Here is a 57,671-nt window from a genome sequence, read left to right as displayed (position 1 = left end):
CACTCAAGGGCCGCACGCATCAGCTGGACATTGCCGATGCACTCGAAGGAAAAGTCGACGCCGCCGTCGGTCAAATCGACGATCACGTCCTGGATCGGGCGGTCGTAGTCTTTCGGGTTGATGCAGTCGGTGGCACCCAGCTGCCTGGCGATTTCAAACTTGGCCGGGTTGATGTCGATGGCAATGATGCGGCCGGCCTTGGCTTTCACCGCACCGATCACCGCCGACAGGCCGATGCCGCCCAGGCCGAAGATGGCCACGGTGTCGCCTGGCTTGACCTTGGCGGTGTTGATCACTGCACCGATACCGGTGGTGACACCACAGCCCAGCAGGCAGACTTTTTCCAGCGGCGCTTCTTTGGGAATCTTCGCTACGGAGATTTCCGGCAGCACGGTGTATTCGGAGAAGGTCGAAGTGCCCATGTAGTGGAAAATCGGCTGGCCCTTGTAGGAAAAGCGCGAGGTGCCATCTGGCATCAGGCCTTTGCCCTGGGTGGCGCGAATCGCCTGGCAGAGGTTGGTCTTGCCCGACAGGCAGAATTTGCACTTGCCGCATTCCGGGGTGTACAGCGGGATCACGTGGTCGCCCACCGCCACCGAGGTCACGCCTTCGCCGATGGCTTCAACCACGGCGCCGCCTTCGTGGCCGAGGATCGACGGGAAAATGCCTTCCGGGTCCGCGCCCGACAGGGTGTAGGCATCGGTATGGCACACACCGGACGCCACCACCCGCAACAGCACCTCGCCCGCCTTGGGCATGGCCACATCCACTTCAACGATCTCGAGGGGTTTCTTGGCTTCGAAGGCTACGGCCGCGCGGGACTTGATCATCCGGTTTCTCCATCGGGTTAAAAACGTAAGGCCGGCAGTGTAAAACATGCTCATCTGATTAATAATCCAGACAAAAGCAAAACATTATTGCCGTACAGGGACAATCAGCATGCTGGAAAACCGCTGGGAGGGCATCGACGAGTTCGTCGCCGTGGCCGAATGCAGCCAATTCACCGCGGCCGCCGAGCGCCTGGGCGTGTCGTCGTCCCATATCAGCCGCCAGGTCGCGCGACTGGAAGAGCGCCTGCAAACACGCTTGCTGTATCGCAGCACGCGCAAGGTGACACTGACCGAAGCCGGCCAGACCTTCCTGCAACATTGCCAGCGATTGCAGGACGGTCGCGAAGAAGCCTTGCGCGCCGTGGGCGACCTGGCCAGCGAGCCCAAGGGAATGTTGCGCATGACCTGCGCAGTGGCTTACGGCGAGCGTTTTATCGTGCCGCTGGTGACGCGGTTCATGGCGCTTTATCCGCAATTGCGCGTGGACGTGGAATTGACCAACCGCCAGCTGGACCTGGTGCACGAAGGCCTGGACCTGGCGATTCGCCTCGGGCGCCTGGCGGATTCGCGCATGGTTGCAAGCCGCCTCGCGCCGCGGCGTATGTACCTGTGCGCGTCACCGTCCTACCTGGCCAGGTACGGGCGGCCACATAGCTTGTCGGAGTTAAGCCGGCATAACTGCCTTATCGGCAGCTCGGATATTTGGCAACTGGCCCAGGACGGGCGCGAATTTTCCCAGCGGGTACAGGGAAACTGGCGCTGCAACAGCGGGCAAGCGGTGCTGGATGCGGCCCTGCAAGGTGTCGGTCTTTGCCAGTTGCCGGACTATTACGTGCTGGAGCATTTGCACAGCGGCGCACTGGTGTCGTTACTCGAAGCCCATCAACCGCCCAACACCGCGGTTTGGGCGCTGTACCCGCAACAACGCCACCTTTCGCCCAAGGTGCGAAAACTGGTGGACTTTCTCAAGGAGGGCCTGGGCAACCATCCCGTCTACCTGCGATAGACAGCTACCGCCCATGCAGCGCCTGAGTGCCGGTAAATAGCTTTTTTACTGCGTAACCAGGCACCCCCATGATAACCAACGGCCCGCAACTCCAGCGCATCAGTCATTTCGTTCGCAAGGTCCTGGCAGATTTTCCCGTACCTTCGCAAATCGCCGCCCAGTTGATCCGCGAGCGGGTACAGCCCCTCAGCCAGGTCGAGTTCGACCCGGATACCACCCTCCTCGCCACCCTCGAATACAACACCGACAACCCCAATGCGGCCTTCACCGCCGTGGTGATCCAGTCGATGTCGCTGACCGAGGCCATGGTCTGCAATGCGCCCCAGCCCCCGGGCGGCATGCTCAATACCACCGGGTTTTCCACCACTGCACCTTATTTCAATATTGTCAGCGAGCTGCCGCGCTTGATGGATAACCGGATTCCGGCAATGTTCAACGAAGAGTTCATCGTCTCGGGCTGGATCCCGCCAAGGCGTTATGAGGCGCTGTATCTGCAAAGCCAGCCCCAGGTTTACGACCCGAGCACGCAGCTGCAGATTTCACCAAAAACCTTCAGGCACATCGTTAACTCAAGCCATTTCGAACAAACCTACGACGAGGCGATCGGCAAGTTCTGGAACAACCACCGGGAAAACTACAACACCCTGATGCGCATCGCGTTCACCAAAGCCTATCTGGAACAGTTCCATGAGTTCACCCTGACCGTGGCAGAGAGACAGCTGGCGGCACGGGCGGCGGGAATCGGCATCGACAAGAACCACGACAACCTCACCCTGGAGGATTTCCAGGAGCCCTATCGCCTCGACCCAAACCTGTCCCTGCGGCTATTGCGCGTTCACAACAGCGAATCCACCGACATCCTGACCATCACCGATAACCAAAGCCAGGTGACCCTGCTCTATATCCCGGGCAACTCCTCGCCCTTCCATGGGTTCAATAACCCGGCAGACATGCGCAGTTGGCTGGTGGAAACGGCAAGGGACGCCACTCAACGCAAGGCGCTGACCCAACACTTCGACGAGGACGCCATCGACTCCGGCCTGATCTACAGCGGCGTGGAGGAGGCACTGGTGGGGATGGCGGTGTTTCCGAAGCCGGCAACCTCCCCGGGTTTGTTCAACAGCCTGCGGGCCGATAACTACTGGGATCCCGAGCAGTACATCAATAACCCGATGTATCCGGCACTGGGCAGTAACCCGTTTGAGTTCATCGCCCGGCAGATCAGGGTACGCCTTGCAAAAGTAGCGGCGCGAAGCTTTATTTCGCCCCTGGATACGCTCAAGGCCGACACCCTGGATGCCCTGGAAAAAGCCTGCATTCTGGCGGTTCCCGTGGCACTGGCCATGGGCAACGCGCTACTGGCGGAATTTTGCTTCCTGACCTCCGGCGCGACTGAAATGGTGGTGGGTGCCGACGACCTGCTGCGCGGCAAACCCCACGCGAAGGAGCGCATTGTATTCGGCGCCCTTAACGCGCTGCCGGTGGTCGCCCATGGCGTGGCCAAGGGGCTCAAGGGACTCGAAAGCCTGCGCTCCACCCTGGGGCCGGCAGTACGCCAGGATGCGGGCCGGATCAGCGTCAGCGCCATCAACGAAACCTCCATGGCGGCCAACACCGAGACGCGCACCCTGAGCCCACGGATGACTCCCGGCGGCCTGCAGACCATCCGGATTCACGGCGACCTGTACCTGACCTACAAGACCCCCAATGAATCAGGCTTCTTCGAACTGTTCGTAATGGCTCCCAACGCGCCAAACACCCTGCAATCCACCGGCCTGTATGCCATCCAGAGCGCCGACCTGAAGTGGCGCACGGCCGGGCTGGCCGGCGGAGGCGCATTTCGCAATGCCTGGCAAAGGGTCTACACGCTGTTCGGCGGCCCGCAACACTCGACGTTCTACAGTGCCTACGAGATGCCACCCCCCGCACGCGAGACCGTTTCGGAGATGCTCACCGACATCAGTTCGTTTTCGGAAAACCTTGAACCCGTGGGCAGCGGTGCCCAGCCGGTGAAAGACACCCGCAAGTTGTTTTTCGAGAAAAGAACCAAGCTGTCTGAAGATGCCACGATATTCTTTGCCAACTTGTCGTTTTCACCGATGCGGCCGGTGCTTCCAAGGCTCAGCCTGAATGAATCGCAGCCGACCATCATTCAAAAACTGCTGCACGCCAGCGACGGCCTGGTGATCGGCGAAAGCCATGGAGCCCTGTCGAGCAAGGCGTTCCTGATCAACAACATGCCGCTGTTGGCCAGCGAGGGGGTCAAACGCCTCTATTTCGAGCATCTGCTGACGGATGTACACATGCCCTTGCTCAAGGCGTTCTACCGTACCCGAAGCGCGGTGATGCCCGAGGAACTCAAGGGCTTCCTCAACAACATCTACCCGCCGTTGCGCGACCGGCACTACTCGTTCGTCAACATCGTCACCGCAGCCCGTGACGCCGGGATCAAAATCCAGCCGATCGACTGCACTGTCAGCTACATGCTGCGCGACCTGCCCGATACCGCCGACAACTTGCGCCAGCGCATGATGAACTACTACGCCACCGAGGTGATTCAATGGATCCAGACCACCAAGTCGCGCCCGGGAAAATGGGTCGCACTGGTGGGTGACAGCCATACCAATACCTATAAAGGGATTCCGGGGATCGCCGAACTCACCGGCAGCATCGGCCTGCGGATCGAGGATGCAGCGGCTGGCGGGCACCTCGGCGTCGAAGTGGACACGGGACGCACCGCCAGCCTGGGCATCGGCAAGGGTGAGGGAACGGTCAAGGCCAACCTGGTCCTGCGGGTGGACCGCGCCAGCTTGCAACGCCCGGCGCAACCGACGCCCGCCCCCTCCCAGCCCCAGGCCAGGACGCCACAGACGCTGCTGACCAAGCCAGGCCAGTTCATGCTGACACCGGCAACCGTCACGACACCGGCACATCTTCACTACCGTTCACGGCGAGGCGACGTACGCCATTTCAGGATCGATCAACAGGGCAGCCGATACGCAATCAGCGCGCCCGGTTGGGCCGTGGACGGCAAACCGTTCGACAGCATTCAGGCGCTGGTGGATGAGTTCAAGACCCCGGCCGGGGTTGAACAGATGACGGTGTGAGCGTCAGGAAGCCTGGAAAGCCCGACGCTGGCGCAGCCATTCAAGGTCTTCCGGGCGGGTGACCTTGAGGTTGTCGGAACGGCCTTCGATCAGGCGAGGCGCATGCCCGGCCCATTCCATGGCCGAGGCTTCGTCGGTGATGACCACGTCCGAGACCAGGCTGTCGGCCAAGGCCCGGTGCAGCGCGCCAAGGTGGAACATCTGCGGGGTGTAGGCCTGCCAGATCGGCGTGCGATCAACCGTTTCCAACACGCGCCCGTGCTTGTCGGCGCGCTTGAGGGTGTCCCGCGCCGGCACGGCCAGCAGCCCACCCACGCTGTCGTCGGCCAGTTCAAAGAGCAACTTGTCCAGGTCATCGCGGCTGAGGTTCGGCCGGGCGGCGTCATGCACCAGCACCCAATCGTCATCGCTCGCGCCCTGGCCGTGCAGGTAAAGCAAGGCATTGAGCACCGAACCCGAGCGCTCTTCGCCGCCGTCAACGCGCACAATGCGTGGGTCGGCGGCGCAAGCCAGGGTCGGCCAGTAAGGGTCATCCATCGCAACGCTGACCACCAGCCCCTTGAGGCCCGGATGATCGAGGAAACAGCCAAGGCTGTGTTCGAGAATAGTGCGCCCACCCAGTTGCAAGTACTGCTTGGGACGGTCCGCGGCCATACGGGCACCCACGCCCGCGGCAGGAATCACGGCCCAGAAGGCCGGTGACGAAATGCTCATTGGGCCAACTGGTAGAGGGTTTCGCCCTCCTTGACCATGCCCAACTCATGGCGAGCCCGCTCTTCAACGGTCTCCATGCCTTTTTTCAATTCAAGTACTTCGGCATCGAGCACGCGATTGCGCTCCAGCAACACCTCGTTTTCGGCGTGCTGTGCGGCAATTTGCTGGGTCAGTTCGGTGACCTGCGCCAAGCTGCCATTCCCCACCCAAAGGCGGTACTGCAGGCCAGCCAGCAGCAAGAGCAAGACGAGGAACAACCAATTGGGACTGCGCATCGAATATCGGGTATCCAGTGAAAAAAGACAGCCATGCAAAACTTTTGCAGCAACTGATAGCACGAAGCCTGGAAAAACCAGGCTTGTGCTTGTTAGTCATGAGATTAGCGCCGAAATTCACGCTGCCGTGATTTTTCCGACGTAATCCGCTGACCTTTTACCATTTAACAATCAGCCGCGAAACTCGCTGCGACCGTTGTACTTGGCTTTGCCGCCCAGTTGCTCTTCGATACGCAGCAATTGGTTGTACTTGGAAACGCGATCGGAACGGCACAGGGAACCGGTCTTGATCTGCCCAGCCGAAGTGCCCACGGCCAGGTCGGCAATGGTCGAATCTTCGGTTTCGCCGGAGCGGTGGGAGATCACAGCGGTGTAGCCCGCAGCCTTGGCCATCTGGATGGCTTCCAGGGTTTCGGTCAGGGTGCCGATCTGGTTGAACTTGATCAGGATCGAGTTGGCGATCTTCTTGTCGATGCCTTCTTTCAGGATCTTGGTGTTGGTCACGAACAGGTCGTCGCCCACCAGTTGGATCTTCTCGCCGATCTTGTCGGTCAACACTTTCCAGCCAGCCCAGTCGGACTCGTCCAGGCCGTCTTCGATCGAGATGATCGGGTAGCGCTCGGTCAGGCCCTTGAGGTAGTCAGCAAAACCTTCCGAGGTGAACACGTGGCCTTCGCCGGACAGGTTGTACTTGCCGTCTTCGTAGAATTCGCTGGCCGCGCAGTCCAGGGCCAGGGTCACGTCGGTGCCCAGCTTGTAGCCAGCGTTGGCCACGGCTTCGGAGATCACTTTCAGTGCGTCTTCGTTGGACGCCAGGTTCGGCGCGAAACCACCTTCGTCACCCACTGCAGTGCTCAGGCCACGGGCCTTCAGCACAGCCTTGAGGTGATGGAAAATCTCGGTGCCCATGCGCAGGCCTTCGGAGAAGGTCTTGGCGCCAACCGGCTGCACCATGAATTCCTGGATGTCGACGTTGTTATCAGCGTGCTCGCCACCGTTGATGATGTTCATCATCGGAACCGGCATCGAGTAGACACCCGGAGTGCCGTTCAGGTTGGCGATGTGGGCGTACAGCGGCAGGTCCTGGTCCTGTGCAGCGGCCTTGGCAGCGGCCAGGGACACGGCGAGGATGGCGTTGGCGCCCAGGCTGCCTTTGTTTTCGGTACCGTCGAGCTTGATCATCGCGTGATCGAGGGCTTTCTGGTCAAGTGGATCCTTGCCCAGCAGCAGGTCGCGGATCGGGCCATTGATGTTGGCCACCGCCTTGAGCACACCCTTGCCCAGGTAACGGCTCTTGTCGCCATCACGCAGTTCCAGTGCTTCGCGGGAACCTGTGGAAGCACCGGACGGCGCGCAGGCGCTGCCGATGATGCCGTTATCGAGAAGCACGTCGGCTTCGACGGTAGGGTTGCCACGGGAGTCGAGAACTTCACGACCTTTGATGTCGACGATTTTTGCCATTGTTGTAAACACTCCAAAGTTGACGAAAACGACGCAGCTGAAGGAAATCTTTTGACCGACCGCAAGGGTGGAACAACGGGCAGGCTTGCAGGCGACAAGGCTCAGGCCTGCGGGCCTGAGCGTAAAGCGAGGGAAAGTCTACCGGAGAAATGGCGCTTACGCGGTCTCTACCGTCGGAAAACTCTTGACCAGGTCGTCCAACTGCTTCAACTGGGCCAGGAATGGCTCCAGCTTGTCCAGGCGCAGGGCGCATGGGCCGTCGCACTTGGCGTTGTCCGGGTCCGGGTGGGCTTCCAGGAACAAACCTGCCAGGGACTGGCTGATGCCGGCCTTGGCCAGGTCCAGTACCTGGGCACGGCGCCCGCCAGCGGAATCGGCGCGACCACCGGGCATTTGCAGCGCGTGGGTCACGTCGAAGAACACTGGGTATTCGAACTGTTTCATGATGCCGAAACCGAGCATGTCCACCACGAGGTTGTTGTAGCCGAAGCTCGAACCACGCTCGCAGAGGATCAACTGGTCGTTACCCGCTTCCACGCACTTGTTCAGGATATGTTTCATTTCCTGAGGCGCGAGGAACTGGGCTTTCTTGATATTGATCACAGCGCCGGTCTTGGCCATCGCGACCACGAGGTCGGTCTGGCGCGACAGGAAGGCCGGCAACTGGATGATGTCGCACACCTCGGCAACCACGGCAGCCTGCTCAGGCTCGTGGACGTCGGTGATGATCGGCACGCCGAAGGCTTGCTTGATGTCCTGGAAGATCCGCATGCCTTCTTCAAGGCCCGGGCCGCGGTAGGAGGTCACGGACGAACGGTTGGCCTTGTCGAAGCTGGCCTTGAATACGTAGGGGATACCGAGTTTCTCGGTCACCTTCACGTACTCTTCACAGACCTGCATCGCCATGTCGCGGCTTTCCAGCACGTTCATGCCGCCGAACAGCACCATGGGCTTGTCGTTGGCAATCTCGATGTCGCCTACGCGAATGATCTTCTGGGCCATCAGGTTTACGCCTTCTTCTGATGTTGCGTCAGTGCTGCTTTAACGAAGCCGCTGAACAACGGGTGGCCGTCGCGCGGGGTCGAGGTGAACTCCGGGTGGAACTGGCAAGCCACGAACCATGGATGATCCGGTGCTTCAACCACTTCAACCAGCGCGCCATCACCGGAACGACCGGAGATTTTCAGGCCGGCTTCCATGATTTTAGGCAGCAGGTTGTTGTTCACTTCGTAGCGGTGACGGTGACGCTCGACAATCACGTCCTTGCCGTAGCAATCGTGAACCAGGGACCCCGGCTCCAGCAGGCAATCCTGCGCGCCGAGGCGCATGGTGCCGCCCAGGTCGGAGGCTTCGGTACGGGTTTCGACGGCGCCAGTGGCATCTTCCCACTCGGTGATCAGGCCCACTACCGGGTGGCCGCTGGTGCGATCGAACTCGGTGGAGTTGGCGTCTTTCCAGCCCATCACGTTACGGGCGAACTCGATGACCGCCACTTGCATGCCCAGGCAGATACCCAGGTACGGCACCTTGTTCTCACGAGCGTACTGGACGGCAGTGATCTTGCCTTCCACGCCACGCAGACCGAAGCCGCCCGGAACCAGGATGGCGTCAACGCCTTCCAGCAACGCGGTGCCCTGGTTCTCGATGTCTTCGGAGTCGATGTAGCGCAGGTTGACCTTGGTACGGTTGCTGATGCCCGCGTGGCTCATCGCTTCGATCAGCGACTTGTAGGCGTCCAGCAGCTCCATGTACTTGCCGACCATGGCGATGGTGACTTCATGCTCAGGGTTGAGCTTGGCGTCGACCACGGCTTCCCATTCGGACAGATCGGCGCCACCACACTGCAGGCCGAAGCGCTCGACGACAAAATCATCCAGGCCCTGGGAATGCAGGATGCCCGGGATCTTGTAGATGGTGTCGGCGTCTTCCAGGGCGATTACCGCACGTTCTTCAACGTTGGTGAACTGGGCGATCTTGCGACGGGATGCGATGTCGATCGCGTGGTCGGAGCGGCACACCAGCACGTCCGGCTGCAGGCCGATGGAACGCAGTTCCTTGACCGAGTGCTGGGTAGGCTTGGTTTTGGTTTCGCCGGCGGTGGCGATGTATGGCACCAGCGTCAGGTGCATCAGCATCGCGCGCTTGGCGCCGACTTCGAAACGCAACTGGCGGATGGCTTCGAGGAACGGCTGGGATTCGATGTCACCCACGGTGCCACCGATCTCGACCATTGCCACATCGGCATCGCCTGCACCCTTGATGATGCGGCGCTTGATTTCGTCGGTGATGTGCGGGATCACCTGGATGGTTGCACCCAGGTAGTCACCACGGCGCTCCTTGCGCAGCACGTGCTCGTAGACACGGCCGGTGGTGAAGTTGTTGTTCTGGGTCATGGTCGTGCGGATGAACCGCTCGTAGTGGCCCAGGTCCAGGTCGGTCTCGGCGCCGTCGTGGGTGACGAACACTTCACCGTGCTGGAACGGGCTCATGGTGCCCGGGTCAACGTTGATGTACGGGTCCAGCTTGAGCATGGTGACCTTAAGTCCCCGCGCCTCCAGGATGGCCGCCAATGAAGCGGAGGCAATGCCTTTCCCCAATGAAGAAACAACACCGCCCGTGACGAATATGTAGCGCGTCATGAAAAACCCTAGAAGTCTGCGTTAAAGCGGTCCGAGCCGCCGGGGAAAGCGAAGGAAGGCCGAAGCCCCCGATCACCTGCATTAATCACAGTGCACCTTTCAAAAAAACCGCCGCGTTGTGACAGACCAGCAATGAAACACCGGTACGTTGATCGCTACACATTTTTTGGAATCGCCCAGCAAAGACTGCTTGGTAATCGGCAACTGCTGCGATTCAGGCGAATCCACAGAAGTTGTATCAAGAAGGGAGCGTAGTCTACCGGAAAGGCTCTATCAGCTCAAACCTTGATCGCAGGTTGGTGGCATCCAATGTAATTGCCAGCCGGTACCGCCACCCGCCGCAAGCCCCGGCAGGTTGGCCGCAGCCAGCAATTGCTGGCCCTGATACAGCAGCGGCAATCTGCCACGGATGAAGCCTGGCACCGCACTTTCGTTAAGCAAGCGCTTCAGGTCGCGCCGGCCCCGGCCTGGCAATTCCATGATTTCACCGCCCTGGCGATAACGGATGCTCAGGGGGCCTTCGGGTGCACTGCCGCTGAAGCGCACTTGGCCGTTACCGGGTAACTGTAGTGGGTTTTGCGGGTGCAGCCAGCTCACCGACGCGTCAAAAAATTCCGACCAACTGGCAGGTAACCACCAGATAAGTCCACCACAACGGTGCAATTGACCGTCGGCCAGGCGCCACAGTGGCTGTGCATCGTGTTTGGCGTCGCGCAAGGTCGCCCAGCCGGTCCAGTGGTCGCTGTCGGGCAAGCGTGTCAGCGGTGTCAGCCAGTGCCTAAGTGCGTTGCGCTGGCGGGCATCGGAGAGCGCGGCAAGCGGTTCAAGGGTCAGCGAAGGCAATGCCAGCCAGGGAAACACCGGGTGCTGGCTGGCGGCCAGCAGGTCCATCTGCGCCAGTTCGTCGAGCAAGCCGTGGGCTTCGCTCAGATGTTCGGCGCTGCGGGCCATGGTGCTGACGGCTTGGGGCCAACGTTCAGTCAGGCGTGGGAAAACATGGTGGCGCAGGTAATTGCGGGAGAAACGCGGATCAGCGTTCGACGGGTCTTCGATCCAGGTCAATTGATGTTCACGGGCGTAGGCTTCAAGCTCGGCGCGAGACACATCCAGCAAGGGTCGCACCAGATAGCCACCTGCCAAAGGGCGCTGCGCGGGCATTGCCGCCAGGCCACGCACGCCAGCCCCACGCAACAGCCGAAACAGTAAGGTTTCTGCCTGATCGTCACGGTGCTGGCCCGTGACCAGCAACTCCCCTGCCCCGGTGACCTCGGCAAACGCCTGATACCGCGCGTCACGGGCCGCGCGCTCCAGGCTTGCACCTTGTTGCACTTGCACGCGGATCACCCGCAGAGGCACGCCCAAGGCGTCGCACACGGACTGACAATGGGCCGGCCACGCATCCGCCGCAGCTTGCAGCCCATGATGAACATGGATAGCGCTGAGTGGCGGGAGCTTGTCGATTTTGGCCAGCGTGGCCAGGAGGTGCAGCAGGACGGTGGAGTCGAGGCCGCCGGAGAAGGCGATATGCCAGGCCGGGGCGTTGCGCCAGGGGGCGAGGATTTGCAGGAGCTTGGCGGGCAGAGTTGGTTTCATCGCAAAGTACCGCCGCAAAACTGGAACACGATAGCCAAGCATACACAAAACAAATGTGGGAGCCGGGCTTGCCCGCGATGCAGGCAACTCGGTTTATCTAGTGCACCGAGTTGATGCTATCGCAGGCAAGCCAGCTCCCACACAAGCCCGCTCCCACATTTAGTAACGCGTCGGCTTAGAGACCGTAGCTCATCAGGCGCTCGTAACGACGGGCCAGCAGCGCCTCGTTGTCGAACTTCTTGAGCATCGCCAACTGCGAGCTGAGTTCGGCACGAATGGTCGCGGCAGCGGCAGCCGGGTCACGGTGGGCGCCGCCCAATGGCTCGGCGATCACCTTGTCCACGATACCCAGGCCTTTCAGGCGATCGGCAGTGATACCCATGGCTTCCGCGGCATCCGGTGCCTTCTCGGCGGTTTTCCACAGGATCGAGGCGCAACCTTCCGGCGAGATCACCGCGTAGGTGGAATATTGCAGCATGTTCAGCTGGTCGCAGACGCCAATCGCCAATGCGCCGCCGGAACCGCCTTCGCCGATCACGGTAGCGATGATTGGCGTCTTCAGTCGCGCCATTACCCGCAGGTTCCAGGCAATCGCTTCGCTCTGGTTGCGCTCTTCAGCGTCGATACCCGGGTAGGCGCCCGGGGTGTCGATGAAGGTCAGGATCGGCATCTTGAAGCGCTCGGCCATTTCCATCAGACGACACGCCTTGCGGTAGCCTTCAGGGCGCGGCATGCCGAAGTTGCGGCGGACTTTCTCGCGCACTTCACGGCCTTTCTGGTGACCGATGACCATCACTGGCTGGTCGTCCAGGCGAGCGATACCGCCCACGATGGCGGCATCGTCGGAGAAGTGACGGTCGCCGTGCAGCTCATCGAACTCGGTAAAGATATGGTCGATGTAGTCCAGGGTGTACGGACGGCGCGGGTGGCGGGCCAGGCGCGCGATCTGCCAGCTGGTCAGCTTGCCGAAGATGTCTTCGGTAAGCGTGCTGCTCTTGTCTTGCAGGCGAGCGATTTCATCGCCGATATTCAGCGAATTGTCATTGCCGACCAGGCGCAGCTCTTCGATCTTGGCTTGCAGGTCAGCGATCGGCTGTTCGAAATCAAGAAAATTCGGGTTCATAAGCGTCCGTCTTGGGTCGACGGCCAAGGAGTGCCTGGCCAGCCGGTTGTCTATTCGCGCCCTACCTTAAGGGAGAGGCGCGGTTAGGTCGAGATTAAATGTTCGGTCGAGATCAGGCGATCTTCGTACTGCCTGACCGTCAACGGTATTGGAGGAAGACGTTGTCACGCCCGAACTGGTCACGCAATGCTTGAATCAAGCCATCGGCGGGGTCAATTCGCCACGTCTCGCCAAACTGCAACATCGCCTTGGCGTCGTTGCCGGTGTACTCCATGGTCACCGGGCAGGCGCCACGGTGGCGTTTAAGCAAGTCACCCAACCAGCGTAGCTGATCGCCTTTGAGCGCATCGGTCTTGACCTTCAGGCGCAGGCTTTCGGCCAGGTTGGTGCGAGCATCTTCCATGCTCATCACGCGCTTGATCCGCAGGCGCAGGCCGCCGGAGAAGTCGTCGTTGCTGACCTCCCCTTCCACCACCACCATCGCGTCGGTCTGCAACAGCGACTGGGCGGAATGGAATGCATCGGCAAACAGCGAGGCTTCGATCCGGCCCGAGCGGTCGTCGAGGGTGATGAAGCCCATCTTGTCGCCCTTTTTATTCTTCATCACCCGCAGCGCGATGATCATGCCTGCGACGGTTTGGGTATCCCGCGCCGGCTTCAGGTCGATGATGCGCTGGCGGGCGAAACGCCGGATTTCACCTTCATATTCGTCAATCGGGTGACCGGTGAGGTACAGGCCCAGGGTGTCTTTCTCACCCTTGAGGCGCTCCTTGAGGGTCAGGTCCTTGGCCTTGCGATGGTTGGCGTAGACGTCGGCATCTTCTTCGACGAACAGCCCGCCAAACAGGTCGGCGTGGCCGCTGTCGTGGGTGCGTGCGGTCTGCTCGGCGGCCTTGATCGCTTCTTCCATGGCGGTCAGCAATACCGCGCGGTTGCGGTCGATATTGGCCTGGTACGCCTTCGGCTCATCATGGAAGTACGGGCCCAGGCGATCCAGGGCGCCGCTGCGGATCAAGCCATCCAGAGTACGTTTGTTGATGCGCTTGAGGTCGACCCGGGCGCAGAAATCGAACAGGTCCTTGAACGGCCCGTCCTGACGCGCTTCGGTAATCGCCTCCACCGGGCCTTCGCCCACGCCCTTGATCGCGCCGAGGCCATAGATGATGCGGCCTTCGTCGTTCACCGTGAACTTGAACTCGGAAGTGTTCACGTCCGGCGCGTCGAGGCGCAGCTTCATGGTGCGCACTTCCTCGATCAAGGTCACGACCTTGTCGGTGTTGTGCATATCCGCAGACAGTACCGCCGCCATGAACGGCGCCGGGTAGTGAGCCTTCAGCCACGCAGTCTGGTAAGACACCAGGCCATAGGCGGCAGAGTGGGATTTGTTGAAGCCGTAACCGGCGAACTTTTCCACCAGGTCGAAGATGTTACCGGCCAGGTCGGCATCGATGTTGTTGGTGGCGCAACCTTCAATGAAGCCACCGCGCTGCTTGGCCATTTCCTCGGGCTTTTTCTTACCCATGGCTCGACGCAGCATGTCCGCGCCGCCGAGGGTATAGCCGGCCATGACCTGGGCAATCTGCATCACCTGTTCTTGATACAGGATGATGCCGTAGGTCGGTGCCAGTACCGGCTTGAGACCTTCGTACTGGTAGTCGGAGTGCGGGTAAGCCAGCTCGGCACGCCCGTGCTTACGGTTGATGAAGTCATCCACCATGCCTGACTGCAACGGGCCCGGACGGAACAGGGCCACCAGTGCGATCAAGTCTTCCAGGCAGTCGGGCTTGAGCTTTTTGATCAGCTCTTTCATGCCGCGGGATTCAAGCTGGAACACGGCCGTGGTTTCGGCTTTTTGCAGCAGGCTGTAGGTCGGCTTGTCATCCAGCGGGATAAACGCGATATCCAGCGGTGGCTCATTGACCTTGGCGCGGTCGCGGTTGATGGTCTTCAGCGCCCAGTCGATGATCGTCAGGGTACGCAGGCCGAGGAAGTCGAACTTCACCAGGCCGGCCGCCTCCACGTCATCCTTGTCGAACTGGGTTACCAGGCCGTCGCCTTCTTCGTCGCAATAGATCGGCGAAAAGTCGGTCAGCTTGGTAGGCGCGATTACTACACCACCGGCGTGTTTACCGACGTTACGCACCACGCCTTCGAGCTTGCGCGCCATGTCCCAGATTTCAGCCGCTTCTTCATCGACCTTGATGAAGTCCCGCAGGATTTCTTCCTGCTCGTAGGCTTTTTCCAGGGTCATGCCGACTTCGAACGGAATCATCTTCGACAGGCGGTCAGCCAGGCCGTAGGACTTGCCCTGTACCCGGGCCACGTCGCGAATTACCGCTTTCGCCGCCATGGAACCGAAGGTGATGATCTGGCTTACCGCGTTGCGGCCGTATTTCTCGGCCACGTATTCAATAACCCGGTCGCGACCATCCATGCAGAAGTCGACGTCGAAGTCGGGCATCGATACCCGTTCCGGGTTAAGGAAACGTTCGAACAGCAGGTCGTATTCCAGCGGGTCGAGGTCGGTGATCTTCTGCACATAGGCCACCAGCGACCCGGCACCCGATCCACGGCCAGGTCCCACCGGCACGCCGTTGCTTTTGGCCCACTGGATAAAGTCCATTACGATCAGGAAGTAACCGGGGAACCCCATCTGGATAATGATATCCAGCTCGAAATTCAGCCGGTCGACGTAGACCTGGCGCTTGGCCTCGTAATCTTGCGTGGTGTCCTTGGGCAACAGGACGCTCAGGCGTTCTTCGAGGCCGTCGAAGGACACCTTGCGGAAATACTCGTCGATGGTCATGCCATCGGGAATCGGGAAGTTGGGCAGGAAGTGCTTGCCCAGCTTCACTTCAATATTGCAGCGCTTGGCAATTTCGACGGAGTTTTCCAGGGCCTCGGGCAGGTCACTGAACAGCTCGGCCATTTCATCGGCGCTTTTGAGGTACTGCTCCTCGCTGTAGTTCTTCGAGCGGCGCGGATCGTCCAGCGCCCGGCCTTCGCCGATGCATACGCGGGTTTCGTGGGCCTCGAAGTCTTCCTTCTTGATAAAGCGTACATCGTTGGTCGCGACCAGCGGCGCGCCAAGCTTTTCAGCCAGGGCCACAGCGGCATGCAACTGCTCTTCATCGTTGGGGCGGTTGGTGCGCTGGATTTCCAGGTAGAAACGGTTGGGGAACACCTCCATCCACTCACGGGCGAGCACTTCAGCCTCATGAGGATTGCCGCCCAACAGCGCGATACCGATTTCACCCTCTTTGGCCGCCGAGAGCATGATCAGCCCTTCGCTGGCTTCGGCCACCCACTCGCGCTCGATGATGATCGAGCCGTTGCGCTGGCCATCGATGAAGCCACGGGAAATCAGTTCGGTGAGATTGCGATAACCCACGCCGTTCATCGCCAACAGGCTGATGCGGCTCAGCGGGTTATCCGGGTCTTTGTTCGACAGCCAAAGGTCGGCGCCGCAGATCGGCTTGATGCCGGCGCCCATGGCGGCCTTGTAGAACTTGACCAGGGAGCACATGTTGTTCTGGTCGGTCACCGCCACGGCAGGCATGTTCATGCCCACCAGGGTTTTGACCAGGGGTTTGATCCGTACCAGGCCGTCGACCAGGGAGTATTCAGTGTGCAGGCGCAGGTGAACGAATGAAGCCGGCATAGTGATCCTGTACAAAACGTGGAGACAACAAGGCCCGGATTGTACCGGGCCTTGGCAAAAACATCAGCCTTGCTGCTAAACCTCGATCAGGCTTTCCCGAGCCTCGAAAGCCTGGCGAACCGGGGCAAACGAGCGGCGGTGGATCGGGGTCGGGCCCAGGCGAGCCAAAGCTTCCAGATGAACGGGCGTCGGGTAACCCTTATGGCCACCAATCCCGTAGCCGGGATAGATCAATTCGAAAGCCGCCATTTCACGGTCACGGCTGACCTTGGCCAGGATCGATGCAGCGGCAATCGCCGGCACCTTGCTATCACCCTTGACCACCGCTTCAGCCGGCATCGTCAGCTTCGGGCAGCGGTTGCCGTCGATCATCGCCATTTTTGGCGTGATGTGCAGGCCTTCAATAGCGCGCTGCATGGCCAGCATGGTGGCGTGCAGGATGTTCAGTTCGTCGATTTCTTCGACCTCAGCCCGGGCGATGTGCCAACTCAGGGCTTTCTCGCAGATCTCGTCGTAGAGTTTTTCGCGACGGGCTTCGGTGAGTTTCTTCGAATCGTTGAGGCCAAGGATCGGACGGTTTGGATCGAGAATCACCGCGGCGGTGACGACTGCGCCGCACAGCGGGCCGCGTCCGACTTCGTCAACACCGGCAACCAGGTCAAGGGCATCGGCGACCAGGCTGAAATCCAGGCCCATTTGCGTCTTCATAGGGCTTCCTGCTTATGACCGATCAACGTCAGCACGGCATCCGCCGCCTGGTTCGACGCATCACGGCGCAAGGTGCGGTGGATTTCGTCGAAACCACGGGTCTGCTCTTCGCCACCGTCGATCAACGGGAAAAGGGTTTGCGCCAGGGCTTCAGGCGTCGCATCGTCCTGCAACAACTCGGGCACCAACAGACGCTGGGCCAGCAAATTCGGCAGGGAGATGTAGGGGCTTTTGACCATACGCTTGAGAATCCAGTAGGTCAGCGGCGCCAGGCGATAGGCAACGACCATTGGGCGCTTGTAGAGCAAGGCCTCAAGGGTCGCGGTGCCGGAGGCGATCAGCACCGCATCGCACGCCGCCAGTGCCAGGTGCGAGCCCCCGTCGAGCAGGGTCAACGGCAAGTTGCGCCCTACAAGCAATTCTTCAATTTGTGCACGGCGCTGAGGACTGGCGCATGGCAATACGAAGCGCACACCCGGCTTCAGCGCCTGCAGGCGTTCGGCTGCATCAAAAAACAGCGCGCCGAGACGACCGACTTCGCCGCCACGGCTCCCCGGCATCAAGGCCACCAGCGGACCTTCGGGCAAACCCAGTTCGGCACGCGCGGCAGCACGGTCGGCCTGCAGAGGAATGGTATCGGCCAGGGTGTGCCCGACAAACCGCACCGGCACGCCCTTCTCTTCGTAGAACCTGGCCTCGAAGGGCAGCAGGGTCAGCATCAAGTCGCAGCCTTCGCGAATCTTGAGCACGCGCTTTTGCCGCCACGCCCACACGGACGGGCTGACGTAATGCACGGTCTTGATCCCGGCCTGACGCAATTTGAGTTCGATATTGAGGGTGAAGTCCGGCGCGTCGATTCCGATAAAGACGTCGGGCTTTTCTTCGATCAGGGTCTGGATCAGCTTTTTGCGACGGGCCAGCAGCTCGCGCAAACGGCCCAGCACCTCCACCAGCCCCATGACCGACAAGCGTTCCATAGGGAAGTAGGACGTCAGGCCTTCAGCCTGCATCAACGGACCGCCGACACCGATGAATTCAACCGCCGGATGCTGGAGCTTGAGGGCCCGCATCAGGCCTGCACCGAGAATATCGCCGGAAGCTTCTCCGGCCACCAACGCTATACGCAGCCTGGCCATGATCAGCGGGTGATGCCGCGAGTCGACGACTGGATAGAGTCACGGAATATCGCGACTTCCGGAAACAATGCGGCTGGCTCCGTCAGTTCGATCAAGGCCTGGTCGACCGTCAGCCCCTGGCGGTAAACCACCTTGTAGGCGCGGCGCAGGGCGTGGATCGCGTCTTCGCTGAAGCCCCGACGGCGCATGCCTTCGAAGTTCATGCTGCGGGCCTCGGCCGGGTTGCCGAACACGGTGACGAACGCCGGAACGTCCTTGCCGATGGCGGTACCCATGCCGGAAAAGCTGTGGGCGCCGATATGGCAGTACTGATGCACCAGGGTAAAGCCGGACAGGATCGCCCAATCGTCAACGTGCACATGGCCGGCCAACGCAGTGTTGTTGACCAGGATGCAATGGTTGCCGATTACGCTGTCATGACCGATATGCGCATAAGCCATCACCAGGTTGTGGTCACCCAGGGTGGTCTCGGCACGGTCCTGGACAGTACCGCGGTGAATGGTCACGCCTTCACGGATGATGTTGTGATCACCGATTACCAGACGTGTTTCTTCACCCTTGTACTTCATGTCCGGGGTGTCTTCGCCTATCGATGAGAACTGATAGATACGATTGTGTTTGCCAATCCTCGTCGGGCCTTTGAGGATCACATGCGGCCCGATGACTGTCCCCTCGCCGATTTCCACACCTGCGCCGACGATCGACCAAGGGCCGACCTCAACGTCGGCGGCCAGTACGGCCGTCGGATCGATGATTGCGCGAGGGTCAATCAAACTCATAGTTTGCGTTCCGCACAGATGATTTCAGCCGAGCACACCGGCTTGCCGTCGACCGAGGCCTGGCATTCGAACTTCCAGATCTGGCGCTTGCAGCTGATGAACTTGGCTTCAAGGATCAACTGGTCACCCGGAGTTACCGGGTTGCGAAAGCGCAGTTTGTCAGAGCCCACGAAATAGTAGAGCGTGCCATCGGCAGGCTTCAGGTCGAGCATTTTGAAACCAAGGATACCGGCAGCCTGGGCCATCGCTTCGATGATCAATACGCCTGGCATGATGGGATGCGCAGGGAAGTGACCGTTGAAGAACGGTTCGTTGATGCTGACATTCTTGTAGGCACGAATGCGCTTTTCCTCAACATTGAGGTCCGTGACCCGGTCCACCAGCAGGAACGGGTAACGGTGAGGCAGGTATTCGCGAATCTCGTTGATGTCCATCATTTCGGGGGGAAGCCTGTAATAAAGATTGGGAGCATGCGGACTAAGGCACGCCCCTCTAGCAAATCAAGGAGGCAGTCTAGCGGCTGTGCACACTTGATATGGAAATGGTATCAGCCATCTGATGAAGCATTACCGCCAGGGGTCACGTCCCCAACACGCTTTTCCAGATGTTTCAGGCGCCGAGCGATATCGTCGAGCTGCCTCAGACGCGCCGCGCTCTTGCGCCATTCGGCCGCAGGCTGCATGGCCGTACCGGATGAGTAGGACCCAGGCTCGGTAATCGAATGGGTCACCATGGTCATGCCGGTGATGAATACGTTGTCGCACACTTCGATATGGCCCACCAGGCCAACACCCCCGGCGAGCATGCAATGCTTGCCGATCCTGGTGCTGCCGGAGATCCCCACGCAGGCGGCCATGGCGGTGTGATCGCCAATCTGCACGTTGTGGGCGATCTGAATCTGGTTATCCAGTTTCACGCCGTTACCAATGACGGTATCGGCCAGGGCTCCGCGGTCAACGGCAGTGTTGACGCCAATTTCAACGTCATCGCCAATCAACACGCCGCCCACTTGGGCAATCTTGTGCCAGACACCCTTCGAGTTGGCGAAGCCGAAGCCCTCGCCGCCAATCACGGCACCGGACTGAATCACCACACGCTCACCGATACGCACATCGTGGTACAGGGTCACACGCGGAGCCAGCCAGCCACCGGCACCAATCTCGCTGCGCGCGCCGATAAAACACTGGGCACCCAGCGTTACACCCGCCCCGATGCGTGCACCGCTTTCAATCACCACAAAAGCACCGATGCTCGCGGCAGGGTCAACCTGAGCGTCATCGGCGATCACCGCCGTCGGATGGATACCGGCGGGGGCCTTGGGTTTCGGATCGAACAGGTGCGACACCCGGGCGTACGCCAGGTACGGATCGGCAACAACCAGCGCGTCCCCGGCAAAACCTTCGGCGTCAGCGGCCTTCAGCAGCACGGCTGCGGCGCGGCTTTCGCCCAGGTATTTACGGTATTGGGGGTTTGCCAGGAAGCTCAACTGAGCTGGGCCAGCCTCCTGCAAGGTGGCTAGCCCAGTGATTTCCTTCTCCGCGGAGCCACGCAAGGTGGCTCCCAGGAACTCGGCCAATTGGCCGAGCTTGATAGTCGCAGTCATGGCTTACTTCAGCTGATTCATGCGCTCGATCACCTGACGGGTGATGTCGTACTGAGGTTTAACGTCGATGACCGCACCGCGTTCGAATACCAGGTCAAAGGCACCTTTCTTGATGACTTCTTCCACAGCGCTGTCGAGTTTCGGCTTCAACTGCTTGAGCATTTCGCGGTCGGCAACTGCCTTGGCTTCGTTCAGCTCCTTGGACTGGAACTGGTAGTCACGGGCCTTTTGCTTGAATTCAAGCTCCAGACGCTCGCGCTCGCCTTGCTGCATCTTGTCGCCACCGGCTACCAGACGATCCTGGATGCCCTTGGCGCTGCTTTCCAGCGTCTTGAGCTTGGTCAGTTGAGGACCGAATTTCTTCTCGGCATCTACGGCATATTTCTTGGCCGCATCGGATTCCAGCAGCGCCATCTGATAGTTCAGAACGGCAATTTTCATTTCGGCAAAGGCCGGGGTCGCTACCAGGACAGTCGCCAGGAGAACCAATTGAGTCAACTTACGCACGATGCACTCCTACAGAATCCGTTGTCGTTATCTTGGGTCAGACGCTTAGAACGTCTGGCCGAGGGAGAATTGGAAAATCTGGGTTTCAGCGTTATCCGGTTTCTTGACCGGCATGGCCAGAGCAAAGCTCAATGGGCCAAGCGCGGTAACCCAGGTCACACCGACACCGACAGAGCTTGCCAGGTTGCTGAAGCTCACGTCGTTGCACTGCGTGTTGGACTTCGAGCCATTCGGGTTGGTGACCTGTTCGCACTTGGAGTCGAATACGTTACCCACATCCCAGAAGACCGAAGTACGCAGGGAACGTTGATCTTTAACGAATGGCAGCGGGAACAGGATTTCCGCACCACCCTGGATCAGCACGTTACCACCGAATGGCAGCGGGTCGTTGTCCGAGTCAGCCACGGTACCTTTGTTACCCGTTACATCCGCACCACGACTTGGGGTACCACGAGGGCCCAAGGTGCTGTCCTTGAAACCACGTACCGAGTTGAAACCACCCGCATAGTAGTTCTCATAGAACGGCAAGCCGCTGGTCGAACCGTAACCGTCGCCATAACCCAGCTCGGTGTGCAGGCGCATGGTGTAGTTTTCGCTCAAAGGCTGGAACAACTGACCACGGTAGTCGAGTTTGAAGAACGACAGGTCGCTGCCCGGCGTGGTTGCTTCCAGGGTCAGGCTCTGGGAGTGGCCGCGGGTCGCGAGTACGCCTTTGTTCAGGGTCGATTCCGACCAGCCGGCCGAAGCCTTGAAGTTCAGGAACTGGTCGCCTTCTTTACGCACGAAGTTGAAGATCTCATCCACGGTGTACACACCGGTCTTGATCTTGTCCTGCTGCGCGGTCAGGCCGAAGGTCAGACGCGAGGTCTCACTGATCGGGTAACCAATGTTGGCACCAACACCGAAGCTGTCGATTGCATAGCTTGCAACGTCAACGTCGAGGTCTTTGTAGTCGGTTGTGCGATAAAAGGCGTTGTAGCCCAGGCTCACGCCGTCAGCAGTCCAGTAGGGGTCGACATAACCGAAGTTATAGCGGCTCTGGTATTCGCTTCGGGTCAGGCCGATGGAAACCTTGTTACCGGTACCGAGGAAGTTGTTCTGGGTGATCGAACCACCGAGGATCAGGCCGGCACTCTGGGCGAAACCGACACTGGCGGTAATCGAACCGGAGGCTTGCTCTTCTACGGCGTAGTTCACGTCAACCTGGTCATCCACACCCGGTACAGCCGGGGTTTCAACGTTGACTTCCTTAAAGAAGCCCAGGCGCTCGAGGCGAACCTTGGACTGGTCGATCAGGTAAGTCGACGCCCAGCCACCTTCCATCTGACGCATTTCGCGGCGCAGCACTTCGTCGGCAGACTTGGTGTTGCCACGGAAGTTGATGCGGTTCACGTAGGCACGCTTGCCCGGGTCTACAACGAAGGTGATGTCCACGGTGTGGTCTTCGTCGTGCGGGGTCGGTACGCCGTTGACGTTGGCGAAGGTATAGCCTTCGTTACCCAGGCGACGGGTGATCAGCTCGGAGGTGGTGGTCATCAGCTTGCGCGAGAACACCTGGTCCTTCTGCACCAGCAACAGGGACTTGACCTGGTCTTCAGGCACTTTCAAGTCGCCGCTGAGCTTGACGTCACGAACCTTGTACTTCTCGCCTTCGTTGACGTTGACAGTGATATAGACGTGCTTCTTGTCCGGGGTGATGGACACCTGGGTCGAAGCGATATCCATGTTGATATAGCCGCGGTCCAGGTAGTAGGAACGCAGGCGCTCCAGGTCACCGGAGAGTTTTTCACGGGCATACTTGTCATCGTTCTTGAAGAACGACAGCCAGTTGGTGGTCTTGAGTTCGAACAGGTCGATCAGGTCGTCATCAGCAAACTTGGTGTTACCCACCACGTTGATGTGCTGGATGGCCGCCACGGTGCCTTCGTTGATGTTGACCTTCAGGCCGACGCGGTTACGCGGTTGCGGCACCACTTCGGTCTCGACGGTAGCCGAGTAACGACCCTGGGCAACGTACTGGCGTTGCAGTTCGTTACGCACGCCTTCGAGGGTGGCACGCTGGAAGATCTCGCCTTCGGCAAGGCCGGATTGCTTGAGGCCTTTCATCAAGTCTTCAGTGGAGATCGCCTTGTTGCCTTCGATCTCGATACTGGCGACAGAAGGTCGCTCGACGACAGTGATGACGAGGACGTTACCTTCGCGACCCAGTTGGATATCTTGAAAGAACCCGGTTTTGAACAGCGCACGAGTGGATTCCACCAGGCGACGGTCATCAGCCTGTTCCCCGACGTTCAACGGCAAGGCACCAAAGACGCTACCCGCGGAAACCCGCTGGAGGCCGTTGACGCGAATATCGGAGATGGTGAAGGACTCGGCGTGAACTTCGGCGATCATCAATACGGTGAGAACCGCAGTTAGCAGCAGACGTTTCATGAAGTCCTTTCTTATTCCAACTGGCAATAAACAAACTGCCGCAAAATGCGGCAGATTCGCAATTCAGCGAAGCGTTACAGTCGTCCCAGATCGTTGACCAGGGCTAATAACATCACCCCGACCACCAAACTGATACCGATCTGTATCCCCCAACCCTGCACCCGATCCGACAAGGGGCGACCACGCGCCCACTCGACCAGATAAAACAACAGATGCCCCCCATCCAATACTGGAATGGGCAACAAATTCAGAACCCCAAGGCTAATACTCAGATAAGCCAGGAAATTCAGGAAATCTACAACGCCCGACTGGGCAGAAGCGCCCGCCACTTTAGCAATGGTTATCGGTCCACTCAAGTTTTTTACCGAGAGCTCGCCGAACAACATTTTCTTGAGGGAATCGAGGGTCAGCACACTCATGGTCCAGGTGCGTCTCGCACCCTCGCCAATCGCTGCCAACGGCCCGAAGCTGACCTCTCGAACCATCGAAGGTGGCCAATCGACACCTTTGACGCCGGCCCCCAGGTAACCCCCGGCTGCCTTGGCTTCCCCACGAACCGCCAGGGTCACAGGGACGTCGATTTGAGCACCATCGCGCTCAACTTTCAGCACAATTTTGGTATCAGGGCGTACACGCACCAGGTCGACCACCTGCTGCCAGTCACTCAGCGCCTGGCCATCGAGGGCCAGCAGGCGATCACCGGTTTTCAGACCCGCGGCCTGGGCCGGCCCCTTCGGATCCAGCTCCGCCAGCACCGGCGGTAAGGCCGGACGCCATGGGCGAATGCCCAGGGATTTGATCGGGTCAGGCTCATCGGAGCCTTTCAGCCAGTGATCCAGGGCCAGCTCGCGCGAGGTTTCGGTGGTGGAATCCTGATCGCGCACCACCAGTTTCACGATGCCGCTTTCACCCAGGCGACGCACCAACTGCAAATTGACGGCACCCCAGCCGGTGGTTGGCTCGCCATCAACTGCAACAATTTCTTGCCCGGCAGTCAGGCCGGCCTTCGCCGCCATGCTGTCGGCCTCGACGGCACCGATCACCGGACGCACCTGCTGGCTGCCCAACATGGCCAGGACCCAGAAGAACACCATCGCCAACAGGAAATTCGCGATCGGGCCTGCCGCGACGATGGCGATGCGCTGACGAACGGTCTTGCGGTTGAAGGATTGATCCAACTGATCAGCCGGCACTTCGCCTTCGCGCTCGTCGAGCATCTTGACGTAGCCGCCCAATGGAATGGCCGCAATTACGAACTCGGTGCCACGACGGTCGTGCCAGCGCAGCAACGGCATGCCGAAGCCTACGGAAAAGCGCAGTACCTTGACGCCGCAACGACGCGCGACCCAGAAATGGCCGAACTCGTGGAAGGTAACCAGCACACCCAGAGCAACCAGGGTGCCGACAATCATGTAGAGCGCACTCATCTAATTTCTCCGCATTTCAATCCAGTGCCTGAAGGCTTGAACACACCCAGAGGCTAACGCGTATTGCGGCTCAACCAGTGCTCGGTCAAGGCCCGGGCCTTTGCATCCGCTTCGAACACCGCGCCCAGATCATTCACCGGGACGACGGGCTCAAGGCTCAAAACGTCCTCGATGATACCCGCGATCTGCGGAAAGCGGATGCGCCGGTCCAGAAACGCCGCCACAGCCACTTCATTGGCCGCATTCAGCATCGCCGGGGCACTGTTACCCGCCTCCGCAGCTTGCCGCGCAAGACGCAGGCAAGGGAAGCGTTGCTCGTCGGGCGCTTCGAAGTCCAGACGGGCAATGGCAAACAGATCCAGCGGCGCAACACCCGAGTCAATCCGCTCAGGCCATGCCAGGGCATTGGCGATCGGCGTACGCATGTCCGGATTGCCCAGTTGGGCCAATACCGAGCCATCCACATAGTCCACCAGGGAATGAATCACACTTTGCGGGTGGATCACCACCTCGACCTGGTCCGGCCGGGCATCGAACAACCAGCAGGCCTCAATCAGCTCCAGGCCCTTGTTCATCATGCTCGCTGAATCCACCGAGATCTTGCGCCCCATGGACCAGTTCGGGTGAGCGCACGCCTGATCGGGAGAAACATGTTCCAGATCGGCCAGCGGCGTCTGCCGGAACGGGCCACCGGAGGCTGTCAGCAGAATCCGGCGCACGCCGACCTGGCTCAACCCGCGGGCGAAATCACCCGGCATGCATTGGAAAATCGCGTTGTGCTCGCTGTCGAGCGGCAACAGCACGGCGCCGCTCTTGCGCACCGCCTGCATGAAGAGTGCCCCGGACATCACCAGGGCTTCTTTGTTGGCCAGCAGAATCTTCTTGCCCGCATCAACGGCCGCCAGGGTCGGGCGCAAGCCGGCAGCGCCGACAATCGCCGCAACCACGGTGTCGACCTCAGGGTCTGCCGAAACCTGGCACAACCCCTCCTCCCCCACCAACACCTGAGTCGCCAGGCCCGCAGCGCGCAAGTCATCCTGCAAACCACGTGCAACTGCCGCTTCGGGCACTACTGCGTATTGCGGCGCGTGCCGCACACACAGTGCCAGCAGCTCATTCAGGCGACTGAAACCGGTCAAGGCGAATACTTGATAACGCTCGGGATGACGGGCGATCACATCCAGGGTGCTTAGCCCCACCGAGCCGGTAGCGCCCAGCACGGTTACCTGTTGCAGGCGGCTCACGAGGCAGCCATCCACAGCAGTACGGCAAAGATCGGGATCGCGGCAGTCAGGCTGTCGATACGGTCCAGCACGCCACCGTGACCCGGCAGCAGGTTACTGCTGTCCTTGATCCCGGCCTGGCGCTTGAACATGCTTTCGGTCAGGTCACCGACCACCGAGATGAACACCACCACGGCTGCGCCCACCAGGCCCAGTAGCATTTCCTTGACGGTCCAGCCACGCACCACACCGACCACCACGGTAATCACCAGGGTCAACGCCAGGCCGCCATATACGCCTTCCCAGCTTTTGCCCGGACTGACCGCCGGCGCCAGCTTGCGCTTGCCGAAGGCACGCCCGGAGAAATAGGCGCCGATATCGGCACCCCACACCAGAACCATCACCGCCATGATCAGCCAGTTACCCAGTTGCATGTGCTTGATGTAGACCAGGCCCTGCCAGGCAGGCAACAGAATCAAAAGGCCAATCACCAGCTTGCAGGCGACACTGGACCAGTGACTGCTGGTGCCCGGATAGGTCAGCACCAGATAGGTCGCCAACGCCCACCACAACACCGCCGCACCCAGCACCCAGGGCGCCACGTCCGGCAGGATGTACATCAGGAACATCAACAACGCCACGACAGCGGCATACACCACACGAGGCAACTGCGCGGCGAAACCCGCCAGGCGCGCCCATTCCCAGGCACCCAGGGTCACAACCAGGCCGATGAACAGCGCGAAGTTCGCACCTTCAAGCAGGAAAAACCCGCACAGGGCAATAGGCAGCAGGATCAGCGCCGTGATGATTCGTTGTTTAAGCATTAAACCCGGGCTCCAGCTTCGATCTGCTCGCTCGTTTTACCGAAGCGACGCTGACGGGAAGCGAAATCGGCCAGCGCATTGCGCATGGCATCGTGTTTGAAGTCCGGCCAGAACAGGTCGGAGAAGTACAGTTCGGTATAGGCCAACTGCCACAACAGGAAGTTGCTGATGCGATGGTCGCCACCGGTACGAATGCACAGGTCCGGCAACGGCAGGTCGCCGGTCACCAGGCAGGTTTGCAAGAGTTCGGGGGTAATGTCTTCCGGACGCAGATGGCCGGCCTGCACTTCCCGCGCCAGACGCTGCGCGGCCTGGGCAATATCCCACTGGCCGCCGTAGTTGGCTGCGATCTGCAGCACAAAACGGTTGCTGCCGGCAGTGATCGCCTCGGCTTCGCGCATGGCCGCCTGCAGCTCCGGATGAAACCGCGAACGGTCACCGATGATACGCAGGCTGATGTTGTTCTCGTTCAGGCGCTTGGCCTCGCGGCGCAGGGCCTTGAAGAACAGGTCCATCAAGGCACTGACCTCCTCGGCCGGGCGCTGCCAGTTTTCACTGGAGAACGCGAACAGGGTCAATACTTCGACCTTGGCCTCGGCGCACACCTCGATCACGGCTCGTACAGCGTCGACACCCGCCTTATGCCCGGCAACGCCCGGCATAAAGCGCTTCTTCGCCCAGCGATTATTCCCGTCCATGATGATCGCGACATGGCGCGGCACCACGGAGGGCACAGTCTGCTTGGTCTTTTCCATGAAGGCGTCCTGACCCCTTATACGGCCATCAGGTCCTTTTCTTTATCTTCCGTGGCCTTGGTGATCTGGGCCTCGGCATCTTTAGTCAGCTTGTCGATATCAGCAACGGCACGGCGCTCTTCGTCTTCGCTGATTTCCTTGTCCTTGACCAGCTTCTTCAGGTCACCCAAGGCATCACGACGGATGTTGCGCACGGCAACACGTGCGTCTTCTGCTGCACTGCGCGCCTGCTTGGTGAAGCCCTTGCGGGTTTCTTCGGTCAGGGCAGGCATGGAGATCAGCAGCAATTCGCCCAGGTTGGTCGGATTGAGGTTCAAACCGGCGCTCTGGATGGCCTTGTCGACGGCGCCGAGCATGTTGCGCTCGAAAGCAACGACTTGCAGGGTGCGCGAATCTTTTACAGTGATGTTGGCCACTTGGGTGATCGAGGTATCAGCGCCGTAGTAAGGCACCATCACGCTGCCCAGGATGCTTGGGTGGGCCTTGCCGGTACGAATCTGGCCAAACGCATGGTTCAGGGATTCCAGGGATTTTTGCATGCGCTCTTGAGCGTCTTTTTTGATTTCGTTGATCATTGTTCGATTTCCTCGATCAGAGTCCCTTCCGCGCCGCCGTGTACGATGTTCAGCAGGGCGCCGGGCTTGTTCATGTTAAATACGCGCAGCGGCATCTTGTGGTCGCGGCACAAGCAAATTGCCGTCAGGTCCATCACGCCCAGCTTGCGATCCAGTACTTCATCATAAGTCAGATGATCGAACTTCTCGGCATGCGGGTCTTTGAATGGGTCTGCAGTGTAGACACCGTCAACCTTGGTGGCCTTGAGCACCACGTCCGCGTTGATCTCGATACCACGCAGGCAAGCTGCCGAATCGGTGGTAAAGAATGGGTTGCCGGTACCGGCCGCAAAAATCACGACTTCCTTGGCATCCAGGTGACGCATGGCCTTGCGACGATCATAGTGATCCGTTACGCCAACCATGGAAATAGCCGACATCACGATCGCGGTGATATTGGCGCGCTCCAGCGCATCACGCATGGCCAGGGCGTTCATCACAGTGGCCAGCATGCCCATGTGGTCGCCTGTCACCCGATCCATGCCGGCAGCGCTGAGTGCCGCGCCACGGAACAGGTTGCCGCCGCCGATCACCAGACCGACCTGGACACCGATACCGACCAACTGGCCGACTTCCAGCGCCATGCGATCGAGTACTTTGGGATCGATCCCAAACTCTTCCGAGCCCATCAGGGCCTCGCCGCTAAGCTTGAGTAGAATGCGTTTATAGCGAGCCTGATGACCACTGCCCTGCTGAGCCATTGCGAATCTCTCCTGCGGCGTATTTTTTGAAAATTCTTGGCAAGCCGTTTACGGCCTGCGTTCACTCTAGCTTGACGCTGTCACAGCGCCATCGGAACACGGCTTTGTAAGCCAGTTCCAAAGGGAAACCAATAAAAATCGATCACCCCATTTGAAAAGAGGCTGCGCGCGTAAGCGGGCAGCCTCTTTTGGGCGACAGTTAAAAACTGTCTTACTTCTTGGTGGCAGCCAGCTGGGCAGCAACTTCTTCAGCGAAGTTGTCGACCGGCTTCTCGATGCCGTCGCCTACTTTGTAGTAGGTGAAGGAAACGATTTCAGCACCGGCTTTCTTGGCCAGTTCGCCAACCTTGATTTCAGGGTTCTTGACGAACGCCTGCTCAACCAGGGAAGCCTCAGCCAGGAACTTGCTGATACGGCCTTTAACCATGTTTTCAACGATGTTTTCAGGCTTGCCTTTGATTTTTTCTTCGTTCAGCTGCAGGAACACGGCTTTCTCGCGTTCGATGGCTTCAGCAGAAACTTCCGATGGCAGCAGGAATTCAGGGTTGCTGGCCGCTACGTGCATAGCGATGTCTTTGGCCAGTTCAACGTTGCCGCCTTTCAGGGCAACCACAACACCGATCTTGTTGCCGTGCAGGTAAGCACCCACAACGTCACCTTCAACGCGGGTCAGGCGACGAATGTTAACGTTCTCGCCTACTTTACCCACCAGAACCAGACGATCAGCTTCTTGAGCTTCGATCAGCGGAGCGGCGTCGGTCAGCTTGTCAGCGAATGCTTTTTCAACGCTGGCAGCGACGAAGTTCTTGAAGTCGTCTTGCAGGGCCAGGAAGTCGGTCTGCGAGTTAACTTCCAGGATAACGGCCGATTTGCCGTCTTCCTTGATTGCGATGGCGCCTTCAGCAGCCACGTTGCCTGCTTTCTTGGCAGCCTTGATGGCGCCCGAAGCACGCATGTCATCAATGGCTTTTTCGATGTCGCCGCCGGCCTTGGTCAAGGCCTTTTTGCAATCCATCATGCCTTCGCCGGTACGCTCACGCAGTTCTTTAACCAACGCTGCAGTAATCTCTGCCATTTTCAAAATCCTCTTGGATAGGTTTTCAACCATTCCACCCGATTGAACGGGCGATCAATTCTTCCCGAACCACCCTTGTAGGCCGCTGCACGTTACAGATGTTGTAGCTGCGCTGCCGACAAATGGTTTTCGAGGTGGCAAAAAGGGGGCCAAGCCCCCTTTTTGCTTACTGAGTCAACGCCAAGGCGTCAGTTACTCAGCTGCAGCTACCGGAGCTTCTTCAACGAACTGCTCGGTACCGCCAGCAACGTGGTTGCGACCACGGATTACAGCGTCAGCCATCGAACCCATGTACAGCTGGATAGCGCGGATTGCGTCATCGTTGCCTGGGATGATGTAGTCAACGCCTTCCGGGCTGCTGTTGGTATCGACTACGCCGATAACCGGGATGCCCAGCTTGTTGGCTTCGGTGATCGCGATGCGCTCGTGATCAACGTCGATAACGAACAGTGCGTCAGGCAGACCGCCCATGTCCTTGATACCACCCAGGGAACGATCGAGCTTTTCCAGGTCGCGAGTGCGCATCAGCGCCTCTTTCTTGGTCAGCTTGGCGAAAGTACCGTCTTCGGCTTGCACTTCAAGGTCACGCAGACGCTTGATGGAAGCACGGATGGTTTTGAAGTTGGTCAGCATGCCGCCCAACCAGCGGTGATCGACGTACGGCGAACCGCAACGTGCTGCTTCTTCAGCAACGATCTTGCCAGCGGAACGCTTGGTGCCGACGAACAGAATCTTGTTTTTGCCCTGGGCCAGGCGCTCTACGAAAGTCAGAGCTTCGTTGAACATTGGCAGGGTTTTTTCAAGGTTGATGATGTGGATCTTGTTACGCGCGCCGAAAATGTACTTACCCATTTTCGGGTTCCAGTAACGGGTCTGGTGACCGAAGTGCACACCGGCCTTCAGCATATCGCGCATGTTGACTTGGGACATGATAGTTCCTTAATAAGTCGGGTTTGGCCTCCACGTATCCCAATGACCAACCAGCGGCATTTGCCTCCGGCACCCAGGTCATCGTGTCGACACGTGTGTGGATTTAAGCTTTGCGGGGTATCCCCGGAAAGCGGCGCATTTTATACCACAGAGCTTGCAAAAACGAAACCCGCAATCACATTTGCCGTCAGTCGCTTTTGCCTAAGCCTTTGAATAGAGCCAGAATGCCCCCATCGTTATAGACAGAAGCGATCGCCAGACGCTCATGGTTTCACCCTTGCGTCTGCTAGAATCGCGTTTTTTGGGCTTGTGCGAATTCTGCAACCTTTTGTCGCACACCCGTAAACCGTATTGATTTCAGCGCGTCGCGCTAGAGAGAGCCTGTATGACCGTCACCCTCAAAACCGCCGAAGATATCGCTGGCATGCGTGTTGCCGGAAAACTGGCTGCCGACGTCCTGGAAATGATTGCCGAACACGTCAAGCCCGGCGTCACCACCGAAGCGCTGGACCGCATTTGCCACGACTATATCGTCGACGTGCAAAAGGCCATCCCTGCGCCGCTGAACTACAAGGGTTTCCCCAAGTCGATCTGCACCTCGATCAACCACGTGGTGTGCCACGGGATTCCCGGCGACAAGCCGCTGAAGGACGGCGACACCCTGAACATCGACGTCACCGTCATCAAGGACGGCTACCACGGCGACACCAGCCGCATGTTCCACGTCGGCACCGTGCCGGTCTGGGCCGAGCGCCTGTCGCAAGTCACCCAGGAATGCATGTACAAGGCCATCGAGATCGTCAAGCCTGGCTGCCGCCTGGGCGACATCGGTGAAATCATCCAGAAGCACGCTGAAAAGAACGGCTTCTCGGTGGTGCGCGAGTTCTGCGGCCACGGCATCGGCAAGGTGTTCCACGAAGAGCCACAGATCCTGCACTACGGCCGCGCCGGCACCGGCATGGAGCTCAAGGCAGGCATGACCTTCACCATCGAGCCGATGATCAACCAGGGCAAGGCCGACACCAAGGTGCTGGGCGACGGCTGGACCGCCATCACCAAGGACCGCAAGCTCTCGGCGCAGTGGGAACACACCCTGCTGGTGACCGAGACCGGCTACGAGATCTTCACCCTGCGTGCCGACGACACGATTCCCCGCGTTTCGGCGTAATGTTTGCACCGGTTTTCTAATAGCGACGCTGTGACCCATAGATAGAAAGGAAAACCGATTGATGCCCCAGGTGGATCCCGAACTCTTCGACCGTGGCCAGTTCCAGGCGGAACTGGCACTGAAGGCCAGCCCCATCGCAGCCTTCAAGAAGGCCATTCGTCAGGCCCGCGAGGTGCTCGACGGGCGCTTTCGTACCGGCCGCGATATCCGCCGGCTGATCGAGGACCGCGCCTGGTTCGTCGACAACATCCTGCAAAAGGCCTGGGAACAGTTCAGCTGGAGTGAAGACGCCGATATCGCCCTGGTGGCGGTCGGCGGCTACGGTCGTGGCGAACTGCACCCCTACTCCGACATCGACCTGCTGATCTTGCTGGACAGCGCCGATCACGAGATCTTTCGCGACTCCATCGAGCGTTTTCTGACGCTGTTGTGGGACATCGGCCTGGAAGTCGGCCAAAGCGTACGCTCAGTGGACGAGTGTGCCCAGGAAGCCCGCGCCGACCTGACGGTGATCACCAACCTGATGGAAAGCCGCACCATCGCCGGCCCCGAGCGCCTGCGCCAGCGCATGCTGGAAGTCACCAGCACCGCGCACATGTGGCCAAGCAAGGACTTCTTCCTGGCCAAGCGTGCCGAGCAGAAAGCCCGGCACCACAAGTACAACGACACCGAATACAACCTGGAACCCAACGTCAAAGGCTCCCCGGGCGGGCTGCGGGATATCCAGACGATTTTGTGGGTCGCCCGTCGCCAGTACGGCACCCTGAACCTGCGCGCCCTGGCCGGGGAAGGCTTCCTGGTGGAGAGCGAAAACGCCCTGCTGGCCTCCTCCCAGGAATTCCTCTGGAAAGTGCGCTACGCGCTGCACATGCTGGCCGGGCGCTCCGAAGACCGCCTGCTGTTCGACCACCAGCGCTCCATCGCGACCCTGCTGGGGTTTGAAGGCGAAGACGCGAAGACCAGCATCGAAAGTTTCATGCAGCAGTACTACCGCGTGGTAATGAGCATTGCCCAGCTCAGCGACCTGATCATCCAGCACTTTGAAGAAGTGATCCTGGCCCCGGAAGACGAAGCACCGCCGCAGCCGATCAACGCGCGCTTCCAGCTCCACGATGGCTATATCGAGGCACGCAACGACAACGTGTTCAAACGCACGCCGTTCGCCATGCTGGAAATCTTCGTGTTGATGGCCCAGCAGCCGGAAATCAAGGGCGTACGCGCCGACACCATTCGCCTGCTGCGGGAAAACCGTCACCTGATCGACGACGATTTCCGCCACGACATCCGCAATACCAGCCTGTTTATCGAGCTGTTCAAGTGCAAGATCGGCATCCACCGCAACCTGCGTCGCATGAACCGCTACGGGATCCTGGGGCGCTACCTGCCGGAGTTCGGTTTTATCGTCGGGCAGATGCAGCACGACCTGTTCCACATCTACACGGTGGACGCCCACACCCTGAACCTGATCAAGCACCTGCGTAAGTTGCAGTACACCCAGGTGTCAGAGAAATTCCCACTGGCCAGCAAGCTCATGGCGCGTCTGCCCAAGCCGGAATTGATCTACCTCGCCGGCCTGTACCACGACATCGGCAAGGGCCGGCACGGCGATCACTCGGAAATTGGCGCAGTGGACGCCGAAGCGTTCTGCCAGCGTCACCAGTTGCCGCTGTGGGACAGCCGCCTGATCGTGTGGCTGGTGCAGAACCACCTGGTGATGTCCACCACCGCCCAGCGCAAGGACTTGTCCGACCCGCAGGTGATCCACGATTTTGCCCAGGCCGTCGGCGATGAAACCCGCCTCGACTACCTGTACGTGCTCACCGTGTCCGACATCAACGCCACCAACCCGACGCTGTGGAACTCCTGGCGCGCCAGCCTGTTGCGCCAGCTCTACACCGAGACCAAGCGCGCGCTGCGTCGCGGCCTGGAGAACCCGGTGGACCGCGAAGAACAGATCCGCCGCACCCAAAGCGCGGCCCTGGATATTCTGGTGCGTGGCGGCAATGACCCGGACGACGTCGAGCAACTCTGGTCGCAACTGGGAGACGACTACTTCCTGCGCCACACCGCCGGCGACGTGGCCTGGCACAGCGACGCGATCCTGCAGCAGCCGGCCGATGGCGGCCCGCTGGTGCTGATCAAGGAAACCACCCAGCGCGAGTTCGAGGGTGGCACCCAGATCTTCATCTACGCGCCCGACCAGCACGACTTCTTCGCCGTGACCGTGGCCGCGATGGACCAGCTCAACCTGAACATTCACGACGCCCGGGTCATCACCTCCAGCAGCCAGTTCACCCTCGACACCTACATCGTGCTCGACACAGAAGGCGAGTCCATCGGCGACAACCCGGAGCGGGTGAAAAAGATCCGCAAAGGCCTCACCGACGCGCTGCGCAATCCTGACGACTACCCGACCATCATCCAGCGTCGGGTGCCGCGCCAGCTCAAGCACTTTGCTTTTGCCCCCGAGGTGACCATCCACAACGACGCCCAGCGCCCGGTGACGGTGCTGGAACTCAGCGCGCCGGACCGCCCGGGCCTGCTGGCACGGATCGGCACGATCTTCCTGGAGTTCGACCTGTCGTTGCAGAACGCCAAGATTGCGACCCTGGGCGAGCGGGTGGAAGACGTGTTCTTCATTACCGATGCCGACAACCAGCCGCTTTCCGACCCTGAACTGTGCCGACGCTTGCAGGAAGCCATCGTCCAGCAGTTGAGCGTCAATCAGGAGACCGGCGTCGAGATGTCACGCTTGAGCATCTGACCGACCGCCCATTTTCAGCTTCCAATGAATTGAACGAGATTTATCGATGAACAACGCCCTGAACCAACTGCAGCCCTACCCGTTCGAGAAATTGCGCGTCCTGCTGGGCAGCGTCACGCCGAACCCGGACAAACGCCCCATCGCCCTGTCCATCGGTGAGCCGAAGCACAAATCCCCGCAGTTTGTTGCCGAGGCGCTGGCCAACAACCTGGACCAGATGGCGGTGTACCCCACCACCCTGGGCATTCCCGCCCTGCGCGAAGCCATTGGCGCCTGGTGTGAACGCCGTTTCAGCGTGCCCAAGGGCTGGCTTGACCCGGCGCGCAACATCCTGCCGGTGAACGGCACCCGTGAAGCGCTGTTCGCCTTCACCCAGACCGTGGTAAACCGCGGCGACGACGCGCTGGTGGTCAGCCCGAACCCGTTCTACCAGATCTACGAAGGGGCTGCGTTCCTCGCCGGGGCCAAGCCGCATTACCTGCCGTGCCTGGATGAAAACGGCTTCAACCCGGATTTCGACGCCGTATCGCCGGACATCTGGAAACGCTGCCAGATCCTGTTCCTCTGCTCGCCAGGCAACCCGACCGGTGCACTGATTCCCGTCGACACCCTGAAAAAGCTGATCGCCCTGGCCGACGAATACGACTTCGTGATCGCCGCCGACGAGTGCTACAGCGAGCTGTACTTCGACGAACAAACCCCGCCGCCAGGCCTGCTCAGCGCCTGCGTGGAACTGGGCCGCCAGGACTTCAAGCGTTGCGTGGTGTTCCACAGCCTGTCCAAGCGCTCCAACCTGCCGGGCCTGCGTTCGGGCTTTGTGGCCGGCGACGCCGATATCCTCAAGGGCTTCCTGCTGTACCGCACCTACCACGGTTGCGCGATGCCGGTGCAAACCCAACTGGCGAGCATTGCTGCCTGGCAGGACGAAGCCCACGTGCAGGCCAACCGTGACCTGTACCGGGAGAAGTTCGATGCGGTGCTGGCGATCCTGAAGCCGGTGCTGGACGTGCAAAACCCGGACGGCGGCTTCTACCTGTGGCCGAATGTGAAGGGCGACGATGCGGCGTTCTGCCGGGACTTGTTCGTGGAAGAACACGTGACCGTGGTACCGGGCTCGTACCTGTCGCGGGAAGTGGACGGGGTCAACCCGGGCGCCGGGCGTGTACGCCTGGCACTGGTTGCGCCGCTGGCGGAGTGTGTGGAAGCGGCGACGCGGATTCGCGACTTTATTACCCGCAATAAATAACTGCGCTGAATGTGGCGAGGGAGCTTGCTGTGGCGAGGGAGCTTGCTCCCGCTGGAGTGCGCAGCGCTCCCGCTTTTTTGGGGCCGCTACGCAGCCCAGCGGGAGCAAGCTCCCTCGCCACAAGCAAGCACCGCGGTGTTATTTGATATGACCCAGATTCGCCTCGCTCATATCCAGATCCGCCAACACCTCCCGTAACACATCATCACCAATCTGATGGTGACGGCTCAGGCTATACAGTTCCAGACGCTGCGCCCGCAGGGCCTTGAGCCGCAACTTGCGCTCCAGTTGATCCATCTGCAACGCCAGCGCCTGGGCTTCGGCCGAATCGTTGAACACTTCCAGTTGATGACGATACTCCGACATCAACCGCGCCTTGAGCTCGGTGGCCAAGGCTGCCTGGGCGGCATCCTGGGGTGCAGCTTCAGCGGGTTCTTCGGCTTCCAGGGCATGGATAGCAGCCACGGCGGTCTTCTTCCAGGCCTCGCGCACTTCATTGTGGCGTTTCTCATCCGGGCTCTTCTCGATGCCGCGCAACAGCAGCGGCAAACCGATGCAGGCCGCGACGAGCGAAAGCAGGATCACACCGGCGGCGATGAAGATCAGCAGGTCGCGCTCGGGAAAATCCTGCCCCGGCGCAAGCAGTAACGGTACCGACATCACACCCGCCAGGGTCACGGCACCGCGTACGCCACCGACGGTCAGCAACCAGCAGGACCGCGCGGTGGGCACCAGCGTCAGCTCACTTTTCCCACGAATCCGGCGCAATAAACCCGACAGTCGCCAGATGCTTTGCACCCAGATAAACCGCAACACCACCAGCACCAGGAAAATCGCGATCACGTCCAGGCAGCGATACAACAAGGTCGGCCACAGCGTCGGCTCATGGCTGACCACCGCCTTGATGATGTCAGGCAGTTGCAGGCCCAGCAGCAGGAAGATCAAGCCGTTGAACGCAAACTCCAGCAGCGACCAGACGCTGCGGTTGAGCAACCGGGTGCTGGTCTGGCGCGGCAGCAGGTCGAGCCAGCTTTGCATCATGCCCGCAGCCACCGCCGACAGGATGCCCGAGGCGCCAAGGCGTTCGGCCAGCACGTAGGCGGCGAATGGCAGCAACAACATGAACACCACGTGCGTCGCCGGGTCGTCCCAGCCCCGGGCGATCATCCAGGCACGCAGGCGGCCCACCAGCCAGCTCAACGCCACACCGACCGCCAGGCCACCCACGGCCACCAGCACAAAGGTGAGGCTCGCATCCGCCAGCGAGAACACGCCGGTCAGCGCCGCCGCCAGGGCGAACTTGAAGGTCACCAGGCCCGAGGCATCATTCATCAACGCCTCGCCCTGGAGCATGTGCATCAGTGGCGTCGGCAACCGATTCTGGGAAATGGCTGACACCGCCACGGCATCCGTCGGCGACAACACGGCCGCCAGGGCGAAGGCCACCGGCAGGGGAATACTCGGCAACAACCAGTGAATGAAGTAACCGGCACCCACCACTGTAAACAGCACCAACCCCACCGCCAGCGTCAGGATCGGCCCGCGCAGGCGCCACAATTCACGCTTGGGCATGCGCCAGCCATCAGAGAACAGCAGCGGCGGCAGAAACAGGAAAAGAAACAACTCAGGGTCCAGGGCGACATGCAGCCCCAGGGTCGGCCAGGCCAGCAACGCACCGGCGGCGATCTGCACCAGTGGTAACGGCAGTGGGATGATACGCCCGACAAGGCGCGAAACGCTGACCAGCATCAGCAGGATAAGTACGGTGTAGGCGGTTTGCATAACGCGGGATTCCCAGACAATCAACTTGCAACAACACACATCAGGCAACAACTCGCCGTTGAAGTGCCATATTAGCCGCCTATGCTGCGCGATGGCCTTTGCACAAAAGTCGCACACGAGCAAAACGTAAGTGTGACGAGCGGCGCCGAAAGCCGCTGGCCATGGCATAATCCGTGACCTTTAATCTGCGTGAGCCCAAAGGGGGGCAATTCCTTGACCGCTTCAAGCAAAACGTTGCACCTTTTCGGCATCAAAGCCTGCGACACCATGAAAAAGGCGCGCACCTGGCTCGATGAGCACGCTATCCAGTATGAGTTTCATGACTACAAGACGGCCGGTATCGACCGCGAACACTTGACTCAATGGTGCAATGAGCACGGTTGGCAGGTGGTTTTGAACCGTGCGGGCACCACCTTTCGCAAACTCGAAGACGAACGCAAAGCCGATCTCGACCAAGCGAAAGCCATTGAATTGATGCTCGCGCAACCCTCGATGATCAAGCGCCCGGTGCTTGATCTCGGTGACAAAACCCTGATTGGCTTCAAGCCAGATAGCTATTCGGCGGCCCTCAAGTAGGCCAGCCCACTCCATTTTTGTAGAGGTAACAGCATGTCCAATTCCCTGTTCAGCCTGGGCTTCGGCGTCGGCACTCAGAACCGCCAAGGTGCTTGGCTGGAAGTGTTTTACGCACAACCGCTGCTCAATCCATCGGCTGAAATCATCGCGGCCATCGCGCCGATCCTCGGTTACACCGAAGGCAACCAGGCGATCACTTTCACCGTCACCCAGGCCCTGCAACTGGCTGACGCGCTCAAGGGCGTCGACGCTGCCCAAGCCGCCCTGTTGAGCCGCCTGGCTGAAAGCCACACGCCGCTGGTCGCCACCCTGCTGGCCGAAGACGCCGCACTGACCTCCACGCCTGAGGCCTACCTCAAGCTGCACCTGCTGTCCCATCGCCTGGTCAAGCCTCACGGCCTGAGCCTGGCCGGTGTGTTCCCGCAGTTGCCGAACGTGGCCTGGACCAGCCAGGGCGCAATCGACATCAATGAGCTGGCCGAGCGTCAACTGGAAGCGCGCCTGCGTGGCGACCTGCTGGAAGTGTTCTCGGTGGACAAGTTCCCGAAGATGACCGACTACGTGGTGCCGAGCGGCGTGCGTATCGCTGATGCCGCGCGGATCCGCCTGGGCGCCTACGTAGGCGAAGGCACCACCGTGATGCACGAAGGTTTCGTCAACTTCAACGCCGGTACCGAAGGCCCGGGCATGATCGAAGGCCGCGTGTCGGCTGGCGTGTTCGTCGGCAAGGGTTCGGACCTGGGCGGCGGTTGCTCCACCATGGGCACCCTGTCGGGTGGCGGCAACATCGTGATCAAGGTCGGCGAAGGCTGCCTGATCGGCGCCAACGCCGGTATCGGTATCCCGTTGGGCGACCGCAACACCGTGGAGTCGGGCCTGTACGTGACCGCCGGCACCAAGGTTGCGCTGCTGGACGAGCAGAACCAGCTGGTCAAGGTGGTCAAGGCCCGCGAGCTGGCCGGCCAACCGGACCTGCTGTTCCGCCGCAACTCCGAGACCGGTGCCGTGGAGTGCAAAACCCACAAATCGGCCATCGAACTGAACGCAGCGCTGCACGCTCACAACTAAGCAGCGACTCGATGCCACTAACGGCCCGCGCCTGACCGGTGCGGGCCGTTTATACGAGTCTTGATCACCATGCTTGTGCCCTCTCCCTGGCGCGCCGATTTTCCGGCCATCGCCACCCTGCAACGGCAAGACCAGACCTATCTGGACAACGCCGCCACCACGCAAAAACCTCAAGCCCTGCTGGACGCCATCAGCCATTACTACGCCAATGGCGCAGCCAATGTGCACCGTGCACAGCACTTGCCGGGCGCCCATGCGACCCAGGCTTTCGAGGACAGTCGCAGCAAGGTGGCACAGTGGCTGAACGTCGGTGACGAGGGGCAAATCATCTTCACCCACGGCGCGACATCGGCGCTGAACCTCCTGGCTTATGGCCTTGAGCACCTATTCAACCCGGGCGACGAGATTGTCATCAGCGCCCTGGAGCACCACGCCAACCTGCTGCCGTGGCAGCAACTGGCCAAGCGTCGCGAGCTGGCGCTGGTGGTACTGCCGCTTGACGATGACGGCTTGATCGACCTGCAAGCCGCCGCCCAACTGATCGGCCCGCGCACCCGCCTGCTGGCGGTGAGCCAACTGTCCAATGTGCTTGGCGCCTGGCAGCCGTTGCCGCAACTGCTGGCGCTGGCCAAGGCCCACGATGCACTGACGGTGGTCGATGGCGCCCAGGGCATCGTGCATGGTCGCCATGATATGCAGGCCCTGGGCTGCGACTTCTACGTGTTTTCCAGCCATAAACTCTACGGGCCGGACGGCGTCGGCGTGCTGTATGGCCGCACCGAAGCCCTGCATCACCTGCGCCACTGGCAGTTTGGGGGCGAGATGGTGCAGCAGGCTGATTATCAAAGCGCCAGTTTCCGCCCGGCGCCCCTCGGCTTCGAAGCCGGGACTCCGCCGATCGCCAGCGTGATCGGCCTGGGGGCAACCCTGGATTACCTGAGTTCCCTGGACCAGCAGGCGGTGACGGCTCACGAAGCCGCCCTGCACGACTACCTGTTGCGTGGCTTGCAAGCGCGCAATGGCGTGCGCTTGCTGGGGTCGCCGCACGTCGCCCTGGCCAGCTTCGTGGTTGAAGGCGTGCACAACGCCGACCTCGCCCACTTGCTGACCGAACAAGGGATTGCGGTGCGCGCCGGCCATCATTGTGCGATGCCGCTGCTCAAGCAGATGGGATTGTCGGGGGCGATTCGGGTGTCGTTGGCGCTGTACAACGACTCCGATGACCTGGAGCGCTTTTTTGAAGCGCTGGATCAAGCCCTGGATATGTTGCGATGAGCTTGCCGACTGAGGCCGTTGTCGCGCTGGAAGCGTTCCAGGCGGTCGGCAGTTGGGAGCAACGAGCCCGCCTGCTGATGCAATGGGGCGAGCGGCTGCCCGCCTTGCCGGACGAAGACAAGGTCGACGCCAACCTGGTGCAGGGCTGTGAAAGCCTGGTGTGGCTGGTGGGGCGCCTGCAGGATGGGCATTGGCAGTTTGCCGCCAGCAGCGATGCACGGCTGATACGCGGGCTGGTGGCGTTGTTGCTGGCGCGGGTCAACGGTGTGTCTGCCGCCGAACTGCAAGCCGTCGACTTGCCCGGCTGGTTTGAGCAACTGGGCCTGTCGCGGCAGTTATCGCCGTCGCGCAGCAATGGGTTGAATGCCGTGCTTCAGCGGATGCGGGAGTTGAGCCTTATACAAAACTAAATGTGGGAGCGGGCTTGCTCGCGAAGGCGGCGTGTCAGTCACCGGAGATGTCGACTGATACACCGCTTTCGCGAGCAAGCCCGCTCCCACATTTTGATCTTCATTCCAGACTGAGATCTAAGGGGCCTTGACTCGATCCGAAGGCCGGCGCACCCCGGCCACTATCTTGTCCACCGCCTTGGTCGCGGCCACCATGCCGAAGGTCGCAGTGACCATCATCACCGCGCCAAACCCGCCGGCGCAGTCCAGCTTCACGCCATCCCCGACAAAACTCTTCTGCAAACAGATGCTGCCGTCCGGCTTCGGGTAACGCAGCTGTTCGGTGGAGAACACGCAGGGCACGCTGTAATGGCGGGTCACAGTGCGGGAGAAGCCATAATCGCGACGCAACGTGGAGCGCACCTTCGACGCCAGCGGGTCATTGAACGTACGGTTCAAGTCACACACCTGAATCAACGTCGGATCAATCTGCCCGCCCGCGCCGCCGGTGGTGATGATCTGGATCTTGCGCCGCTTGCACCAGGCAATCAGTGCGGCCTTGGCGTTCACACTGTCGATGCAGTCGATCACACAGTCGATGTTCGGCGTGATGTACTCGGCCATCGTCTCGCGAGTCACGAAATCCGCCACCGCGTGCACGGTGCAATCCGGGTTGATGCCTTTCAGGCGCTCGGCCATGACCTCGACCTTGGCCTTGCCCACCGTGCTGTCCAGCGCATGCAACTGACGGTTGCTGTTGCTGACGCATACATCATCGAGGTCAAACAGCGAAATCTCGCCCACGCCACAGCGAGCGATGGCTTCCGCCGCCCACGAACCCACCCCGCCCACGCCGACGATGGCCACATGGGCCGCCTTCAGGCGCTCCAGGCCTTCAATGCCATACAAGCGGGCGACGCCGGCAAACCGTGGATCTTCTGTACTCATGACCATTACCCCAAAAACCGGCGCGCATTATAGGGCTACACAGCGACAAGTTTTAAACTACAAGCTACAAGTAAGAGAACTTACGACGAGTTGCACTGCCCAATGTCCGGTTTTTCCCGGCTTGCTGTACGGTCGGTGAAAGGCCAGTGTAGGATGCGCGCCGTTCGGCGCAGGCCGACACCTCTTTTCGTTCCACACCCTTTGGAACCCGAAATAGCCATGTCATCGCGTAAATTTGGACTCAACCTGGTGGTGGTGCTGGCAATTGCCGCGCTGTTCACCGGCTTCTGGGCGCTGATCAACCGCCCGGTCAATGCCCCTAACTGGCCCGAGCAGATCTCCGGTTTTTCGTACTCGCCGTTCCAGCAAGGCCAGTACCCACAGAAAGACCAGTATCCGACCGACGATCAAATGCGTCAGGACCTTGCGATCATGAGCAAGCTGACGGACAACATCCGTACCTACTCGGTCGACGGCACCCTGGGGGATATCCCCAAGCTGGCGGAAGAATTCGGCCTGCGGGTGACCCTGGGGATCTGGATCAGCCCGGACCTCGAGCGCAACGAGCGCGAGATCCAGCGCGCCATCGAAATCGCCAACAGCTCCCGCAGCGTAGTGCGGGTAGTGGTGGGCAACGAGGCGCTGTTCCGCGAAGAAATCACTCCGGAGGCGTTGATCGTGCTGCTGGATCGGGTACGGGCTGCCGTCAAGGTGCCCGTGACCACCTCCGAGCAATGGCACATCTGGGAACACAACCCGCAACTGGCCAAGCACGTCGACCTGATCGCCGCGCACATCCTGCCGTACTGGGAACATATCCCGGTGGACAAGGCCGGCCAGTTCGTCCTCGATCGCGCACGGGACCTGAAGAAGACCTTCCCGAAAAAGCCGCTGTTGCTGTCGGAGGTTGGCTGGCCGAGCAACGGCCGGATGCGTGGCGGTGCTGACGCCTCCCCCGCCGACCAGGCGATTTACCTGCGCACGCTGGTTAACACGCTGAACCGCCAGGGCTACAACTACTTCGTGATCGAAGCGTTTGACCAGCCATGGAAAGCCAGCGACGAAGGCTCTGTAGGGGCCTATTGGGGCGTGTTCAACGCCGCACGCCAGCAGAAATTCAACTTTGATGGCCCGGTGGTCGCGATTCCGCAATGGCGAGTGCTGGCGATCGGCTCGGTGGTGCTTGCGCTGCTGTCCCTGACCCTGCTGATGATCGACGGCTCGGCCCTGCGCCAGCGCGGCCGTACGTTCCTGACCTTTATCGCGTTCCTGTGCGGGTCGGTATTGGTGTGGATCGGTTATGACTACAGCCAGCAATACAGCACCTGGTTCAGTTTGACGGTGGGCTTCCTGCTGGCACTCGGCGCCTTGGGCGTGTTTATCGTGTTGCTGACCGAAGCCCATGAGCTGGCCGAAGCAGTCTGGACCCACAAACGCCGGCGTGAATTCCTGCCGGTTGAAGGGGATTCGGACTACCGCCCGAAAGTCTCGATCCACGTGCCGTGCTACAACGAGCCGCCGGAGATGGTCAAACAGACCCTCGACGCCCTGGCCGCCCTCGATTATCCGGACTACGAAGTCCTGATCATCGACAACAACACCAAGGACCCGGCCGTGTGGGAGCCGGTGCGCGACTACTGCGAAACCCTCGGCCCGCGCTTCAAGTTCTTCCACGTCTCGCCCCTGGCCGGTTTCAAGGGCGGCGCACTGAACTACCTGATCCCGCACACCGCCAAGGATGCCGAAGTGATCGCGGTGATCGACTCCGATTACTGCGTATCGCCAAACTGGCTCAAGCACATGGTGCCGCACTTCGCCGACCCGAAAATCGCCGTGGTGCAGTCGCCACAGGATTATCGCGACCAGAACGAAAGCACCTTCAAGAAGCTCTGCTACGCGGAATACAAAGGCTTCTTCCATATCGGCATGGTCACCCGCAACGACCGTGACGCGATCATCCAGCACGGCACCATGACCATGACCCGTCGCTCGGTGCTGGAAGAGCTGGGCTGGGCCGACTGGTGCATCTGTGAGGATGCCGAGCTGGGCCTGCGGGTCTTCGAGAAGGGCCTGTCGGCGGCGTACTACCACGACAGCTACGGCAAGGGCCTGATGCCCGATACCTTTATCGACTTCAAGAAACAGCGTTTCCGCTGGGCCTACGGCGCGATCCAGATCATCAAGCGCCACACTGCGAGCCTCTTGCGCGGCAAGGACACCGAGCTGACCCGTGGCCAGCGCTACCACTTCCTCGCGGGGTGGTTGCCGTGGGTGGCCGACGGCATGAACATCTTCTTCACCGTGGGCGCCTTGTTGTGGTCGGCGGCGATGATTATCGTGCCGACGCGGGTTGACCCGCCGCTGCTGATTTTCGCGATCCCGCCACTGGCGTTGTTCGTGTTCAAGGTCGGCAAGATCATCTTCCTCTACCGTCGTGCGGTGGGTGTGAACCTGAAAGATGCGTTCTGCGCGGCACTGGCCGGGCTGGCGTTGTCGCACACCATCGCCAAGGCGGTGCTGTACGGGTTCTTCACCACCAGCATTCCGTTCTTCCGTACACCGAAGAATGCCGATAACCACGGTTTCTGGGTGGCGATTTCCGAAGCCCGGGAAGAGATGTTCATCATGCTGCTGTTGTGGGGTGCGGCACTGGGGATTTACCTGGTGCAGGGGCTGCCGAGCAATGACATGCGCTTCTGGGTGGTGATGTTGCTGGTGCAGTCGCTGCCGTATGTGGCGGCGCTGATCATGGCGTTCCTGTCGTCGCTGCCGAAACCGGCACCGAAGCAAGAGCCTGTGGCCGCTGCTTAAAATCCTGCGCAATGCACTAAACGGCGGCCTCTGGCCGCCGTTTTGCTATAAGATAACGGCCATTTTGTGAGACTTGGCCCAGGCCATTGCTTTGTGTGGGAGCGGGCTTGCTCGCGAATGCGCCGGGTCAGTTCATACATTGTTGACTGACACTCCGTATTCGCGAGCAAGCCCGCTCCCACACAAGCCCCCTCCCACATAAGCCTTGCGCCCTGACATGCTTCTGGAGTTTTTACATGACGGCCCACGCCGACCTTTCGCCGACCCTCCAACTCGCTATCGACCTGATCCGCCGCCCGTCGGTGACGCCGGTCGACGCCGATTGCCAGAAGCTGATGATGCAGCGCCTGGGCGACGCCGGTTTTGCGCTTGAGCCGATGCGCATCGAGGATGTGGATAACTTCTGGGCCACCCACGGCAAACACGAAGGCCCGGTATTGTGCTTCGCCGGCCACACCGACGTGGTGCCGACCGGCCCGGTCAAGGCCTGGCAGAACGACCCGTTCGACGCGCTGATCGATGAAAACGGCATGCTCTGCGGCCGTGGCGCAGCCGACATGAAAGGCAGCCTGGCGGCGATGCTGGTCGCTTCCGAGCGCTTTGTGACCGACTACCCGGACCACAAGGGTTCGGTCGCATTCCTGATCACCAGTGACGAAGAAGGCCCGGCGCACCACGGCACCAAGGCGGTGATCGAACGCCTGGCAGCCCGCAAGGAGCGCCTGGACTGGTGCATCGTCGGCGAACCGTCGAGCACCACCCTGGTGGGCGACGTGGTCAAGAACGGCCGTCGCGGCTCCCTCGGCGCCACCCTGACCGTGCGCGGCGTGCAAGGCCATGTGGCCTACCCGCACCTGGCGAAGAACCCGATCCACCTGGCGGCTCCGGCCCTGGCCGAACTGGCCGCCGAGCACTGGGACGATGGCAACACCTTCTTCCCGCCTACCAGCTTCCAGATTTCCAACCTCAACTCCGGCACCGGCGCCACCAACGTGATCCCGGGCGACCTGACGGCGGTGTTCAACTTCCGCTTCTCCACCGAGTCCACCGTCGAAGGCCTGCAGCAGCGGGTCGCGGCGATTCTCGACAAGCATGGCCTGGACTGGCATGTGGAGTGGGCGCTGTCGGGCCTGCCGTTCCTCACCGAACCGGGCGCGTTGCTCGATGCGGTCTCCGCCAGCATCAAGGCCGTCACCGGTCGCGAGACCCAGGCGTCCACCAGCGGCGGCACCTCCGATGGGCGCTTCATCGCGACCCTCGGCACTCAGGTGGTGGAGCTGGGCCCGGTCAACGCGACGATCCATCAGGTCAACGAGCGCATCCTCGCCAGCGACCTCGATGTGCTGACCGAAATCTACTACCAGACCCTGATCAAGTTGCTCGCCTGATGCTCGCTTGCCCCATTTGCAGCGCACCGCTCCATGAAGTGGACAACGGCGTAGCCTGCCCGGCCGGGCACCGTTTCGACCGGGCGCGCCAGGGTTACCTGAACCTGTTGCCGGTGCAGCACAAGAACAGCCGTGACCCAGGCGACAACCTGGCGATGGTGGAAGCGCGCCGCGACTTCCTCAACGCCGGGCATTACGCCCCGGTGGCCAGGCGCCTGGCCGAACTGGCCGCTGAACGCAAACCCCAGCGCTGGCTCGACATCGGCTGTGGCGAGGGTTACTACACCGCACAGATCGCCGACGCCCTGCTGCGCGCCGATGGTTATGCCCTGGATATTTCCAGGGAAGCGGTCAAGCGCGCCTGCAAGCGCAACCCCACGGTGACCTGGTTGATCGCCAGCATGGCCCGGGTGCCGTTGGCCGATGCCAGTTGCCAGTTCCTGGCCAGCGTGTTCAGCCCACTGGACTGGCTGGAGGCCAAGCGCCTGCTCAGCCCGGGTGGTGGTTTGATGAAAGTCGGCCCGACCCGCGGCCACCTGATGGAGCTGCGTGAGCGTTTGTACGACGAAGTGCGCGAGTACACCGACGACAAGCACCTGGCGCTGGTACCGGACGGCATGAGCCTGCAACACAGTGAAACCCTGGAGTTCAAGCTCAGCCTGGCCGACCCCAAGGATCGCGCCAACCTGCTGGCGATGACGCCCCACGGCTGGCGCGCGAGTGCCGAACGCCGGGTCCGGGTGATCGAAGCCGCCGAACCGCTGCTGGTCACTGTGTCGATGCGCTACGACTATTTCGTGCTTCAATAACCCAATATTTTGTGGGCCTCTCGGGGCCCGCGCCGAATCCGCGAATGGATTTTCAAAATCCCGCAACGAGGAACATCCATGCGCCAACCTGATATCGAGATTTACCTCAAGGACGCCGACGTCGACCACAAGGCCATCGCCGCCTGGTTGGGCGCCGCTCTGGGCTCGTGCACCGACTGGGTCCAGCGCGGCCAGACCTACAAGTGCAAAGCCGGCAGCGTACCGGTCACCTGGCTGCCGAAAGCCGTAGGCAAATGGAACAGCCTGTACCTGGAAAGCGACCAGACCCCGTGGGAAGACGACATCGCCTGCGCCCGCGCAGCCTTTGCCGCGCTGAACGTCGAAGTGCGTTGCGCGCCGGGCAGCTGGGTAGAGGAAGAAGGTGAAGAAAGCGCGGATACCTGGATTCGTATCAGCGCAGACGGTGAAGAGCAGATCACCTGGAAAACCGCATAAGGTCAGGCTAACAAGGCCTCAATGTGCAAACCCAATCAAATGTGGGAGCTGGCTTGCCTGCGATGGGCCCACCTCGGTCATTCAGCCAAACCGCGGCGATGCCATCGCGGGCAAGCCCGGCTCCCACATTTGACCGGGTTCCCACATTTAAAGGTGCGTCGTGCTTATCGGCTTACAGCCCAACCACATCCTCAGCCTGCAAGCCCTTCTCTCCCGTCACCACGGCGTATTCCACCTGCTGGCCTTCAGCCAATGAACGATGCCCTTCACCGCGAATGGCGCGGTAGTGCACGAACACATCCTTGCCATCTTCCCGCTGGATAAAGCCATAGCCCTTGGCGTCGTTGAACCACTTCACATTGCCGGTTTCGCGCGTTGCCATCTGTTTTGCTCCCACATGCTTTTTATAAGTACGTTTATTGTTGAGTCGTCGCAGTTGAACTGCCGAGTATAAGACAGGCTCAAAAAGCTTCAACTCAAGATTACTTCGCCGCTTTTTTGCCGATTTTCGGCTAATACTGCACACTAGCGCCCCGAGCACCTGCCCGGTTTTTTTCCCCACTCAAAGCAGAAGCCGTATGACCCGTTCTCCCTTTCGCCGTCTGGTATTTGGCACCTTGCGCCGGCTGTTGTACCTCTGGGTTCGCTCAGAGACGATCAACCAGTCGTCCCTTACCTTGAACCTCGACCGCAGTCGTCCGGTGTTTTACGTCCTGCAATCTCCATCCCTCACCGAATTGGCGGTGGTTGATACCGAATGTACCAAGGCCGGCCTGCCGCGCCCGGTGCTGCCGGTGTCGGTCGGCCCGCTGATGGAGCCGGCGGCCTTCTTCTACCTGACGCCCGACCCCGACTGGCTGGGGCGCCAGGACAAGCGTGGGGCCCCACCCACCCTGACCCGCCTGGTGGATGTGCTCACCGAACACGCCGAAGAGAATGCACAGATCATTCCAGTCAGCGTGTTCTGGGGCCAGTCGCCCGACAGCGAGTCCAGCCCCTGGAAACTGCTGTTCGCCGACAGCTGGGCCGTCACCGGCCGCCTGCGCCGGCTGCTGAGCATCCTGATCCTGGGCCGCAAGACCCGGGTGCAATTCTCCGCGCCCATCAACCTGCGTGAGTTGATCGAGCACAATAAAGGCCACGAACGCACCGTGCGCATGGCCCAGCGCATCCTGCGGGTGCACTTTCGCAACCTGAAAACCGCAGTGATCGGCCCCGACCTGTCCCACCGGCGCAACCTGGTGAAGGGCCTGGTGAACATGCCACTGGTACGCCAGGCGATCCTCGACGAGGCCGAACGCGAGAAAATCACCCCCGAGAAAGCCAAGGCCCAGGCCCTGCGCTATGGCAACGAGATCGCCTCGGACTACACCTACACCGCCATCCGTTTCCTCGAAGTGGTGCTGAGCTGGTTCTGGAACAAGATCTACGACGGCATCAAGGTCAACAACATCGAAGGTGTGCAAAAGGTCGCCCAGGGCTACGAGGTGATCTATGTACCGTGCCATCGCAGCCATATCGACTACCTGCTGCTCTCCTACCTCCTGTTCAAGAATGGCTTGACCCCGCCGCACATCGCCGCCGGGATCAACCTGAACATGCCGGTGATCGGCAGCCTGTTGCGCCGTGGCGGGGCGTTTTTCATGCGCCGTACTTTCAAGGGCAACCCGCTGTACACCTCGGTGTTCAACGAATACCTGCACACCTTGTTCACCAAGGGTTTCCCGGTGGAATACTTCGTCGAAGGCGGACGCTCGCGCACCGGGCGCATGCTGCAACCGAAGACCGGGATGCTGGCGATCACCCTGCGCAGCTTCCTGCGTTCCTCGCGCATGCCCATCGTGTTCGTGCCGGTGTACATCGGCTATGAGCGGGTGCTGGAAGGCCGCACTTACCTGGGCGAACTGCGCGGTGCGAGCAAGAAGAAAGAGTCGATTTTCGATATTTTCAAAGTGGTCGGCGCCCTCAAGCAGCGCTTTGGCCAGGTCGCCGTGAACTTCGGCGAACCGATCAAGCTGGCTGAATTCCTCGACAGCGAACAGCCCGGCTGGCGCTCCCAGGAGCTGGGCCCGAACTACAAGCCGGCGTGGCTCAACGAAACCACCAACCGCCTCGGCGAACGGGTGGCGCAACACTTGAACGAAGCGGCGGCGATCAATCCGGTGAACCTGGTGGCCCTCGCGCTGCTGTCCACCACCCGCCTGGCCCTGGACGAACAGGCGATGGCGCGCCAGCTGGATCTGTACCTGGCACTGCTGCGCAAGGTGCCCTACTCGCCCCACACCACCCTGCCGGAAGGCGACGGCCTGGCGCTGATCAAGCACGTCAAGGACATGGACCTGCTGTCGGAACAGAGCGATGCACTGGGCAAGATCCTCTACCTGGACGAGCAGAACGCCGTCCTGATGACCTACTACCGCAACAACGTGCTGCACATCTTCGCCCTGCCGGCGCTGCTGGCGAGTTTCTTCCAGAGCAGCTCGCGGATGAGCCGCGAACAGATCCTGCGCTATACCCGTGCGCTCTACCCGTACCTGCAATCGGAGCTGTTTATCCGCTGGTCCCTGGACGAGCTGGACGCGGTGGTCGACCAGTGGCTCGAAGCCTTCGTCGAACAAGGCCTGCTGCGTTTTGAAAACGACGTGTACCTGCGCCCGGCGCCGAGCTCACGGCAGTTTGTGCTGTTGACCCTGCTGTCCAAGAGCATCGCCCAGACCCTGCAACGCTTCTACATGGCGATCTCGCTGCTGCTCAACAGCGGCCAGAACAGCATCAGCGCCGAAGAGCTGGAAGACCTGTGCACGGTCATGGCCCAGCGCCTGTCGATCCTGCACGGCCTGAATGCCCCGGAGTTCTTCGACAAGAGCCTTTTCCGACATTTTATCCAGACCCTGCTGGAGCAAGATGTGCTGCGCCGCGACGAGGCCGGCAAACTGAGCTATCACCCGCTGCTGGGTGAGCTGGCCGAAGGTGCAGCCAAACGCGTATTGCCCGCGGAGATTCGCCTGTCGATTCGCCAGGTCGCACTGCATCGCAGCGAAGAGGCGCCAGACCAGCCTGTGGTACCCGAAGAAACACACTAGAGTGACCGAGGCGCCAGGGTGTTTCTGGCGCCGTTGACAAGGAGCTGCACCATGAAAAAAATCATCCTCCTGGGCCTGACCGCCCTGCTGGGAGCCTGCCAGACCATGAGCCCCGCGCCCAAAGCCAGCCTCGATGGCGAAGTCTTCTATTTGCAACGCATCGCCCTCCCGCCCGCCGCCACCTTGAGTGTGACCCTGCAGGATGTGTCCTTGATGGACGCCCCGGCCGTGACCCTGGCCGAGCAGAAAGGCCCGGTGAAAGGCCAGGTGCCACTGCCCTTTCATCTGAGCTACGACCCGACCCAGGTCAAGCCTGGCCACAGTTACTCGGTGAGCGCTCGCATCGAACTGGAGGGCAAGCTACTGTTTATCACCACCGAACGGCACTCCGTGCAGTTGAACGGCCAGGACCCACAACCGCTGCGCCTGCGCGTGGATGCGGTTGCACACTGATTAAAATATCGAACATAAGGAAGCGCCCATGCTCCGTAACTCCCTTCGCCTCACTGCCCTGTGCGCCGGCTTGCTGCTCGGTGCCAACGCCATGGCCTTGTCCCTCGGCAGCCTGTCCCAGGGCGACGCCACCGGCGGCCTCAAGGATGCACTGACCCAAGGCGCACAGATTGCCGTGAAACAACTGGGTGTGCCCGGTGGTTTCAGCAACAACCCCGAAGTGAAGATCGGCCTGCCGGGCAAGTTGGGCAAAGTCGCCGACAAGTTGAAAATGTTCGGCATGGGTGACCAGGTCACGCAACTTGAAACCAGCATGAACAAGGCGGCCGAGTCTGCTGTCACCCAGGCCCAGCCGATCCTGGTAAACGCGGTGAAAAACATGAGCGTGACCGATGCCAAGGGCATCCTCACCGGCGGCCAGGACTCGGCCACCCAGTACCTGAACAAAAGCAGCCGTGACGAGATCCGGGCCAAGTTCCTGCCGATCGTCAAGGCCGCTACCGACAAGGTCGGCGTGGCCCAGCAGTACAACGCGCTCGCCGGCAAGGCCGCCACCTTTGGCGCCATTGATGCCAAGAGCGCCAATGTCGAAAGCTACGTGACCGAACAGGCGCTGGACGGGCTGTTCAAGATGATCGCCCAGCAGGAAGAAACCATTCGCAAGAACCCGGCGGCGGCTGCCACCAGCTTGGCCAAGAAGGTGTTCGGCGCGCTGTAGACCATACCCGGCAACTAAAAACGCCCTGAACTATTCAGGGCGTTTTTTTTAATAGCGGCACTTGCAAGGCAAATCACTACCCACGGCATTGCTGTTGCTGCTGTTGGTGGTGTTGTTTTCGGTTTTGATATTAATGTTGATCTCGGGCTGGCCATTGCCATTGGACCGACCGAAATTCGGCAAGGCAGCCCGAGTGGTTCCCGGGCTGCCTCGAGTCAGCGGCTATCGATGCATCGGAAAGAGTGCCGATGAGCTCTGGTAGGGTTGGTGGGCCTCATGCACCGGCGCCTGGTGATATGGCTTGGGCCGCGCAGGCAGGACAGGCCCCGTTGGTCGGGAGTGATGGCCGTGGTTGATACCGGGCCGTCCATGGCCGGGCTTGTGCGGTCGCGCCGTATCAGCTTCTTTATTGGAACCAGGCAACAGATTGCCCAGCAGTGACCCCAGGAAAGCACCTTTGAAAGCTGCCAGGGCAGACAAAATAAACATATGACACTCCATGAACTCATTGTTGTTCATCGGGACCGCAGGCTTGCGGCCCCGACAACGACGTCTGTCAATCAGACGATTCTGAGTGGAGCACCACGGGCAAACGTTCCGTCGCCCAGGGTCGTAGTTTGCGTCTATGTGTGAATGAGCAGAGGCATTTCCTTACAGGACACCCCTGCCACTCGCAGCCTTACACGGCCTCCTTGCGCACCCGAAACCACGCCGCATACAGCGCGGGCAGGAACAACAGCGTCAATGCCGTCGCAACAATCAAGCCGCCCATGATCGCCACGGCCATCGGCCCGAAGAACACGCTGCGGGACAGCGGGATCATCGCCAGTACGGCCGCCAGCGCCGTCAGCACAATCGGCCGGAAGCGCCGCACGGTCGCCTCGATAATCGCCTGCCAGGGAGCCAGGCCGGCCTTGATGTCCTGCTCGATCTGGTCCACCAGGATCACCGAGTTACGCATGATCATCCCCGACAGCGCGATGGTCCCCAGCATCGCCACGAACCCAAAGGGCTGGCGGAACACCAGCAGGAACAGTGTCACCCCGATCAGGCCCAAGGGCGCCGTGAGAAACACCATCGCGGTGCGGGAGAAGCTGCGCAATTGCAGCATCAGCAAGGTCAGCACCACCACGATAAACAGCGGCACACCGGCCTTGACCGAGTTCTGCCCACGGGCGGAATCCTCGACCGTGCCGCCAACTTCCAGCAGGTAGCCGTCCGGCAGTTCAGCGCGCACGCCTTCGAGGGTCGGCAGGATTTGCTGCACCAGGGTGGCCGGTTGTTCCTTGCCGTAGATATCGGCGCGAACGGTCACGGTCGGCAGGCGATTACGGTGCCAGATGATGCCTTCCTCAAAGCCGTATTCCAGGGTCGCGATCTGCGACAGCGCCACGCTCTTGCCGTTGTCGGTCGGCACCGCCAGGCTTGGCAGCAGCGACAGCTCGGTGCGCTCATGCACCGTGCCGCGCAGCAGGATTTCGATCAACTCGTTGTCTTCGCGGTACTGGCTGACGCTGGAGCCCGTGAGGGAACTCTGGAGGAATTTCGACAGGTTGGCGGTGCTCACGCCGAGGGCGCGGGCGCGGTCCTGGTCAACGTTGAGGTAGACGATCTTGCTCGGTTCTTCCCAGTCCAGGTGCACGTTGACCACGTGGGTATTTTCGCGAACCTTGGCCGCCACTTTCCGCGCCAGGGCCCGGACTTCTTCGATGTGCTCGCCCGTTACCCGGAACTGCACGGGGTAGCCAACCGGCGGGCCGTTTTCAAGCCGCGTAACCCGCGAACGCAGGTCCGGGAATTGTTCGTTGAGGGTTTCGATCAGCCAGGTGCGCAAGCTTTCGCGCTCCTCGATGGTCTTGGCCAACACCACAAACTGGGCAAAGCTGGCGGCCGGAAGTTGCTGGTCCAGCGGCAGGTAGAAACGTGGCGAACCGGTACCGACATAGGCCACATAATTTTCAATACCGGCATGTTCCTTGAGCAAGGCTTCAAGGCGTTTGACCTGGTCAGCCGTATTGCTCAGGGACGCGCCTTCAGCCAGTTTCAGGTCGACCATCAGTTCCAGTCGCCCGGAAGCCGGGAAGAACTGCTGGGGCACAAAGCGGAACAGCGCCACCGAGCCGATAAACAGCAGCAAGGTCAGGACGATCACCGTCTTGCGCCGACGCACGCACCATTCCACCAGGCGTCTTACGCGCTGATAGAAGGGTGTGCCGTAGGGATCCGGCCCGTCGGTGCCATGCTTGGCCGCATGAATCTTCGCCAGGTCCGGCAGGAGTTTTTCCCCCAGGTACGGCACGAACATCACTGCGGCGACCCACGAGGCCAGCAGCGCAATGGTCACCACCTGGAAGATCGAGCGGGTGTATTCACCGGTGCTCGATTGCGCCGTGGCAATCGGCAGGAAACCCGCGGCCGTGATCAGGGTGCCGGTGAGCATCGGGAAGGCTGTGCTGGTCCAGGCGAAACTGGCGGCCTTGAGCCGGTCGTACCCTTGCTCCATTTTGATCGCCATCATTTCCACGGCGATGATCGCATCGTCCACCAGCAAGCCCAGCGCCAGCACCAGCGCGCCGAGGGAGATTTTGTGCAGGCCGATGCCGAGGTAATACATGGTGGCAAACGTCATGGCCAACACCAGCGGAATCGCCAGGGCGACCACCATGCCGGTGCGCACGCCCAGAGAGAAAAAGCTCACCAGCAACACAATCGCCAGGGCCTCGGCGAGCACCTGGACGAATTCGCCGACACTGGTTTTTACCGCTGCCGGCTGGTCCGACACCTTGCGCAGTTCCATACCGGCAGGAAGGTTCTTCTGCAGGCGTGCGAATTCGCCTTCCAGGGCCTTGCCCAGCACCAGGATGTCGCCACCATCACGCATGGCCACGGCCAACCCGATGGCGTCGGCGCCCATGTAGCGCATGCGCGGTGCCGGTGGATCGTTGAAGCCACGATGAATCTCGGCCACGTCACCGATACGGAACGTACGATCACCGACGCGGATCGGGAAGTCGCGAATCTCCTTAACGGTCTTGAAGTTGCCGGACACCCTTAACTGCACGCGCTCGCTCGGGGTTTCAAAGAAGCCGGCGGTGGACACCGCATTCTGTTCCTGCAACGCCTGCTGCACGGCCGCCAGCGGCAGGCCGAGGGTGGCGAGCTTGAGGTTGGACAGCTCGATCCAGATCTTCTCGTCCTGCAAGCCCAGCAGTTCGACCTTGCCGACATCCGGCACCCGTTGCAGCTGAATCTGGATGCGGTCGGCGTAGTCCTTGAGCACGGCGTAGTCAAAGCCATCGCCGGTCAGGGCGTAGATATTGCCGAAGGTGGTACCGAATTCATCGTTGAAAAACGGGCCCTGGATATCCGGTGGCAGGGTCTGGCGAATATCGCTGATTTTCTTGCGCACCTGGTACCAGAGGTCCGGGATCTCTGCGGAGTGCATCGAGTCCCGGGCCATGAAGGTGACCTGGGATTCACCGGGTCGCGAGAAGGAGACGATGCGCTCGTAGTCGCCGGTCTCCATCAATTTCTTTTCAATACGCTCGGTGACCTGGCGCGACACTTCCTGGGCCGTGGCGCCTGGCCAGTTGGTCTTGATCACCATGGCCTTGAAGGTAAACGGCGGGTCTTCGCTTTGTCCCAGCTTGGTGTAGGACAAGGTGCCGACCACTGCCAGCAGGATCATCAGGAACAGTACGATCTGGCGATTACGCAACGCCCATTCGGAAAGATTGAAACCCATCGGGGACTACTCCTTGGCCGCCAGACTTACCACTCGATTGGCGCGATCCACCGGGCGCACTTGCTGGCCCTCATGGAGTACATGCACACCGGCGGCGATCACCCAATCAGTGGGGTTCAAGCCTTCCAGCACCGGCACGGTTTTCTCGCCAAAGGCGCCGATCCGCACCGGCGTGCGCTTGAGGGTATTGTCGGGCTGCACCACCCAGACGTAGGACGCGCCGTTCTCCGCGCTCAGGGCAGACAGCGGCACCGCCAGGGGAATCACCCCGTCAGCCTGGATGAAGACGCGAGCGCTCTGCCCCAGTTCCGCAGGCACTTTGCCGCCGGTAAACGCGACGCGGGCGGCGAAGGTTCGCGACTTTGGATCGGCAGCCGGCGACAGTTCGCGGATGCGGCCGTTGAAGCGCTGGTCGGGCTGGCTCCACAGTTCCACGGACACCGGCTGGCCAATCTTGAAACGCCCGAAGCTTTGCTCCGGCAGGCTGATCAACACCTCCCGCTCGCCATCGGTGGCCAGGGTGAATACGGTCTGGCCGGCCGACACCACCTGGCCGACTTCCACTGCACGCTTGGCGACCACGCCATCCTGGGGTGCGCGCAACACGGCGTAACCGGCCTGGTTATTGGCCACGTCGAATTCGGCCTTGATCTGCTTGAGGCGTGCTTCGCCGGAGCGGTAGAGGTTTTCGGAGTTGTCGTACTGGGAGCGGCTGACCATCTGACGGTCCATCAGGGTCTTGTAGCGGTCACGCTCGGCGCGTACCAGGCTCAGGTTGGCGTCGGCGGCGGCGACCTGGGCGCGGGTGGCTTCCAGTTGCAGGCGTACGTCCTGAGGGTCGAGTTCGGCCAGGGGCTGGTTGGCCTTGACGCGCTCGCCCTCCTCCACCAGTCGTCGGCTGACTTTGCCGCCAATGCGAAAGGCCAGGTCGGGTTCATAGCGTGCACGCACCTCGCCCGGGTAGCTGTCGGAAGCCTGCGCCGAAGGCTCTGGCTGAACCACCATGGCCGGGCGGACGGTGGTTTGCGCCGCTTCTTCATGGCCACAGGCAGCCAACAGGAATAACAAGCTGGCAGGCAACGCGAGTGGCAGGAAATAGCTGCGCATGCTGAAGGACCTTTCGCTAATGGTGCTAGGAATAATTATACTGGCCAGTATGTTATTAATACCAAACTCACCAGTCCAGTAATAAAGTGAAAATGTCCGACAATCCTGTGAACACCAATAGCCCCGGGCGTCCCAAGGACATGGCAAAACGCCAGGCGATTCTTGATGCGGCGAAGATCCTGTTTTTGAGTAATGGGTATGCCAGTACCAGCATGGATGCCGTGGCAGTGGAGGCCGGGGTGTCGAAGCTGACGGTGTACAGCCATTTCACCGACAAGGAGACGCTGTTCTCGGCGGCGGTGGTTGCCAAGTGCGAAGAGCAGTTACCGGTGATGTATTTCGAGCTGCCCGAGGGTGTGCCGGTGGAGAAGGTGCTGCTCAATATCGCCCGCGGGTTTCATGTGCTGATCAATAGCGAGGAGTCGGTGAACCTGCATCGGTTGATGATGACTTCCGGGAGTCAGGATCCGAAGTTGTCGCAGATCTTTTTCGAAGCTGGGCCGATGCGCATGTTGCAGGGGATGGAGCGGCTGCTCGGTAAGATCGACCAGAGTGGCGCATTGCGTATTGCCAAGCCGTTCACCGCGGCGGAGCATTTTTTTTGCTTGCTCAAGGGGACGGCGAATTTTTGTTTGTTGTATGGGTGTGGGGGGCAACTGAGCGCAGAGGCGGCTGAGGAGCATGTGCAGGAAGTGGTTGGGTTGTTCATGCGGGCTTATCGGGCTTTTTGAACTGGGTACGCTCCAAAGCCTGCGTTCGGC

General features: G+C 60.6%; 46 protein-coding genes (1 of these 46 running past the window's edge). 17 read left to right on the top strand and 29 right to left on the bottom strand.

What is annotated here, in order from left to right; genetic code table 11:
- Positions 1–830, bottom strand: partial view of an S-(hydroxymethyl)glutathione dehydrogenase/class III alcohol dehydrogenase gene (locus tag HX811_RS30305; protein ID WP_003219285.1) — the 5' portion only. 283 nt of this gene lie to the left of the window's left edge; 830 of the gene's 1,113 nt are visible here — the first part of the coding sequence; the start codon lies at positions 828–830; its stop codon lies beyond the left edge, outside the window.
- A gap of 109 nt (positions 831–939) precedes the next feature.
- On the opposite strand from HX811_RS30305, the gene HX811_RS30300 reads away from it, so the two are divergent.
- Together HX811_RS30300 and HX811_RS30295 are read left to right on the top strand one after the other, a co-directional pair.
- A complete protein-coding gene (locus HX811_RS30300; RefSeq protein WP_003219287.1) occupies positions 940–1,836 on the top strand; it encodes a LysR substrate-binding domain-containing protein in 897 nt (298 codons plus the stop codon).
- 68 nt (positions 1,837–1,904) lie between these two features.
- Complete coding sequence (locus HX811_RS30295; RefSeq protein ID WP_177048622.1) at positions 1,905–4,943, top strand: dermonecrotic toxin domain-containing protein; 3,039 nt, start codon at positions 1,905–1,907, stop codon at positions 4,941–4,943.
- Positions 4,944–4,946: 3 nt separating this feature from the next.
- On the opposite strand, the gene ispD is transcribed toward HX811_RS30295, so the two are convergent.
- From ispD to rpsB, 23 genes are all read right to left on the bottom strand, one after another.
- Entirely contained in the window at positions 4,947–5,657 is a 711-nt protein-coding gene (gene ispD, locus HX811_RS30290) for a 2-C-methyl-D-erythritol 4-phosphate cytidylyltransferase (RefSeq protein ID WP_177048620.1), read from the bottom strand.
- Positions 5,654–5,932, bottom strand: coding sequence for a cell division protein FtsB (gene ftsB / locus HX811_RS30285; protein WP_003219292.1), 279 nt, complete (start codon positions 5,930–5,932; stop codon positions 5,654–5,656). Before ftsB ends, ispD begins: the two co-directional genes overlap by 4 nt.
- A gap of 171 nt (positions 5,933–6,103) precedes the next feature.
- Positions 6,104–7,393, bottom strand: coding sequence for a phosphopyruvate hydratase (gene eno, locus HX811_RS30280; protein ID WP_003219294.1), 1,290 nt, complete (start codon positions 7,391–7,393; stop codon positions 6,104–6,106).
- 156 nt (positions 7,394–7,549) lie between these two features.
- Positions 7,550–8,395 carry a 3-deoxy-8-phosphooctulonate synthase gene (kdsA, locus tag HX811_RS30275; protein WP_003219295.1) on the bottom strand — a complete coding sequence of 282 codons (846 nt, stop codon included), beginning with the start codon at positions 8,393–8,395 and terminating at the stop codon, positions 7,550–7,552.
- 5 nt (positions 8,396–8,400) lie between these two features.
- On the bottom strand, positions 8,401–10,032 hold the full coding sequence (locus HX811_RS30270) for a CTP synthase (protein WP_003219298.1): 1,632 nt from the start codon (positions 10,030–10,032) through the stop codon (positions 8,401–8,403).
- A 273-nt stretch (positions 10,033–10,305) separates the two neighbouring features.
- On the bottom strand, positions 10,306–11,625 hold the full coding sequence (gene tilS, locus HX811_RS30265) for a tRNA lysidine(34) synthetase TilS (protein WP_177048618.1): 1,320 nt from the start codon (positions 11,623–11,625) through the stop codon (positions 10,306–10,308).
- 175 nt (positions 11,626–11,800) lie between these two features.
- On the bottom strand, positions 11,801–12,748 hold the full coding sequence (locus tag HX811_RS30260) for an acetyl-CoA carboxylase carboxyltransferase subunit alpha (protein WP_003219302.1): 948 nt from the start codon (positions 12,746–12,748) through the stop codon (positions 11,801–11,803).
- A gap of 139 nt (positions 12,749–12,887) precedes the next feature.
- Positions 12,888–16,409, bottom strand: coding sequence for a DNA polymerase III subunit alpha (dnaE, locus tag HX811_RS30255; RefSeq protein WP_177036980.1), 3,522 nt, complete (start codon positions 16,407–16,409; stop codon positions 12,888–12,890).
- A 75-nt stretch (positions 16,410–16,484) separates the two neighbouring features.
- Complete coding sequence (gene rnhB, locus HX811_RS30250; RefSeq protein WP_177008895.1) at positions 16,485–17,117, bottom strand: ribonuclease HII; 633 nt, start codon at positions 17,115–17,117, stop codon at positions 16,485–16,487.
- Positions 17,114–18,253, bottom strand: coding sequence for a lipid-A-disaccharide synthase (gene lpxB, locus HX811_RS30245; RefSeq protein ID WP_087694922.1), 1,140 nt, complete (start codon positions 18,251–18,253; stop codon positions 17,114–17,116). The genes rnhB and lpxB overlap by 4 nt, the downstream gene beginning before the upstream one ends.
- Before the next feature lie 2 nt (positions 18,254–18,255).
- Positions 18,256–19,032 (bottom strand): acyl-ACP--UDP-N-acetylglucosamine O-acyltransferase, encoded by a 777-nt coding sequence (lpxA, locus tag HX811_RS30240; RefSeq protein WP_003219308.1) that lies wholly within the window; start codon positions 19,030–19,032, stop codon positions 18,256–18,258.
- Entirely contained in the window at positions 19,029–19,469 is a 441-nt protein-coding gene (fabZ, locus tag HX811_RS30235; RefSeq protein ID WP_003219309.1) for a 3-hydroxyacyl-ACP dehydratase FabZ, read from the bottom strand. The genes lpxA and fabZ overlap by 4 nt, the downstream gene beginning before the upstream one ends.
- Before the next feature lie 110 nt (positions 19,470–19,579).
- Entirely contained in the window at positions 19,580–20,635 is a 1,056-nt protein-coding gene (lpxD, locus tag HX811_RS30230; RefSeq protein ID WP_102368229.1) for a UDP-3-O-(3-hydroxymyristoyl)glucosamine N-acyltransferase, read from the bottom strand.
- A 3-nt stretch (positions 20,636–20,638) separates the two neighbouring features.
- A complete protein-coding gene (locus HX811_RS30225) occupies positions 20,639–21,142 on the bottom strand; it encodes an OmpH family outer membrane protein (protein ID WP_003219314.1) in 504 nt (167 codons plus the stop codon).
- A 45-nt stretch (positions 21,143–21,187) separates the two neighbouring features.
- A complete protein-coding gene (gene bamA, locus HX811_RS30220; protein WP_003219316.1) occupies positions 21,188–23,575 on the bottom strand; it encodes an outer membrane protein assembly factor BamA in 2,388 nt (795 codons plus the stop codon).
- Between the two features lie 74 nt (positions 23,576–23,649).
- Complete coding sequence (rseP, locus tag HX811_RS30215) at positions 23,650–25,002, bottom strand: sigma E protease regulator RseP (RefSeq protein WP_008432227.1); 1,353 nt, start codon at positions 25,000–25,002, stop codon at positions 23,650–23,652.
- Positions 25,003–25,055: 53 nt separating this feature from the next.
- A complete protein-coding gene (gene ispC / locus HX811_RS30210; RefSeq protein WP_177048609.1) occupies positions 25,056–26,246 on the bottom strand; it encodes a 1-deoxy-D-xylulose-5-phosphate reductoisomerase in 1,191 nt (396 codons plus the stop codon).
- Entirely contained in the window at positions 26,243–27,049 is an 807-nt protein-coding gene (locus HX811_RS30205) for a phosphatidate cytidylyltransferase (RefSeq protein ID WP_008432232.1), read from the bottom strand. Before HX811_RS30205 ends, ispC begins: the two co-directional genes overlap by 4 nt.
- Positions 27,049–27,804 carry a polyprenyl diphosphate synthase gene (gene uppS, locus HX811_RS30200; RefSeq protein WP_003219323.1) on the bottom strand — a complete coding sequence of 252 codons (756 nt, stop codon included), beginning with the start codon at positions 27,802–27,804 and terminating at the stop codon, positions 27,049–27,051. The genes HX811_RS30205 and uppS overlap by 1 nt, the downstream gene beginning before the upstream one ends.
- A gap of 17 nt (positions 27,805–27,821) precedes the next feature.
- Positions 27,822–28,379, bottom strand: coding sequence for a ribosome recycling factor (gene frr / locus HX811_RS30195; protein WP_003219325.1), 558 nt, complete (start codon positions 28,377–28,379; stop codon positions 27,822–27,824).
- On the bottom strand, positions 28,376–29,119 hold the full coding sequence (gene pyrH / locus HX811_RS30190) for a UMP kinase (protein ID WP_003219327.1): 744 nt from the start codon (positions 29,117–29,119) through the stop codon (positions 28,376–28,378). The genes frr and pyrH overlap by 4 nt, the downstream gene beginning before the upstream one ends.
- A 211-nt stretch (positions 29,120–29,330) precedes the next feature.
- Positions 29,331–30,194 carry a translation elongation factor Ts gene (tsf, locus tag HX811_RS30185; RefSeq protein ID WP_008432237.1) on the bottom strand — a complete coding sequence of 288 codons (864 nt, stop codon included), beginning with the start codon at positions 30,192–30,194 and terminating at the stop codon, positions 29,331–29,333.
- Positions 30,195–30,386: 192 nt separating this feature from the next.
- Positions 30,387–31,124 (bottom strand): 30S ribosomal protein S2, encoded by a 738-nt coding sequence (gene rpsB / locus HX811_RS30180; protein WP_003219330.1) that lies wholly within the window; start codon positions 31,122–31,124, stop codon positions 30,387–30,389.
- 385 nt (positions 31,125–31,509) lie between these two features.
- On the opposite strand from rpsB, the gene map reads away from it, so the two are divergent.
- The 3 genes from map to dapC all read left to right on the top strand — a co-directional run bounded on the left by map (position 31,510) and on the right by dapC (position 36,302).
- A complete protein-coding gene (gene map, locus HX811_RS30175) occupies positions 31,510–32,292 on the top strand; it encodes a type I methionyl aminopeptidase (RefSeq protein ID WP_008432239.1) in 783 nt (260 codons plus the stop codon).
- Between the two features lie 61 nt (positions 32,293–32,353).
- The gene (locus HX811_RS30170) at positions 32,354–35,056 is read left to right on the top strand and encodes a [protein-PII] uridylyltransferase (protein WP_003219334.1); all 2,703 of its coding nucleotides are present in this window, start codon (positions 32,354–32,356) and stop codon (positions 35,054–35,056) included.
- Positions 35,057–35,102: 46 nt separating this feature from the next.
- Entirely contained in the window at positions 35,103–36,302 is a 1,200-nt protein-coding gene (gene dapC, locus HX811_RS30165) for a succinyldiaminopimelate transaminase (protein WP_087694928.1), read from the top strand.
- A 138-nt stretch (positions 36,303–36,440) separates the two neighbouring features.
- On the opposite strand, the gene HX811_RS30160 is transcribed toward dapC, so the two are convergent.
- On the bottom strand, positions 36,441–38,084 hold the full coding sequence (locus HX811_RS30160) for a Na+/H+ antiporter (RefSeq protein WP_177048607.1): 1,644 nt from the start codon (positions 38,082–38,084) through the stop codon (positions 36,441–36,443).
- Between the two features lie 213 nt (positions 38,085–38,297).
- Between HX811_RS30160 and HX811_RS30155 the strand changes: the two genes are divergently transcribed.
- The 4 genes from HX811_RS30155 to HX811_RS30140 all read left to right on the top strand — a co-directional run bounded on the left by HX811_RS30155 (position 38,298) and on the right by HX811_RS30140 (position 41,413).
- Positions 38,298–38,660, top strand: coding sequence for an ArsC family reductase (locus tag HX811_RS30155; RefSeq protein ID WP_003219341.1), 363 nt, complete (start codon positions 38,298–38,300; stop codon positions 38,658–38,660).
- A 33-nt stretch (positions 38,661–38,693) separates the two neighbouring features.
- The gene (dapD, locus tag HX811_RS30150; RefSeq protein WP_003219342.1) at positions 38,694–39,728 is read left to right on the top strand and encodes a 2,3,4,5-tetrahydropyridine-2,6-dicarboxylate N-succinyltransferase; all 1,035 of its coding nucleotides are present in this window, start codon (positions 38,694–38,696) and stop codon (positions 39,726–39,728) included.
- A 69-nt stretch (positions 39,729–39,797) separates the two neighbouring features.
- Positions 39,798–41,003 (top strand): aminotransferase class V-fold PLP-dependent enzyme, encoded by a 1,206-nt coding sequence (locus HX811_RS30145; protein WP_003219343.1) that lies wholly within the window; start codon positions 39,798–39,800, stop codon positions 41,001–41,003.
- Positions 41,000–41,413, top strand: a complete 414-nt coding sequence (locus HX811_RS30140; protein ID WP_087694929.1) for a SufE family protein — start codon at positions 41,000–41,002, stop codon at positions 41,411–41,413. Before HX811_RS30145 ends, HX811_RS30140 begins: the two co-directional genes overlap by 4 nt.
- A gap of 117 nt (positions 41,414–41,530) precedes the next feature.
- Here HX811_RS30140 and tcdA read toward each other — a convergent pair whose 3' ends face one another.
- On the bottom strand, positions 41,531–42,340 hold the full coding sequence (gene tcdA / locus HX811_RS30135) for a tRNA cyclic N6-threonylcarbamoyladenosine(37) synthase TcdA (RefSeq protein WP_177048605.1): 810 nt from the start codon (positions 42,338–42,340) through the stop codon (positions 41,531–41,533).
- 219 nt (positions 42,341–42,559) lie between these two features.
- On the opposite strand from tcdA, the gene HX811_RS30130 reads away from it, so the two are divergent.
- The 4 genes from HX811_RS30130 (at position 42,560) to HX811_RS30115 (ending at position 47,804) form a co-directional block, all read left to right on the top strand.
- A complete protein-coding gene (locus HX811_RS30130) occupies positions 42,560–45,151 on the top strand; it encodes a glycosyltransferase (protein ID WP_003219347.1) in 2,592 nt (863 codons plus the stop codon).
- A 236-nt stretch (positions 45,152–45,387) separates the two neighbouring features.
- Positions 45,388–46,539 carry a succinyl-diaminopimelate desuccinylase gene (dapE, locus tag HX811_RS30125; protein ID WP_008430488.1) on the top strand — a complete coding sequence of 384 codons (1,152 nt, stop codon included), beginning with the start codon at positions 45,388–45,390 and terminating at the stop codon, positions 46,537–46,539.
- Positions 46,539–47,348 carry a putative RNA methyltransferase gene (locus HX811_RS30120; protein ID WP_177048603.1) on the top strand — a complete coding sequence of 270 codons (810 nt, stop codon included), beginning with the start codon at positions 46,539–46,541 and terminating at the stop codon, positions 47,346–47,348. Before dapE ends, HX811_RS30120 begins: the two co-directional genes overlap by 1 nt.
- A 78-nt stretch (positions 47,349–47,426) precedes the next feature.
- Complete coding sequence (locus tag HX811_RS30115; RefSeq protein WP_177048601.1) at positions 47,427–47,804, top strand: hypothetical protein; 378 nt, start codon at positions 47,427–47,429, stop codon at positions 47,802–47,804.
- A 172-nt stretch (positions 47,805–47,976) separates the two neighbouring features.
- On the opposite strand, the gene HX811_RS30110 is transcribed toward HX811_RS30115, so the two are convergent.
- Positions 47,977–48,186 (bottom strand): cold-shock protein, encoded by a 210-nt coding sequence (locus HX811_RS30110; protein WP_003219353.1) that lies wholly within the window; start codon positions 48,184–48,186, stop codon positions 47,977–47,979.
- A 196-nt stretch (positions 48,187–48,382) separates the two neighbouring features.
- On the opposite strand from HX811_RS30110, the gene plsB reads away from it, so the two are divergent.
- The 3 genes from plsB to HX811_RS30095 are packed head-to-tail and all read left to right on the top strand — an operon-like array spanning position 48,383 to position 52,058.
- Positions 48,383–50,887, top strand: coding sequence for a glycerol-3-phosphate 1-O-acyltransferase PlsB (gene plsB / locus HX811_RS30105; protein ID WP_177048599.1), 2,505 nt, complete (start codon positions 48,383–48,385; stop codon positions 50,885–50,887).
- A gap of 51 nt (positions 50,888–50,938) precedes the next feature.
- Positions 50,939–51,340: a YbaY family lipoprotein gene (locus HX811_RS30100; protein ID WP_003219355.1), complete on the top strand. Its 402-nt coding sequence runs from the start codon at positions 50,939–50,941 to the stop codon at positions 51,338–51,340.
- A 28-nt stretch (positions 51,341–51,368) separates the two neighbouring features.
- A complete protein-coding gene (locus tag HX811_RS30095) occupies positions 51,369–52,058 on the top strand; it encodes a DUF4197 domain-containing protein (RefSeq protein WP_003219356.1) in 690 nt (229 codons plus the stop codon).
- Between the two features lie 679 nt (positions 52,059–52,737).
- Here the strand turns inward: HX811_RS30095 and HX811_RS30090 are convergent.
- Both HX811_RS30090 and HX811_RS30085 read right to left on the bottom strand, forming a co-directional pair.
- Positions 52,738–55,803, bottom strand: coding sequence for an efflux RND transporter permease subunit (locus HX811_RS30090; RefSeq protein ID WP_134325827.1), 3,066 nt, complete (start codon positions 55,801–55,803; stop codon positions 52,738–52,740).
- A 6-nt stretch (positions 55,804–55,809) separates the two neighbouring features.
- Positions 55,810–56,910 carry an efflux RND transporter periplasmic adaptor subunit gene (locus HX811_RS30085; protein WP_003219359.1) on the bottom strand — a complete coding sequence of 367 codons (1,101 nt, stop codon included), beginning with the start codon at positions 56,908–56,910 and terminating at the stop codon, positions 55,810–55,812.
- Between the two features lie 92 nt (positions 56,911–57,002).
- Between HX811_RS30085 and HX811_RS30080 the strand changes: the two genes are divergently transcribed.
- Positions 57,003–57,641 carry a TetR/AcrR family transcriptional regulator gene (locus tag HX811_RS30080; RefSeq protein ID WP_008430503.1) on the top strand — a complete coding sequence of 213 codons (639 nt, stop codon included), beginning with the start codon at positions 57,003–57,005 and terminating at the stop codon, positions 57,639–57,641.
- Positions 57,642–57,671 lie beyond the last annotated feature (30 nt).

It is taken from the genome of Pseudomonas sp. F8002, assembly GCF_013385495.1.
GTDB lineage: Bacteria > Pseudomonadota > Gammaproteobacteria > Pseudomonadales > Pseudomonadaceae > Aquipseudomonas.
This window is presented reverse-complemented; position numbering and strand designations above follow the sequence as displayed.

Coding starts and splice junctions, on each gene's coding strand:
- HX811_RS30300 (WP_003219287.1), top strand. CDS start 940: ATGCTGGAAAACCGCTGGGAGGGCATCGACGAGTTCGTCGCCGTGGCC.
- HX811_RS30295 (WP_177048622.1), top strand. CDS start 1,905: ATGATAACCAACGGCCCGCAACTCCAGCGCATCAGTCATTTCGTTCGC.
- ispD (WP_177048620.1), bottom strand. CDS start 5,657: ATGAGCATTTCGTCACCGGCCTTCTGGGCCGTGATTCCTGCCGCGGGC.
- ftsB (WP_003219292.1), bottom strand. CDS start 5,932: ATGCGCAGTCCCAATTGGTTGTTCCTCGTCTTGCTCTTGCTGCTGGCT.
- eno (WP_003219294.1), bottom strand. CDS start 7,393: ATGGCAAAAATCGTCGACATCAAAGGTCGTGAAGTTCTCGACTCCCGT.
- kdsA (WP_003219295.1), bottom strand. CDS start 8,395: ATGGCCCAGAAGATCATTCGCGTAGGCGACATCGAGATTGCCAACGAC.
- HX811_RS30270 (WP_003219298.1), bottom strand. CDS start 10,032: ATGACGCGCTACATATTCGTCACGGGCGGTGTTGTTTCTTCATTGGGG.
- tilS (WP_177048618.1), bottom strand. CDS start 11,625: ATGAAACCAACTCTGCCCGCCAAGCTCCTGCAAATCCTCGCCCCCTGG.
- HX811_RS30260 (WP_003219302.1), bottom strand. CDS start 12,748: ATGAACCCGAATTTTCTTGATTTCGAACAGCCGATCGCTGACCTGCAA.
- dnaE (WP_177036980.1), bottom strand. CDS start 16,409: ATGCCGGCTTCATTCGTTCACCTGCGCCTGCACACTGAATACTCCCTG.
- rnhB (WP_177008895.1), bottom strand. CDS start 17,117: ATGAAGACGCAAATGGGCCTGGATTTCAGCCTGGTCGCCGATGCCCTT.
- lpxB (WP_087694922.1), bottom strand. CDS start 18,253: ATGGCCAGGCTGCGTATAGCGTTGGTGGCCGGAGAAGCTTCCGGCGAT.
- lpxA (WP_003219308.1), bottom strand. CDS start 19,032: ATGAGTTTGATTGACCCTCGCGCAATCATCGATCCGACGGCCGTACTG.
- fabZ (WP_003219309.1), bottom strand. CDS start 19,469: ATGATGGACATCAACGAGATTCGCGAATACCTGCCTCACCGTTACCCG.
- lpxD (WP_102368229.1), bottom strand. CDS start 20,635: ATGACTGCGACTATCAAGCTCGGCCAATTGGCCGAGTTCCTGGGAGCC.
- bamA (WP_003219316.1), bottom strand. CDS start 23,575: ATGAAACGTCTGCTGCTAACTGCGGTTCTCACCGTATTGATGATCGCC.
- rseP (WP_008432227.1), bottom strand. CDS start 25,002: ATGAGTGCGCTCTACATGATTGTCGGCACCCTGGTTGCTCTGGGTGTG.
- HX811_RS30205 (WP_008432232.1), bottom strand. CDS start 27,049: ATGCTTAAACAACGAATCATCACGGCGCTGATCCTGCTGCCTATTGCC.
- uppS (WP_003219323.1), bottom strand. CDS start 27,804: ATGGAAAAGACCAAGCAGACTGTGCCCTCCGTGGTGCCGCGCCATGTC.
- frr (WP_003219325.1), bottom strand. CDS start 28,379: ATGATCAACGAAATCAAAAAAGACGCTCAAGAGCGCATGCAAAAATCC.
- pyrH (WP_003219327.1), bottom strand. CDS start 29,119: ATGGCTCAGCAGGGCAGTGGTCATCAGGCTCGCTATAAACGCATTCTA.
- tsf (WP_008432237.1), bottom strand. CDS start 30,194: ATGGCAGAGATTACTGCAGCGTTGGTTAAAGAACTGCGTGAGCGTACC.
- rpsB (WP_003219330.1), bottom strand. CDS start 31,124: ATGTCCCAAGTCAACATGCGCGATATGCTGAAGGCCGGTGTGCACTTC.
- map (WP_008432239.1), top strand. CDS start 31,510: ATGACCGTCACCCTCAAAACCGCCGAAGATATCGCTGGCATGCGTGTT.
- HX811_RS30170 (WP_003219334.1), top strand. CDS start 32,354: ATGCCCCAGGTGGATCCCGAACTCTTCGACCGTGGCCAGTTCCAGGCG.
- dapC (WP_087694928.1), top strand. CDS start 35,103: ATGAACAACGCCCTGAACCAACTGCAGCCCTACCCGTTCGAGAAATTG.
- HX811_RS30160 (WP_177048607.1), bottom strand. CDS start 38,084: ATGCAAACCGCCTACACCGTACTTATCCTGCTGATGCTGGTCAGCGTT.
- dapD (WP_003219342.1), top strand. CDS start 38,694: ATGTCCAATTCCCTGTTCAGCCTGGGCTTCGGCGTCGGCACTCAGAAC.
- HX811_RS30145 (WP_003219343.1), top strand. CDS start 39,798: ATGCTTGTGCCCTCTCCCTGGCGCGCCGATTTTCCGGCCATCGCCACC.
- HX811_RS30140 (WP_087694929.1), top strand. CDS start 41,000: ATGAGCTTGCCGACTGAGGCCGTTGTCGCGCTGGAAGCGTTCCAGGCG.
- tcdA (WP_177048605.1), bottom strand. CDS start 42,340: ATGAGTACAGAAGATCCACGGTTTGCCGGCGTCGCCCGCTTGTATGGC.
- HX811_RS30130 (WP_003219347.1), top strand. CDS start 42,560: ATGTCATCGCGTAAATTTGGACTCAACCTGGTGGTGGTGCTGGCAATT.
- dapE (WP_008430488.1), top strand. CDS start 45,388: ATGACGGCCCACGCCGACCTTTCGCCGACCCTCCAACTCGCTATCGAC.
- HX811_RS30120 (WP_177048603.1), top strand. CDS start 46,539: ATGCTCGCTTGCCCCATTTGCAGCGCACCGCTCCATGAAGTGGACAAC.
- HX811_RS30115 (WP_177048601.1), top strand. CDS start 47,427: ATGCGCCAACCTGATATCGAGATTTACCTCAAGGACGCCGACGTCGAC.
- HX811_RS30110 (WP_003219353.1), bottom strand. CDS start 48,186: ATGGCAACGCGCGAAACCGGCAATGTGAAGTGGTTCAACGACGCCAAG.
- plsB (WP_177048599.1), top strand. CDS start 48,383: ATGACCCGTTCTCCCTTTCGCCGTCTGGTATTTGGCACCTTGCGCCGG.
- HX811_RS30100 (WP_003219355.1), top strand. CDS start 50,939: ATGAAAAAAATCATCCTCCTGGGCCTGACCGCCCTGCTGGGAGCCTGC.
- HX811_RS30095 (WP_003219356.1), top strand. CDS start 51,369: ATGCTCCGTAACTCCCTTCGCCTCACTGCCCTGTGCGCCGGCTTGCTG.
- HX811_RS30090 (WP_134325827.1), bottom strand. CDS start 55,803: ATGGGTTTCAATCTTTCCGAATGGGCGTTGCGTAATCGCCAGATCGTA.
- HX811_RS30085 (WP_003219359.1), bottom strand. CDS start 56,910: ATGCGCAGCTATTTCCTGCCACTCGCGTTGCCTGCCAGCTTGTTATTC.
- HX811_RS30080 (WP_008430503.1), top strand. CDS start 57,003: ATGTCCGACAATCCTGTGAACACCAATAGCCCCGGGCGTCCCAAGGAC.